The following is a 56,692-nucleotide window of genomic DNA, read 5'->3' as shown; positions in this document are numbered from 1 at the left end:
GGGCGTGGCCGCAGGTGTCCGCCCGCGGTTTCGCCTTCGACTCCCTGGGGCTGCGCGCACCCGACGCGGCCGGGACCCTGCTCGCCGAGGTGCCCGACGTCCGCACGGGGGGTCCGGACCTGCCGGCCACCCTGGGGATGTCCCGGCCGGTCCTGGCGGGGATCCTGCTGGACCTCGCGGCCGAGGCCGGGGCCAAGCTCCGCCTGGGCGTCGCGGCGACGGGACTGGACCAGGACGCCGACGGTGTCGACGTCACGTTCTCCGACGCCTCGGCCCGGCGCTACGACCTCGTCGTCGGGGCCGACGGCATCCGTTCGTGGACGCGCCGCGCCGTCGGGATCGACGCCGAACCCGAGGGGACGGGCATGGGCATCTGGCGGGTGAGCCTGCCGCGGCCCGCGGACGTCGTCCGCACCGACCTCACGTACGGCGGGCCCTGCCACATCGCGGGGTACTGCCCGACCGGGCCGGACTCGGTCTACGCCTACCTCGTGGAGGACGTGCAGGACCGGTCCGGGCTCACCCCGGCCGAGCAGGTCGACGTCGTGCGCGGGCTGGCCACGGCCTACCACGGCCCGTGGGACGCGCTGCGGGACAGCCTGACCGACCACACGCCGGTGAACTACACGCGGTTCGAGACGCACCTCGTCGAGGGTCCGTGGCACCGGGGCCGGGTCGTGCTCGTCGGTGACGCGGCGCACTCCTGCCCGCCCACCATCGCCCAGGGGGCTGCGCAGGCCCTCGAGGACTCCGCCGTCCTGGCCGAGGTGCTGCTGCAGGCCCCGGCGTGGGACGAGGACGTCCTCGTCCGCTACGCCGACCGGCGGCGCGACCGGGCGCGGCAGGTCGTCGAGGCGTCGGTGCAGATCGGGCGCTGGATGCTCGACCGCACCCCGCGCGAGCAGGCCGACGTCCCGGGTCTGCTGCGCCGGATCTCCGCCCTCGTGGAGGTGCCGGCGTGAGGTTCGCGCGAGCCCTGCTGGACGGCCGTGAGGTGACGGCGGCCGTCACCGGGGACCCCGGGGCCGAGGTGCTGCACGCGTTGCGCGGCACGACGACCGTCCTCGACCTCGCCGCCGCGGAGGACGGTGCCGCGCGGGAGGCCACGGACTGGGCGTTGCGGTCCAGCGACCCCGTGCCGGTGTCCGCCGTCCGGCTGCTGCCTCCGGTGCAGCCGCCGTCGGTCCGCGACTTCGTGACGTTCGAGGAGCACGTCGAAGGGGTCGTCCGCAGCGTCGACGGAGCGACGGGGGGTGGGGTGGCGCCGGAGTGGTACGAGGCGCCGACGTTCTACTTCACCAACCCGCACGGTCTCGTCGGTGCCCACGACGACGTGCCCGTGCCCGCCGGCAGTTCCGCGTTCGACTTCGAGCTCGAGGTGGCCGTCGTCGTCGGTGCCGCGGGCCACGACGTCGATCCGGCCCACGCGGGGCGGCACGTGTTCGGCTACACCGTCCTCAACGACTGGTCGGCGCGGGACCTGCAGCGGCGCGAGATGAAGGTCAACCTCGGCCCGTCCAAGGGCAAGGACTCCGCGACGACGCTCGGGCCGTGGATCGTCACGCCCGACGAGCTGGCGCAGTTCCGTGACGAGGAGGGTTTCCTCGCCCTGCGGCTGGCGGCGTCCGTCAACGGCGACCGCGTCGGGCACGACCTGCTGTCGAACGCGGGCTGGACGTTCGAGGAGATGATCGCCTACGCCTCGCGCGGGACGTGGGTGCGCCCCGGGGACGTCCTGGGGTCGGGGACGTGCGGGAACGGCGGCTGCCTCGCCGAGCTGTGGGGCCGTCGCGGCCGGCAGGACCCGCCGCCCCTGCGGCCCGGAGACGTCGTCCGGCTGGACGTCGAGGGGATCGGTAGCGTGGAGAACCGGGTGGTCGCCGGGACCGACCCGGCGCAGCTGCCGGTCGTGCCCCGCGCCCGCCCCCGGTCGCGGCGCCGCGACCGGCCGCAGGGTGCAGGGGAGTCCTCGTGAGCACGGTGCTGGAGAGTCCCGCGCAGGCGCTGGCCGGCGTCCTGCGCGACGGCATGACGATCGCGGTCGGCGGGTTCGGGTTGTGCGGCGTCCCGTTCGCCCTCGTCGACGCCGTGCGCGAGGCCGGGGTCCGCGACCTGACGATCGTGTCGAACAACATGGGCGTGGACGGCCAGGGGCTCGGCGTCCTGCTGGAGAACGACCAGGTGGCCAAGGTCCTCGCGTCCTACGTCGGGGAGAACAAGCTCTTCGCCCGGCGCTACCTCGACGGGGACCTCGAGGTCGAGTTCGTGCCGCAGGGAACGCTCGCCGAACGCCTGCGCGCCGGCGGGGCCGGCATCCCCGCGTTCTACACCCCCACCGGGGTCGGGACGCCCGTCGCCGACGGCAAGCCGACCGCGGAGTTCGACGGCCGGACCTACCTGCAGGAGCGCGGGATCGTCGCCGACCTCGCGCTCGTCCACGCCGCGACCGCCGACCGCGCCGGGAACCTGCGGTACCGGCTGACGGCCCGGAACTTCAACCCGCTCGTCGCCACCGCGGCACCCGTCACGGTCGTCGAGGCCGAGCGGGTCCTGGACGAGGGCGAGTTCCTGCACCCCGACGACGTCCACACCCCGGGGGTCTTCGTGACGTCGGTGGTGCGGACCGAGCGACCCCGCCCCGTCGAGCAACGCACCGTGCGGCCCCGCGTGGCTCCGCGCGAGGGGGTGGGCGCGTGACCTGGTCGCGCGACGAGATGGCCGCCCGCGCCGCCGCGGAACTGCGCGACGGCGACCACGTGAACCTCGGCATCGGCATCCCGACCCTCGTGGCGAACCACCTGCCGCCCGGGGTGCACGTGGTGCTGCAGAGCGAGAACGGCCTGCTGGGCATGGGCCCCTACCCCTACGAGGGCGAGGAGGACGCGGACCTCGTCAACGCGGGCAAGCAGACGGTCACGGTCCTGCCGGGTGGCAGCGTCTTCGACTCCGCGACGTCCTTCGGGATGATCCGCGGTGGTCACGTCGCCGTCGCCGTCCTCGGGGCGTTGCAGGTGTCCGCGCACGGCGACCTCGCGAACTGGCAGGTGCCCGGGAAGATGGTCAAGGGCATGGGCGGCGCGATGGACCTCGTCGCCGGGACCCCGCGGGTCGTCGTCGTCATGGAGCACGTCGCGCGCGACGGCTCGCCGAAGCTCGTGCCGGAGTGCGACCTGCCGCTCACGGGGAAGGGGGTCGTCGACCGGGTCATCACCGACCGGGCGGTGTTCGACGTGACCCCCGACGGGTTGGTGCTCGTCGACCTGGCCGCCGGGGAGGACGTGGAGTCGCTGCGGGCGCTGACCGGAGCGGCCTTCACCGTCGCGTGAGGACCCTCAGGGGATGCGGCCGATCCACTCCGGAGTCGCGAACTTCGTCCGCACGAGCTCGTCCGCCGCGGCGGTCTCGGCGTCCGTCAGCGGGGCGTCGGTGAGCCCGTACTGGCGGCGGAACGTCGCGACCATCGAGTCGATGACCTCCTCGCGCGGCAGCCCCGTCTGCCGGCGCAGGGGGTCGACGCGCTTGGCCGCGGAGGCCAACCCCTTGCCCGACAGCTTCTCCCGGCCGATCCGCAGCACCTGCACCATCTTCGCGGCGTCGATGTCGTAGGACATTGTCACGTGGTGCAGGACGGTCCCGTCACCGAGCCGCTTCTGCGCGGCGCCGGCGATCTTGCCCTGGTCGGTCGTGATGTCGTTGATGGGCTGGTACCAGGCCTTCACCCCGAGGTCGCCGAGGGCGACGAGCACCCAGTCGTCGAGGAACGCGTAGGACTCGGTGAAGCTCAGACCCTCGACCAGCGACCCCGGTGCGTAGAGCGAGTAGGTGATCGTGTTGCCGGGTTCGACGAACATCGCGCCGCCACCGGAGACGCGGCGGACGACCTCGACACCGAACCGGTCGGCCGCCTCGCGGTCCACCTCGTTGACGACGGACTGGAAGCTGCCGAGGACGACGGCCGGGCTCGCCCACTCCCACACCCGCAGCGTCGGCCCGCGCCGGCCGGCGGCCACCTCGCGGGTCAGGACCTCGTCGAGGGCCATGTGCGTCAGGGGGGACTGCGGGCCGGTGTGGACGAACTGCCAGTCGTGGTCGAGCCAGCCGGTGGCGCCGCCGACCGCCCGTCGGACGGTCGTCGCGACGGCCTCGGGGGTGAACCCGAGGAGCACCGCGTCGCGGGGGAGCGCGGACCGGACGCGACCGGCGACGTCCGCGGCGTCGGTGTCCGCCGTCAGCCCCGTCAGGGCCGCGTCGATGGCCTCGAGGGCGTCGTCGGGTTCGAGGAAGAAGTCCCCGCTCAGCCGGACGTCGGCGAGCCGGCCGTCCCGGACGTCGAGGTCGACGACGACGAGCTTGCCGCCCGGAACCTTGTACTCACCGTGCATCCCGGCAGGCTACGTCCCCCGCTGCCACCCTCTGCAGACGGGATGGAGCGGACGGGATGTCTGCAGGGTGGGCACCGACACGCCGCTCCAGGGGCGTTCCGGGGGTCCCGGTGCAGACATCCCGTCCGGACGTCGGCTCAGCCGACGAGGCGCGAGCCCAGCCAGTGCCGCGGCGTGCCGAACCCGGCGAGCAGTTCCTCGGTGCGCGGCCGCAGCGAGCGGCACAGCGCGTTGACGGCGCTCGTGATGGCCTTGGCGCGCAGCGTCGTCATGCGGCGGTGCTCCAGGTACCAGCCCTTCTCGGCCTCCAGCAGCGCCAGCACGTGCAGGTCGCAGACGTCGGCGAGCAGGGCCGCGACGGCCGGGTCCTCGCAGCGCGCGATCGCGGCCGCGAACGCCTCGGCGACGATGCGGTCGGTGTGCGCCCGGCCCGCCAGCAGGAGGTGGTCCTGCAGGTCGTCGATGGCGGTGAACCGCTCGGCCTCGGGCTTGCTGCGCGCCTTGCGCATGCGCTTGGCCAGCGACTCCACGACGTGCCGTTCCCGCTCGGACAGCATGCGGATCTGCCACGACCGGTCGTGCAGGTCGTCGGGGATGCGTCCGGCCTCCACGACGTCGGCCACGAGCGAGGCGGCGGGGCTGCGACCGGCGTAGGTGGAGATGAAGTCCCGCGTCGCGAACCGCGCCATGCCCAGGGTGTCGAGGTCGGAGAACTGCTGGGCGTAGCTCGTCAGCAGACCCTTCGCGACGAGCTGCAGCAGGACGGTGTTGTCGCCCTCGAAGGTGGTGAACACGTCGGTGTCCGCCTTCAGCAGCGGCAGCCGGGAGTCGGCGAGGTAGCCGTTGCCCCCGCAGGCCTCGCGGCACGTCTGGATCGTCCGCGTCGCGTGCCAGGTCGAGGCCACTTTCATGGCCGCCGCGTGCGCCTCGAAGGCGCGCTGGCGCCCGGAGTCGGCCTCGCCGCCGGCGAGCTGCACGCGCAGCAGGTCGTCCATCTCGCCCATGAGCTCGTCCTGGGCGAACGAGAGCGCGTACGTCGTGGCGAGGGGGATGAGCAGTCGGCGCTGGTGGGCGAGGTAGTCCAGGACGGTGACCTCCTCGGACCCGCCGGGACGCTTGAACTGCTTGCGCTCGGCGCCGTAGCGCAGCGCGATCTCCAGGGCGACCTTCGTCTGGGACTGCGCGCCACCGGAGACGCTGACGCGGCCCTTCACCAGGGCCCCGAGCATCGTGAAGAACCGCGCGTTGGCGCTGGCGATGGGGGAGGTGTACGTCCCGTCCTGCGCCACGTCGGCGTACCGGTTGAGCAGCGCCTCGCGGGGGATGCGGACGTGGTCGAACGCGAGCCGGCCGTTGTCGACGCCGTTCAGCCCCATCTTGCGGCCGTCGTCGCCGCGCCAGACCCCCGGCAGGTCCCGGCCGTCGCGGCGCAGCGGCACGACGAAGGCGTGGACGCCGCGGCCCTCGCCGCCGGTCACGAGCTGCGCGAACACGACGGCGACCTCGGCGTCCTCGGCCGCCCCGCCGATGTAGTCCTTGCGGGAGGCCTCGTCCGGCGTGTGCACGACGAACTCCTGCGTCTGCGGGTCGTACGTCGCGGTGGTGCCGATCGAGGACACGTCCGACCCGTGGCCCGACTCGGTCATCCCGAAGCAGCCGACGAGTTCCAGCCGCAGCAGCGGGCCGAGGAGTTCGGCGTGGTGGCGGTCGGTGCCCAGGGCCTGCACGGCACCGCCGAACAACCCCCACTGGACGCCGGACTTGATCATGAGGGAACCGTCGCCGAACCCGAGCATCTCGAACTGCGCGACCTGCCCACCGGGGCTGTCGCCGCCGCCCCAGCGCGAGGAGAACCCGAGCTCGTGGCCACCCAGCTCGGCCAGCGTGCGCAGCCGCGCCCGCGTGACGTCGCGGTGCTCGCGGGTGCCGAGGTCGTACGCCGGGGTGAACAGGTGGTCCGGCGCCTGTGCGCGGAACTGCTCCTTCACGTCGGCGAAGCGGCCGTCGAGGAGGCGGCGCAGGGCGTCGGTGTCCACCGGCGCGCCGGTGTCCGGAGCGGTGGTGCTGGTGGTCGTGTCCTCCGTCGGGGCCTCGACGGGGTTTGCTGCGGGCAGTTCGACGGTGGTCACTGAACCTCCTCCGGGGTGAGGACGGCCTGCAGGCCGCCCCAGGCGAGTTGCGTGAGATCGGAGACGAGCGTGTCGGCGGACACGCGGTCGGGGGTCGAGATCCACCGGTCGGCCGCGGTGCGGATCATCGCGATGATCCCGTGCGCGAGGACGTCCGCGGAGGCTCCGCGGGCGCCGCCGACCCGCAGGTGCGCGGTGATGGTGCGGGCGGTCTCGGCGGCGATCGTGCCGGAGATCCGCTGCACCGGGTCGGTGGTCAGGGGGCGTTCCAGGAAGGGGTGCGAGACCACGAACCGGTAGACCTCCGGGTCGGCCTCGACCAGGCGCACGTAGGCGCCGATGATCGCCACGAGACCGGAGCGGGGATCGCTCGCGCTGTCGACCGCCTGGGCGAGTTCGCGCAGGATCCGGGCGTTCACCCGTTCGGCGACGGCGAGGTAGAGGTCCTCCTTGTCCGCGAAGTGGCGGTACAGGACGGTCTTGCTGGTCCCGGCGGCGGCCGCGACCTCGTCCATGCCGACCCCGGCCCCCTTGGCCGTGATGGCGCGCAGGGCGGCGGTCACGAGTTCCTCGCGGCGACGACGGCGGTGCTCGGCCCAACGGGTCCGGCGTCCGTCCCCGGTCGCGACGGCTGCGACGGCGGTGCCGTCCTCGATGACCTCCACGTCTCGAAGGTACCCCGGACGACGGGTATCGGGTACCCCGAGTACCTGTTAACTTCGGAGAACTTCGCCCACTCGGACCGCACGGGGGACCACGTGACACGCAGAGCCGCGATCGTCGGAGGCAACCGGACACCGTTCGTCCGGGCCGGACGGCGCTACGCCCACGTCTCGGCCCAGGACCTGCTCGTGGCGGCCCTGGACGGGCTCGTCGCCCGCTACGGCCTGGCGGGCGAGCGCCTCGGGGAGGTCGTCGCCGGCGCCGTCCTCAAGCACAGCCGGGACCTGAACCTCACCCGCGAGGCCGTGCTGTCCACGGCCTTGGACCCGGCCACCCCGGCGTTCGACGTCCAGCAGGCCTGCGCGACGGGTCTGGAGACGGCGGTCCTCGTCGCCAACAAGATCGCCCTCGGGCAGATCGAGGTGGGCATCGCCGGGGGCACCGACTCCGCCAGCGACGCCCCCATCGCCGTCGACGACGGCCTGCGCCGCGTGCTGCTGGAGCTGTCCCGCGCCCGCACCGTCGGGCAGCGGCTCGCCGCGGTGTCCAAGCTGCGACCCGGGCAGCTGCGCCCGGACCCCCCGCGCAACGCCGAGGCGCGCACGGGCCTGTCGATGGGCGAGCACGCGGCCCGGACGGCGCTGGAGTTCGGCGTCAGCCGGGGGGCCCAGGACGAACTGGCCCTCGCCAGCCACCGCAACCTCGCCGCGGCCTACGACCGCGGGTTCTTCGACGACCTCCTGACCCCGTACCTCGGGGTGCAGCGCGACGACCTGCTCCGGCCGGACACCACGCTGGAGAAGCTCGCGGCCTTGAAACCCGTGTTCGGACGTGACCTCGACGGCGAGGCGACGATGACCGCGGGGAACTCGACGCCGCTCACCGACGGTGCGGCCGCCGTCCTCCTCGCCTCCGACGAGTGGGCCGCGCAGCGCCGGCTGCCCGTCCTGGCCCACCTCGTCGACGCCGAGACCGCGGCCGTCGACCACGTCCACGGCGAGGGGCTGCTCACCGCCCCCGTGGAGGCGGCCCCGCGGCTGCTCGCACGCCACGGCCTCAGCCTGGAGGAGCTCGACCTCGTCGAGGTGCACGAGGCGTTCGCCTCCACCGTGCTGGCCACCCTCGCGGCCTGGGAGCGCAAGGGCCTGGGCACCGTCGCGCGCGAGAAGCTGAACGTCGCCGGCTCGTCGCTGGCCACCGGCCACCCCTTCGCCGCGACGGGCGGACGCCTGCTGGCGACGACCGCGAAGCTGCTGCACGAACGCGGGGGCGGCAGGGCGCTCATCTCCGTCTGCGCTGCAGGCGGTCAGGGCATCGTCGCGCTGGTGGAGGCCTGATGGCCGGCCCGTTGGCGGGGGACCCGTACGGCGCCCTCGTCCGCACCGGACCGGGGAAGTTCCTCGCCGCCCGCACCGGCCTGCCGCGCCCCCCGCGGCTGCGCCGCTACGAGGAGGGCCAGGACCTGCTCACCGGTCCGGCCCTCGTCACCGGACTGACCGGCGCGGCGCACGTCGACGCCGTCCGGGACGCGCTGCGGACCGCCGGGGCGGACCTCGCCGCGGGGACCGACGTCGGCGCGGCAACCCTCGGCGCTCTCGTCGTCGACGCCTCGGGGCTGCGGACCGTGGACCAGCTCGGCGAACTCCTCGCCACGGCGCCGGACTTCAAGCGCACCCGCGGCCGCCTCCTCGTGCTCTCCGCGGTCCCGGCCGCCGTGGACGGTCCCGAGTCCCGCGCCGTCCAGCAGGGGCTGGAGGGTTTCGTCCGCAGCCTCGGCAAGGAGGCCCGCGGCGGCACGACCGTGAACCTGCTGCGCGTCGCCGACGGGGCCACGACCTCGCTGCGCAGCGCGGTGCAGTTCTTCTGCTCGGCCCGCTCCGCGTACGTCGACGGGCAGCCGCTCGTCGTCGGGCCGGGGGAACCGCAAGCCGTCCGCGAGCACCGCGTCGCGGTCGTGACCGGTGCGGCGCAGGGCATCGGGGCCGCGACGGCCGAGGTGCTGGCCCGGTCCGGCCACCACGTCGTGTGCGTCGACATCGCCGCGTCGGGGGAGAAGCTGGCGGCCGTCGCCAACCGCGTCGGCGGGTCAACGCTCCACCTCGACGTCACGGCCGACGACGCCCCGCGCACCCTCGCCGAGCACCTCGCCGACCGGTTCGAGGGCGCCGACGTCGTCGTGCACAACGCCGGCATCACCCGCGACCGCTCGTTCGTCAACCTCGACGAGGCCGCGTGGCGTTCCGTCCTCGCCGTGAACCTCGGCGCCCCGGTCCGCCTCACGACCGCCCTCCTCGACCACCCGGGGGCCCTCGCGGCCGGGGCACGGTTCGTGTGCCTGTCGTCGATGAACGGCATCGCCGGGGCCAAGGGGCAGACGAACTACGCGACGAGCAAGGCGGGTCTCGTCGGGCTGGTCGAGGCCCTCGCCGGCTCGCTGTCCGCGCGGGGTTTCGCCGTCAACGCCGTCGCCCCCGGTTTCATCGAGACGCCGATGACCGCCGCGATGCCGCCCGTCCCGCGCGAACTGGGGCGCCGCACGTCGAGCCTGCAGCAGGGCGGACTGCCCGTCGACGTCGCGGAGACCATCGCGTGGCTGGCCCAGCCCGACGCGGCGGGCGTCGACGGCCAGGTGCTCCGCGTGTGCGGGCAGAACCTCCTGGGAGCGTGATGGACACCCGAGAACTCACCGCGCCGCCGTCCTTCCCGGCGCTCTACGCCCGGTCGGTCCTGCGGCGGCCCGCCCGGCGGCTGGACTTCCCCCGCACGCGGGTCGTGCTGCGGGACCAGCGGTTCGACGCCGACCGGCTGACGGAGTTCTCCCGGCTCACCGGGTTCCCGGTGCGCGACCAGGTGCCGTTGCCCTACCCCCAGGTGGTCGCGTTCGGGCTGCAGGTCGACCTCATGGTGCGCGAGCCGTTCCCGTTCTCCGTCGTCGGCGTCCTGCACGTCCAGCAGGAGTTCGAGCAGACCCGGGCCCTGGAGCTCGGGGAGCGCTTCGACCTGTCCGTCCGCGCGGTCGGGATGCTGCCGCACCGCCGCGGGGCCACCGTCGAACTGCGCACCGAGCTCACCGTCGCCGGTGGGCGGACCCCCGTCTGGACCGGGCGGAGTCGTTACCTCGCACGGGGTGTGGACTGGCCGGGGATCCCGCGCGACGAGGCCCGGCTCGACGCCCCGGAGGGGGAGGGGAGCGTGTGGCGCGTCCCCGCCGACCTCGGTCGGCGGTACGGCGCCGTCAGCGGTGACGTGAACCCGGTCCACGTCTCCCCGCTCACCGCGCGGGCGTTCGGGTTCCGTCGCGCCATCGCGCACGGGATGTGGACCGCGTCCCGCGCCCTGGCCGACCTCGGCGGACCCGCCGTGGGTGCGGCCCGGTACGAGGTGGACTTCGGATCGCCGCTGCTCCTGCCCTCGACCGTCCGGCACGTCGTGCGCCGCGAGGCCGACGGGTGGAGCAGCGCCGTCCGCAGCCGCGACGGGGAGAAGGTCCACCTGGCGACGCGGCTGCGCCCGGCCTGAGGACGTGACGGTGGCCACCGCGCGCCTGCGGCTCCTCGCCCGGGCGCACTGGGTGAACGCGTGGGTCCTGCACCCGCTGGCCCGCCCGTTCGCGCGCCTCGACGGCCGGGAACACCCCCTGGTGTGGAAGCGCGTCGTCGACCTGCCGGTCGAGGCCGGACCCCACGTCCTGGAGACCTTCGTCCGCTACCGGGGGTCCGCCTCGACGCTGGGCACGGGTCGGCTGGAGTTCACCGCGGCCGCGGGGGAGACCGTCGAGGTCCTGGCGCGCAACGGTCCCCTGAACCACCAGCCCCTGCAGCCCCGACGGTCGGACCGTGAGGTTCCTCACGGGTGACCCGTGCAGGGGGCCACTGAACTCGTGACGGTGGGCACGGGACCGGACCCCGGACCGGCGGCAGCCTGGAGGACATGGACGCAGTCGAGGTCAAGGACCTGCAGCGCACCTACTCGGGGGGCACCCGGGCGGTGCGCGGCATCAGCTTCACGGTCGCCCGGGGGGAGGTGTTCGGACTCCTCGGCACCAACGGCGCCGGCAAGACCTCCACGGTCGACGTCGTCACCGGCCTCGCCCGTCCCAGCGCGGGGACGGTCAGGGTCCTGGGCCACGACCCGGTGCGCGAGCGCCGCCTCGTCCGGCCGCGGACGGGTGTGGTCCTGCAGTCGGGGAACCTCCCGGGGGACCTGACGGTCGCCGAGAGCCTGCAGATGTGGAGCGGGACGCTCAGCCGCAGCCGCCCCACCGCCGAGGTCGTCGAGGTGGTCGGGTTGCAGCACAAGCTCGACGCGACCGTGAAGTCCCTCTCGGGCGGGGAACGCCGCCGCGTCGACCTCGCCGTCGCCCTGCTGGGCCGGCCGGAACTCCTCGTCCTCGACGAACCCACCACGGGTCTGGACGCCCAGTCCCGCCGCGCCGTCTGGGGGCTCGTGCGCCACCTCGTCGCCGAGGGGACCGCGGTCCTGCTCACGACCCACCACCTCGAGGAGGCGCAGGAGCTCTCCGACCGCCTCGCCGTCCTGCACCGCGGTCTCGTCGCCGCCGAGGGCACCATCGCCGACGTCGTCGCGGGGTACCGCTCGGAGGTCCGCTGGGACGCCGCCGCGGGGCGCCCCGACGCCGCCCACCTCGATCCCGGTGACACCGTCACCGTCGACGGACGGCACGTCGTCGTCCGCACCGACCACCTGCAGCGCAGCCTGTCCCGCGTCCTGGCCTGGGCCGACGGACAGGACCTGACGCTGCCCGGTCTGCAGGCCGTCCCGGCCTCGCTGGAGACCGCGTTCCTCGCACTCGCCGCCACGGAGGAGGCCGCCTGATGTCCACCACCACCCGCACGTCGGACCCCGTCGTCAGCACCACGACCGCAGCCGCGGGAGGTCGGTTCGCCGGAACCCTGCGCCGTACCTGGTCCCTGGCCCGTGCCGAACTGCTCCTGCTGCGCCGCAACAAGACCCTGCTGTCCATCGCGCTCGTCATGCCCGTGAGCGTCATCGGGTTGTTCAGCACCCTGGAAGGCGTCGGCGACGGCGGGGACACCGCGGCGCTCGCGACCGCCTCCCTCGTCGGGATGCTGCTGCTGTTCGTCGTCTACTACACGGTCCTGTCGACGGCCGTCGCCCGCCGCGAGGAGGGGGTGCTGCAGCGGCTGCGCACCGGGGAGGCCGCCGACGCCGAGATCCTCACGGCCCTCGCCGTCCCCGCGGTCGCCATCACGCTCGTCCAGACCCTGGTCCTGGCCGTGGCGGGGGCCGCCGTCATCGACCTGCCGCTGCCGCAGGACCCGCTGCTCACCCTCGCGGGCGTCCTCCTCGGCTGCGTCGTGTTCACCGGACTGGCGCTCGTGACCGCGATCGCGTCGAGGACGCTGGAGTCGGTGCAGGTCACGAGCCTGCCCGTCATCGCCGTCGCCGTCGTGGGGGCCGGCGCGGCCGTCCCGCTGGACCTGCTCCCGGACGCGCTGGCGCGGGTGGCCGAGTACACCCCGCTGAGCCCGGTCATCAGCCTCGTCAACGCCGGCTGGACCGGTGACCCCTCGGGGGCGGACGTCTGGCGGGCCGCGGCGACCGCGACGGCCTGGGCGGTCGTGGTCCTCCTCGTGGTCCGCGCCCGGTTCCGCTGGTCGCCCCGGGTGTGATGGGCTCTGGCAGAGTCGGGTCCGTGGACCTGCTCGGACGCTGGCGCGCCGCGGACGACCCGCGGCGCGTCGAGCTGTACACGCACTGGTCGCTCGTGCCGATGGCGTTCCTCGGTCCGCTCGTCGTCGCCGGCGTGACCGCGGGGACCGTCGCGGACGACGGGGCCGCGGTCGCCGTGGCCGTCGCCGGGTCCTTGGCCCAGGCGGTGGCGCTCGCCGTCGTGCTGAGCCGCGCCGTCCGGCGTCGGCCGACCGGACGCGCCGTCGAGGGCGCGTGGATCGCGACCTCCGTCCTCGCCTACGTGGTCGGCCTCCTCGCGCTGCGGGGCGCCCCGGGCGGGGCCGACGTCGTGGACGTGGTCGCCGCGGTCGCGGCGGTCGCGGCCGTCGTCCCGTTGGGGCGCGGGCGGTTCCGCCGCTACGCCCCGGTCGTCGTGCTCGTCGTGGGGCTGGCGACCTTCCCGGTGACGGACGGGGTCGGCATGGTCCTCACGTACGCGTTCTACGGGGTGTTCCTCGCCGCCGTCGTCCAGATGTCGTTGTGGATGCTGGAGGTCGTCCGCCGGCTGGCCGACGCCGAACGCGACCGCACGCGGCTGGCCGTGGCGGAGGAGCGGCTGCGGTTCGCCCGCGACCTGCACGACGTCGTCGGTCGGGACCTGTCCGCGATCGCCGTGACGAGCGACCTCGTCGCCGAACTGGCCCGTCGCGGCCGCCCGGAGGCCGTCGAGCGGGCCGAGGAGGTCCGGTCCATCGCGCAGGGTTCGCTCGAACGCATCCGCACCGTCGTCCGCGGCTACCGGGCCGTCGACCTCACCACCGAGCTCGAGGGGTCCGTCGCCCTGCTGGAGTCGGCCGGGGTGACGTGCACGGTCGAGCACCTCGACCGGGACGCCCCCCTCCCGGAGGACCTGCGGTCGGCCGCCGCCTGGGTCATCCGCGAGGGGGTGACGAACGTCGTGCGCCACAGCACCGCGACGTGGTGCCGCATCTCGGTCCGCCGGGACGCGGCCGAACTCACCGTGCGCCTGGAGAACGACGGCGTGCCCGACCGGCCTGCCGGTCGTGGTTCCGGGTTGCTGGGCCTGGCCGAACGCCTGGAGCCCGTCGGCGGCCGTCTCGTGACCCGCGGGGCGGGCGGCACCTTCACCCTCGACGCCCGCTGGGAGCTGCCGTGACAGATCCTGCCGTGACAACCCCTGCCGTGCACCGCGTCCTGCTCGCCGACGACGAGCACCTCGTCCGCAGCGCCGTCGCCGGACTGCTCGACCTGCAGGACGACCTCGAGGTCGTCGGTCAGGCCGCGAGCTGCGCCGAGGCGCTCGCGGTCGCGCGCAAGGTGGTGCCGGACGTGGCCGTGCTGGACCTGCAGATGCCGCCCGGCGGGCCACAGGCGCCCGCGGACGGGATCGCGCTGGCCGAACGCCTGCACGCCGAGGTGCCGGGCACGACGACCCTGCTGCTGACGAGCCACGGGCGCCCCGGCCACCTGCGTCGGGCGCTCGAGGCGGGGGTGCGGGGTTTCCTGCCCAAGACGTCGTCCGGCGCCGTGCTGGCCGACGCCATCCGGACCGTCGCCGGTGGGGGTCGGTACGTCGACCCCTCGCTCGCGGCCGACGCCATCGCGGCGGGTGCCAGCCCGCTCACGGCACGCGAGGCCGACGTCCTCGAACTCGCCGCCGACGGGGCGGGGGTGGAGGAGATCGCGGTGAAGGTCTCGCTGTCCCCGGGGACGGTGCGCAACCACCTCTCGGCCGCGTCGGGGAAGCTGGGGGCGGCGAACCGGCACGAGGCCGTCGCCATCGCGCGGAAGGCGGGCTGGATCTGATGGTGACCTCCGGGAGCAACCCCGTGCTCGTGCTCGGCGGGCGCAGCGAGATCGGGCTCGAGGTGGCCGACCGGCTCGTGCGTGCCGGCGCCCGCACCGTCGTCCTGGCCGCCCGCCGGGCGGGGGAGCTGAGCGCGGAGCCGGCCCGGCTGCAGGCCCTCGGCGCGACCGTCGAGACGGTCGAGTTCGACGCCGACGACCTCCCGTCGCACGGTCCGCTGCTCGCCGACCTCGTCGCCCGCCACGGAGCGCTCGACGTCGTCGTCGCGTTCGGGATCCTGGGGGACCAGGCCCGCGCCGAGGTCGACGTCGCGCACGCGCTCGCCGTCGTGCACACGGACTTCGTGGCCCAGGTCAGCGTCCTGTCCCACCTCGCGACGCTGCTGCGGCCACTGCGCGCCGGACGCCTCGTCGTGTTCTCCTCCATCGCCGGTGCGCGGGTGCGGCGCGCGAACTACGTCTACGGCTCGGCGAAGGCGGGTCTGGACGGTTTCGCCTCCGGTCTCGCGGACGCGTTGCACGGCAGCGGTGTCGGGCTGCTGCTCGTCCGGCCCGGGTTCGTCGTGGGCCGGATGACGGCGGGGATGTCGCCCGCGCCGCTGTCGAGCACCCCCGCGCAGGTGGCCGACGCCGTCGCGGCGGGGCTGGCCGCCGGACGGGGCGTCGTCTGGGTTCCCGGGACGCTGCGCGCCCTCGCCGCGGCCATGACGGTCACGCCGCGGCCGGTGTGGCGGCGCGCTCCCCGTTGAGCCGCAGCCCGTCCGCTCCCCTCGGAACTCGGGGACGGTCGCCACGACCTAGGCTCCTGCTGTGAGTGCGCCCGCCACCGTCTCCGAACGCCTCGACGCACTGCCCTTCACCCGCCGGCACCGACGGTTGCTGTTCGGGTCGGGGGTCGGCTGGGCGCTCGACGCGTTCGACGTCGGGCTCGTGGCCTACGTCCTCGTCGCGCTGAAGGCGCAGTGGGACCTCAGCGCCACCGAGCAGTCGTGGATCGCCTCGGTGGGGTTCGCCGGGATGGCCCTGGGGGCCACGCTCGGGGGTCTGCTGGCCGACCGCATCGGGCGGCGGCAGGTGTTCGCCCTCACCCTCGTCGTGTACGGCCTGGCGACGGGGGCCGCGGCGTTGTCGTGGTCGTTGACGGCCCTGCTGGTGTTCCGCTTCCTCGTGGGCCTCGGTCTGGGGGCCGAGCTCCCCGTCGCCTCGACGCTCGTCAGCGAGTTCGCCCCGCGGCGGATCCGCGGTCGCGTCGTCGTCGTGCTCGAGGCGTTCTGGGCCGTCGGCTGGACGCTCGCCGCGCTCGTGGGGTTCTGGCTCGTCCCGACGTCGGACGACGGGTGGCGCTGGGCGCTGGCGCTGGGGGCGCTGCCGGCCGTGTACGCCGTGGTCGTCCGGTGGGGGCTGCCGGAGTCGGTGCGGTTCCTGCTGGCACGCGGCCGCACGGCGGAGGCGTCCCGCGTCGTCGCCGAGTTCGAGGCGGCCGCGGGGCGCAGTTCCGGCGTGCCGCTCGTCCCGGACCCGCCGGACCCTGCGGGACAGGGGATCTGGACCGGTGACCTGCGGCGGCGCACGGCGGGGTTGTGGCTCGTCTGGTTCTTCGTGAACTTCAGCTACTACGGGGCGTTCACGTGGATCCCGAGCCTGCTCGTGGCGGACGGGTTCACCCTCGTCCGGTCGCTGGAGTTCACGCTGCTCATCACCCTGGCGCAGTTGCCGGGGTACGCGGTCGCGGCCGTCCTCGTCGAGGCGTGGGGGCGGCGCCGGACGCTGTCGGCGTTCCTCGTCGGGTCGGCCCTCTCGGCTCTGGCCTACGCCGCGGCGGACGCGCCGGGTTCCGTGCTGGCGGCCGGGATGGCCCTGTCGTTCTGCAACCTCGGGGCGTGGGGTGCGCTGTACGCGGTGACGCCCGAGGTCTACCCCACGAGCGTGCGCGGTCGGGGTGCCGGTGCGGCCGCGGGGTTCGGGCGGATCGCCTCGATCCTCGCGCCGCTGTCCGTCCCCGTCCTGGCCGGTGGGGGTGGGACGACCCTCGTGTTCGTGGTGTTCGGCGCCGCGTTCGCCGTCGCGGCGTCGGCGAGCTTCCTGTTGCCCGAACGGCGCGGGCTGGCGCTGGACTGACCGTCGCCGCTCAGACGTCGACGCGGTACGGCAGGTCCAGCTCGTCGCCCGGGAGGCCGCGGATGCCCCAGTCGTGGCGCGGAGGTTCCATCAGCACGACCTCCAGGTCCACCGGGTCCAGGCCGAGCTGCGCCCGGGCGTCGGCGAACACCCGGCGGAGGAACGCCTTCTTCGTGGCGACGCTGCGGCCGGGGAACAGGACGACCTCGACGACGGTGTAGCGGGCCGAACGACCGGCGGGGGTCGGGAAGTCCTCGGGGTCCATCGGGAAGAACCGGTGGAACCGCTTGTCGACCGGCAGTCCGAGGACGTCGACGGCGGCTCGGTGCAGGAGGTCCGACAGTTCGGTCCGCACCGGGCGCAGTTCGTCTGCGCGGCCGTAGACCTTGAACTGGGCCACGGCGTCAGCGGCGCACGAGGCTCGCGGCGGCCTCGGCCTCGAGGGCGGCGAGGTCGACGAGGAGGCTCGCGGCCCCGTAGAGCCGGTCGCTGAGCGCGCTCGTCCCGGGGGAGAGCAGCGTCAGGTCCCCGCGGTCGGCGAGGTCGGCGAAGATGCCGTCGTTGCTGACGACGACGAACTCGACCGGGTCCGGCACCTTGCGGGCCGCGGCGAGCAGCGCGAGGTCGGCGACGTCCGCCCCGTCGGGCACGGGCTGGGCGCGGTCGGCGAACTCCTCCAACCACGGCCGGGACCGCGCCACGGCCCCCACCTGCCCGGCGAGGGCCACGCGGTCGGCCTGCCGCGCCAGGTCCAGGACGACGGACAGCCGGGCGCGCAACCGGGCGGGACCCGCGCGCAGGTTGTCGAGGTCGACGAGCAGCACGCGGGTGGCGCCCTGCCCGGCCCACACGGGGTACCCCGCGACGAGCTCGCGCACGGCGTCGCTCAGCGGGTCACGTCCGGGGCGCACCACCTCCGCGGCGGGCACGTCCTCGAGACGGAACCACTCGTAGTCGGCGTACTCGCCCGGCCCGCCGCCCAGTCCCATGGGACCCAGGTTCCCATCCCCGGCTCCCGGGGTGGCGCATCAGGGTTCGCGCGCGTCCGCCGCAGGGTCCGTGAGGGACCGGGCCATGCGCTGCAGGAGCACGAAGGCCTGCTCCTGCTCGCGGGTGGTCAGCCCGGCCAGCATCCGGCGTTCGACCTCCCGCACGGCCGTCGAGGCCGACGTCAGGCGGCGTCGCCCCTGCGCGGTCAGCGTGGCGGGCAGCACCTTCCCGACGGTCGGCGCGGCCGGCCGGGTCACGTCGCCGTCGCGTTCGAGCTGCTGCAGCAGGGTGTTGACCGACTGCCGGGTGAGGAACGTGCCGCGGGCCAGGTCGGAGCCGGACAGCCCCGGGCGCTGGGCCAGCAGTTCGAGGCAGGAGTACTGCGTCACCGTCAGCCCGAGCGGTCGCAGGGCGTCCTCCATCGCGACGCGCAAGGCGCTGGCCGCCTGCTTCAGGAGGTACCCGAGCGACGTCCCGAGGTCGATGCCGTCTTGACTCATGTCAGGATTCTGACACACTCATCCGTGTCAGCTTCCTGACGCACCCCGACTCCCCGGAGGTTCCCCGTGCCCGTCACCGGTCCCGACTTCGTCTCGCTCCAGGTGCGCGACCTCGCTGCCTCGCAGGCGTTCTACGAGCGCTACCTCGGTCTCGTCCGTTCGCCCGCCGGGCCCCCGCACGCCGTCGTCTTCCAGACCTCGCCCATCGCCTTCGCCCTGCGCGACGTCGTGCCCGGCACGGACCCGTTCGCGGGGGAGCACCCCGGCGCGGGGACGGCGGTCTGGCTGCACGCCACCGACGTCCAGGAGGTCCACGACGCGCTCGTCACCGACGGGCACACCGTCGTCGCGGCCCCCGTCGACGGTCCCTTCGGCCGGACCTTCACGTTCGCCGACCCCGACGGCTACCGGATCACGCTGCACGACGGGCGCTGACCGCTGCCAGGATGGGCCGGTGCGCCACGTGAGCGACGACGAACGCCGGGCCCGCCTGGCCGTCCGGCACGCCCTCGCCCCCGCCCACCGCGTCGGGACCCCGGAGGCGGCCACCCGCGCCGTCGGGGTGCTGCACGCGACGGAACCGGCCACCGTGCACCTGTCGTGCTGGGCGCGGGTCCGGGAGTTCGAGGTCGTGGACCTCGTCGGTGCCCTGGAGGTCGACCGGACCCTCGTCAAGCAGCTCGGCATGCGCCGCACGCTCTTCGTCGTCCCGCAGGACCTGCTCCCCGCGGTCCTGCCCAGCGCGTCGGCGCGCGTCGCCGGCACCGAGCGCGCGGCGATGGCCAAGGAGGCGGTGAAGTCCGGGGTCGACGACGCGCACGCCTGGATCGACGCGGCGCGCGTCGAGGTCCTCGCGCTGCTGGCGCAGCACCCGGAGGGGCTGACGGCGCAGGCCGTCCGTGAGGCCGTGCCGCGGTTCGACGGGAGCGTCTCCATCAGCCCCGGGACGTCCTCGGCCTCCCGGGTCCTGACGCACCTCGGCCTGACGGGGGACGTCGTGCGGGGCGTCAACACCGGGCACTGGCGGGTGTCCCGGCCGCGCTGGACGCTGACCCGCGACTGGATCCCCGAGCCGGTGCCGGGGAGCGCGGCCGACGGCTGGCGGGAACTCGTCCGGCGCTGGCTCACGGCGTTCGGACCCGGCACCGAGGACGACGTCGTGTGGTGGCTGGGCGCGACGAAGGGCATCGTCCGCGCGGCCCTGGGCGAGCTCGACGCGGTGCCCGTCACCCTCGACGGCGGGGCCACCGGCTGGCTGCTGCCCGACGACCTCGACGTCGTCCCCGACCCCGGACCCTGGGTCGCCCTGCTGCCGGTCCTCGACCCGACGGTGATGGGCTGGAAGGAGCGGGGGTTCTACCTCGGACCGCACCGCGAGCACCTCTTCGACCGCAACGGCAACGCCGGCACGACGGTGTGGGTCGACGGCCGGATCGTCGGCTGCTGGGTGCAGGACCCCGCCGGCGGGGTGCACCTGCGCCTGCTGGAGCGGGTCCCGGCCCGGGCGCGCACGGCCCTGGAGGCCGAGGCCCGCCGGCTCACGCAGTGGTTGGGCGGCACCAGGGTCGGGACGGTCTACCCGTCGCTGGCGATGAAGGACCCCGTCGTCCTCTGAGCGCCCGCGCCGTCACCAGCCCCGCGCGCGCCAGGCGGCCAGGTGCGGACGTTCGGCCCCGATCGTCGTCGGCGCGCCGTGGCCGGGGTGCACGACGGTGTCGTCGTCGAGGACGGCGAACAGGCGCTCGGTGACGTCGTCGACCAGCTGGGTGAACGCGTCGGCGTCCCCGAAGGTGTTGCCCACCCCGCCGGGGAACAGCGAGTCGCCGGTGTAGACGTGGTCGGGTCCGTCGGGGTCGCGCAGCACCAGGGCGACCGAGCCGGGCGTGTGGCCCCGCAAGTGGACGACCTCCAGCCGCACGTCCCCGACCCGGACGACGTCGCCGTGCTCGAGCCGCTCCTGGACGGGCAACGGCAGTTCGTCGGCGTCCTCGGCCCCCGCGGCCGTCCGCGCCCCCGTGGCCTCGACGACGGCGGCGAGCGCGCCGACGTGGTCGTGGTGGCGGTGGGTCGTCACGACGAGGTCGAGGGCGCCGTCCGCCAGGGCCAGGAGGGTCTCGGGTTCGGCGGCCGCGTCGACGAGCAGTCGCCGTCCGGTGCTGCGGCAGCGCACGACGTAGGCGACGTTGTCCATGGGGCCGACGTGGGCCTCGTCGAGGACGGCGGTGGCGGTCGTGGTGGTGGCCATGGCGCGACGGTACCGAGCCCCGGCCCGGGTGTCCGTCAGTGGCGGTGGGCCACGGGCGCCGAGGTGGCCTCGCGCAGGTCGATGACCGTGGGGGTCGGGACCTGCGGGGTCTCGTGGCTGGGCCAGCGGCGCGCCAGGGCGATCGCGAACGCCATGGTGCACAGCGCGTAGAAGAGCGCGCGCGCCAGTTCGCCCTCGGCGGCGAACCCGCCGGTCAGCGCGAGGCAGCCGAGGGCGCCGATGAGGTGCACGAGGTCCATGAACGACTTCCAGACAGCCACCTCTCGATGGTGACGCTGCGTCGGTCCCGTCGCACCGCGGGACACGGGAGTCCACCGCCGTGGCCGACGCCGTCTCACGGTGGGTTCCTCAGGGTCACGCTGGGTGAGTAAGGGGTGGAGGCCCGCCGGATCGGCCTGAACTGCTGACGTCCGGACCCCTGCCTCAGGGGAAGCGTCCTCGTCGTGAACACCTACGGGATGGACTGGGAACTGCACGAGGGCCTGACCCTGCGGATCGCCGAGGCCACGGCCGCCGCCGAACGGGACCGGCTGGTGCGCGAACTGCGCGCCGCCCGTCGAGCCCGTCGGGAGGAGGAGGCGGGACCGGAGCGGGGGTGGCTCCGTCGGTGGCGCCCGCGCGGGTGGCGGCGCTCCACGCCGCACCACCTGCCGGTCCGCTGAGCGCGGGACGGTCGCCCTCCGGTCGCGGCCCCGTGTCCGGACCCGGTGCCACGATGGCCGACGTGCCCGTCCTGCCGCCCGCAGCCTCCGGCGCCACCCCCGGTCTGGTGGGCCGCGCCGAGGAGCTGGCCGCCCTGGACGCGGCGCTCGCGGCCGCGGCCCGCGGCACCGCGGGAGGCGTGCTCGTCGAGGCCGACGCGGGCGTGGGCAAGTCGCGCCTGGTGGCCGAGCTCGTCGCCCACGCCCGGGCCGCCGGGGGCACGGTCCTGCTGGGGCACTGCGCCTCCGGGGGTGGGGAGGCCCTGCCCTACCTCCCCTTCGTGGAGGCTCTCGACCCCTTGCGCGAACAGGGGTTCGCACCGCCCTTCTGGTCGGTGACGGCCCCGGGGGAGTCGGCCGCGGACCTGTCGCAGCTGCAGCTGTTCGACGCCGTCGCCGCCGCCCTCGTCGCCGCCGCCCGGGTCGCCCCCGTCCTGCTCGTGGTCGAGGACCTGCACTGGGCGGACGCCGCGAGCCGGGACCTGCTGACCTACCTGCTGCGGCGGGTCCGGGGTGAGCGCCTCCTCGTCGTGGCCACCGTGCGCACCGACGACCTGCACCGCCGGCACCCCCTGCGGCCCGTCGTCAGCGAACTCAGCCGGCTCCCCGGTGTCCAGCGGGTGCTCCTGGACCCCTTCACGGGCGAGGAGACCGCCCGGTTCCTGAGAGACCTTGCCGGGCACGACGTGCCGTCGGCGACCGTCCGGCGCATCCACGGCCGCTCGGAGGGCAACGCCTACTACGCGGCCGAGCTGCTGCTGGCCGGGTCCGCGCGCGGCGGTCGCCTGCCCAGCGGTCTCGCCGACGTCGTCCTCACCCGGCTGGAGACGCTGCCGCCGGAGGTGTCCGACCTGGTCCGGACGGCGGCCGTCGGGGGTCGCCGGGTGCGGCACGACCTCCTCGCGGCCGTCACGGGTCTTCCCGCCGCCGAGCTCGAGGCGCGACTGCGCGACGCCGTGGCCTCCCGCGTGCTCGAACCGGACGGGGAGGAGGGCTACTCGTTCCGGCACGCCCTCCTGCACGAAGCCCTCTACGACGACCTGCTGCCGGGGGAGCGGGTCCGTTGGCACGCGGCCTACGCCGAGGCCATCGCGGTCCACGGGCTGGCTCCCGCGGCCCGGCTCGCGCACCACGCGCGGCAGAGCAACGACCTCCCGAGGGCCCTCGTGGCCGGTCTCGCCGCCGCGGACGAGGCCGAGCGGCTGCGGGCCCCGGGGCAGGCGTGGCGCCACCTGGAGGAGGCGTTGCCGTTGTGGCGCAGCGTGCCCGACGCGCAGGAGCGCACGGGGACGACGCTGCTGGCGGCCACCGTGCGGGCCTCCCGCCTGGCCGCCGCCGCCGGGGAGGTGGCCCGCTCGGCGCTGACGGCCCTCGACGCGGTGGACCTGCTGCCGCCGGAGGCCGCGCCCGACCTGGCCGCCGAGGTGCACCAGCAGTGCGCCTCCGCGCTGTGGGCGTGCGACCGCTTCGAGGAGGGCATCGCCCAGGCCCGGCTCGCCGTGACCCACGGCGGGGACGACCCCAGGGCACGGCACGCGGTGGCGTGGGCGGCGGCGGTCGCCGCCCGCTGCCACCTGGGCCTGGACCGCTTCGAGGAGGCCGCGGAGGAGGGACGGCGCGCCCTGGAGCTGGCTCGCGCCGACGACCTCGCCTCGGCCGAGGCGGACGCCCTCATCACCCTGGCGGGGCTGGACAACCTCGCGGGCCGCCTGGCCGACGCCGACGCCCTCTTCACCCGCGCCGCCGCGACCGCCGAGGCGGGCGGGCACCTCGGGACGGCCCTGCGGGCTCGGTACAACCTGGCCGCCGACCGGTACGACCGCGGTGACCTGACCGGCGCCGCGCACGTCCTCGACAGCGCCTGCGCCTGGGCGGCCGGGGTGGGGCTGGCGTGGTCGCCGTACGGGCTGACCCTGCTGTCCCTGCAGGCGCGCACCAGCTTCGTCACCGGGGAGTTCGACCGTGCGCTGGCGCAGGCGCGCGCCCTCGGGCCGCAGGCCCCGCACCTCGCCGCCATCGCCGTGGGTGTCGTGGCGGCCGAGGTGCTGGCGGCTCGCGGGGCGTTCGCGCAGGCCGAGGCCGTCCTGGAACCGGAGTGGTTCGACGACGTCGAGGAGGGGTTGCCCGCTGCTGTGGCGCGGGCGGAGACTTTGCGCTGGAACGGGAGTCCTGCAGTCGCCGCCGACGTCCTGCTCGACGCGCTCGACAGCTTCCCCGGGATCGAGCACCCCCAGCACCTGCTGGGGCTGCGGATCGGTGCGCAGGCGGTCGGGGCCCTGGCCGACGCGGGTTCGCGGGAGGACGGCGGCGCGGCCGTGCGGGTCGACCGCGCCGAGACGCGGGTGGCGGAACTGCTCGCGCTCGGCCAACCGCGGGCCGGGACCCTGGGGCCCGAAGGGCGTGCGTGGGTCGCGGTGCTGCGGGCCGAGTCGGGCCGCTTCCGCACGGATCCGCCCGCGGCGCAGGTCAGCGCATGGGAGGAGGTCGTGACCGCGTTCTCCTACGGCAACGTCCACGAACAGGCGCGCGCGAGGTGGCGGCTGGCCGAGGCGCGGGTCGCCGCGGGCCAGCGCGAGGAGGGCCTCGCGGACCTGAGGGCGGCGCGGCGGACGGCGGACCGGCTCGGCGCGGTCCCGCTCTCGAAGGCGTTGGGGGACCTGGCGCGCCGGGCGCGGGCCACGGCCGGGCCGGGTCGGGGACCACTGACCGCCCGCGAGCTGCAGGTGCTCGACCTGCTGGCCGCCGGGCGGACGAACCGGCAGGTCGGGGAGGCCCTCTTCATGGCCGAGAAGACCGCCAGCGTGCACGTCTCGCGCATCTTCGCCAAGCTCGGGGCATCGTCCCGCGCCGAAGCGGTCTCGATCGGTCTGCGCAGTGGGATCCTGACCGGACGGGACCGCGACGACGAGTGACCGCGATCGATCCCCGGGACCGAGGAGCCGCCGTGCACCGCAACGCAGTCGCCGTGGCCCGCGCGTTGCGCGAGGCCGGGTCCGCCGGGGAGGTCGTCGAACTCGCCGCGTCCGCCCGGACCGCGGCGCAGGCCGCGCAGGCCCTGGGCTGTCCCGTGGGGGCCATCGCCAACAGCCTGGTCTTCCTCGCCGACGGCGAACCCGTGCTCGTGCTGACCAGCGGCGCACACCGCGTCGACGTCGACGCGACCGCCGCCGCCCTCGGAGCCCGGGAGCTCGTCCGGCCGAAGGCGCCCGCCGTGCGGGCGGCGACGGGGCAGCCCATCGGCGGGGTCTCGCCCGTGGGGCACCCCCGACGCCTGCGCACGGTCATCGACGTCGACCTGCTGCGCTACGACGTCGTGTGGGCCGCTGCGGGCACCCCGCACACCGTGTTCCCGACGACGTTCGCCGAGCTCGTGCGGCTGTGCGCGGCCGAACCCGCCCGCGTCGGCTGACGCGGACGGGTTCGCGCGGACCCGGTCAGTCGGTGCCGGCCTCCATGGCCGCCCGGTCCAGCAGTTCGTCCTGGCTCGTCTCACCGCGCGAGGCGATGGCCTGCGCGCCACCGGACTCCAGGGCCCCGATGAGGCTGACCTGGGCGTTGCCGACCATGCCCATCCCGGCGTACTGCTCCAGCTTGGCGCGGGAGTCGGCGATGTCGAGGTTGCGCATGGTCAGCTGCCCGATGCGGTCGACGGGACCGAAGGCGGAGTCCTCGGTGCGTTCCATCGACAGCTTGTCGGGGTGGTAGCTGAACGCCGGACCCGACGTGTCGAGGATCGAGTAGTCCTCCCCGCGCCGCAGGCGCAGCGTGACCGACCCCGAGACGGCGTTGCCGACCCAGCGCTGCAGGGACTCGCGCAGCATGAGGGACTGCGGGTCCAGCCAGCGGCCCTCGTACATGAGGCGGCCGAGGCGACGGCCGTCGTTGTGGTAGCTCGCGACGGTGTCCTCGTTGTGGATCGCGTTGACGAGCCGCTCGTAGGCCGCGTGCAGCAGGGCCATCCCGGGCGCCTCGTAGATGCCGCGGGACTTGGCCTCGATGATCCGGTTCTCGATCTGGTCGGACATGCCGAGGCCGTGCCGGCCGCCGATGGCGTTGGCCTCCAGGACGAGGTCGACCGCGCTGGCGAAGGACTGCCCGTTGATGCGCACGGGGCGGCCCTGCTCGAACTCGACCGTCACGTCCTCGGCGGCGATCTCGACCTCGGGGTCCCAGAACCGGACGCCCATGATCGGTTCGACGAGCTCGACGCCGACGTCGAGGTGCTCGAGGCGCTTGGCCTCGTGGGTGGCGCCCCAGATGTTCGCGTCCGTGGAGTAGGCCTTCTCGGTGCTCGCCCGGTACGGCAGGTCGCGCGCCTGCAGCCACTCCGACATCTCCTTGCGGCCACCGAGCTCGGTGACGAAGGCGGCGTCGAGCCACGGCTTGTAGATGCGCAGGGCCGGGTTGGCCAGCAGGCCGTAGCGGTAGAACCGCTCGATGTCGTTGCCCTTGTACGTCGACCCGTCGCCCCAGATCTGGACGTCGTCCTCGAGCATGGCGCGCACGAGCAGCGTGCCGGTCACGGCGCGGCCCAGCGGGGTGGTGTTGAAGTACGCGCGGCCGCCGGAGCGGATGTGGAAGGCGCCGCACGTCAGGGCGGCCAGACCCTCCTCGACGAGGGCGGCGCGGCAGTCGACGAGACGCGCGAGCTCGGCGCCGTACGCCTCGGCGCGGCCGGGGACGGAGGCGATGTCGGGTTCGTCGTACTGGCCGATGTCCGCGGTGTACGTGCAGGGCACGGCGCCCTTCTCGCGCATCCAGGCGACGGCGACGGAGGTGTCGAGGCCGCCGGAGAAGGCGATGCCGACGCGCTCGCCGGCGGGCAGGGACGTGAGCACCTTGGACATGCGGAACAGTATGCACACGACTGCATGAACATGCAAAGGCGTCGGGTGGTCGCAGGAGTAGCCTGCCCGCCGTGAACGCGGGCGAGCACACCGGGGACGACCTCCAGCGCTGGAACGCCGTGGCCGACGCGTACGCCGAGGCCACCGGACCGGCCGGCGACAGCTTCTACCGGCGGCTGCGGCCCTTCCTCGAGGCCGAACTCCCGGACCTGGACGGCGCCCGCGTGCTCGACCTGGGCTGCGGGCACGGCTGGCTGGCGGGGGAGTACGCCGCCCGCGGCGCGGCCGTCGTCGGCGTCGACGGCAGCGCGGCCCTCCTCGAGCGGGCGCGGGCCGAGCACCCGGCGGCCCGGTTCGTCGAGGCAGACCTCGTGCAGGGTCTGCCCGCGGACCTCCTGGACCCACCGTTCGACGCCGTCGTCGCGCACATGGTCGTCATGGACGTCCCCGACCTCACCGACCTCTTCGCCGACGTCGCCCGCGCGCTCACCCGCGACGGCGTCTTCGTCGCCTCCCTCCTGCACCCGGCCTACTTCAGCCACGCCGTCGACGGCCCCGAGGCGCCCCGTCCGTGGCGGCGGCACGTCGGTGGCTACCTCGACCACGAGGAGCGCTGGATCGCGGCCTTCGGCGGCCACCGGCACTACCACCGCCCGCTGTCCTGGTACGTCGGGCAGCTCGCGGCCGCCGGGTTCGTCGTCACGGGCCTGACCGAACCGCCGTCCCTGCCCCAGCACGGTCGCCCCGAGGCGGAGTGGACCGAGCACGAACGCTGGTTCAGCCGGATCCCGACGATGCTCGCGTGGAGCGCCCGCCTCAGGTCACCTGGAGCGTGAAGCCCTTGCGGCGCAAACGCTCCGCGAGCGGGACACCGATGCCCGTGGCCGGGGTGAGCACGCCGGCGCGGTCGGGCAGTCCCTCGTCCAGGGCGAGCGCCAGGGCGCTCTCGCCGAGCATGACCGCGGTCGCGGCGTAGCCCGGGTCACCCTGCGCGGCGACCGTCACGGTGGTCCGACGACCGGACTCCGTGCGCGCGTCCAGGCGGAGCCGGAAGTGCCCCGTGCGGCGGGTGCGTTCGCTGGGACCCGTGCCGGGGGAGGGCAGCAGCCGGTCGACGAGCGGCCGCAGCGGGTCGACCGCGAGCAGACCCGTGACCCCGGCCAGCACCCCCGTCACCGCGGCCGCCTGCAGCGCCGCCGTCCGCCCCGAGAACGCCATGACCTCCGCGTAGCGCAGCCGCTGCCCGTAGGCGTGGCCGAGCAGGGCGTTGCTGCGCCGCACCACCCGCGTGTTGTAGGAGGCCATGACGAAGGGGGCCACCCAGTCGCCCGTCTCCGCGCGCCGGTGCGGGCGGAACGCGTCGGACTGCCGGCCCAGGTCGGGTTCACCGGCCCGGTCCGGACTCAGGGCGTAGGGGTCGCGCACCAGCCGCCGGGCCTGCTCGTCGCGGCGTGCGGTGTCCAGCTGCAGGCGCAGCGAGTCGACCGTCCCGCCGCTGAAACCGCCTCGCGCGGAGAGGACCTCGAGCGTGGCGCTCCCGAGCGGCCCGGCGGAGTTCTGCTGCGCCCACGCGTGCGCGAGGAGCACCGCGAGGTCGGAGGGGACCGAGTCGAAACCGCAGGAGTGCACGATGCGCGCGCCGCTCTCGCGGGCCGCGTCCTGTGCGGCGTCGATGCTGCGCCGCACGAAGAGGACCTCACCGGTCAGGTCCGCGTAGTGGGTGCCCGCACGGGCACAGGCCTCCACCAGGGGCAGCCCGTGGCGCAGGTACGGGCCGACCGTCGAGACGACGACGCGCGTCGACTCCGCGAGGTCGCGCAGCGACGCCGGGTCGGCGGCGTCGGCCACGAGCAGCGGCCAGTCCGCGGCGACGGGACCCAGGTCCGCGGCCACGGCGGCGAGCCGGTCCCGGGAGCGGCCCGCCAGGGCGATCCGCGTCCCCGCGGGGGCGTGCGCGGCGAGGTGGGCCGCGGTGAGGCGCCCGACGAACCCGGAGGCCCCGAAGAGGACGACGTCGAGGTCGCGTGTCGTCACGGGTCAGATCCCCTTGCCGGGGTTGAGGATCCCGAGCGGGTCGAACACGGCCTTGATCCCGCGCTGCAGTTCCAGGGAGTCCTCGCCGAGTTCGCGGGCCAGCCACGTCCGCTTCAGCAGGCCCACCCCGTGCTCACCCGTGAGGGTTCCGCCCAGTTCCAGCGCCAGGTCGAACACCGCGCACGCGGCCTCCCACGGCGGTCCCTCCGTCACGGTGCCGCCCCGCTCGACGACGACGATGGGGTGCAGGTTCCCGTCGCCCGCGTGGGCGATCGTCGCGATGCGCACCCCCGTGCGCGCCGAGATGGCCTGGATGCCCGACACGGCGGCCGCCAGCTGCGAGCGGGGCACCGCGACGTCCTCGATGAACACGTCCCCGGTCGTCTCCAGCGCGGGCAGCCCCGCCCGGCGGGCGGCGAGGAGTTCCTCGGCCTCGACGGGGTCCGTCGTCGCGCGCCACGACGTCGCGAACGGGGCGACGACCTCCGCCACGGCGTCGATGTCCGCGCGTGCGCCGCGGCCGTCGCACTGCACGACGAGGACCGCGGCGCCCAGGGACCGCAACGCCGAACCCCGCACGGCGTCGACGGCCTCCAGCGTCACGGCGTCGACGAGTTCGAGGACGGCGGGCTGCAACCGGGCGGCGGTGATCGCGGCGGCGGCGCCCGCGGCGGCCACGACGTCGCCGAAGTGCGCTGCGAGGGTGGCGGTCTCGAGGGGTTTGGGCCGCAGACGGACCGTGGCGCCGACGACGACGGCGAGCGTCCCCTCCGATCCCACGACGAGCCCCGTGAGGTCGTACCCGGCGACGCCCTTGACCGTCTGCCGGCCCGTCGAGACCCGGCGGCCGTCGGCCAGCACGAGGTCGAGCCCGAGGACGGCCTCGCGCGTCACGCCGTACTTCGCGCAGCGCAGCCCCCCCGCGTTGGTGGCGATGTTGCCGCCGATCGTCGAGATCGCGGCGCTCGCGGGATCGGGGGCGTAGAACAACCCGTGCTCCGCGGCCGCGGCGTCCAGGTGCGCCGTGATGACGCCGGGTTCGACGACGGCCACCTGGTCCTGCGGCCGCAGGTCCAGGATCCGGTCCATCCCCGACAGGTCGAGAACGACCTCGCCGGCGCTCGCGCTCGCCCCGGCCGCCAGCCCCGACCCGCCGCCGCGCGTGACGACGGGGGTGCGGTGGGCGGTGGCCCAGCGCAGGGTGTCGACGACGTCCTGGACGTCGCGGGCGCGCACGACGCCGTCGGGCAGCGTCGCGGGACGGTGGCCGGAGCGGTCCGTCGCGACGGCGTCCCGGGAGGCGGTGTCCGTCAGCAGGCCGGGGAGCAGGTCGGGGAGGGTGCTCACGCGACCCCCTCCACGGCGGGAACCGGTGGGGTGCAGTGCTCCACGACGGCGGTGAGCGGAAGGTCCAGCGCCTCGGCGAGGGCGACGACGGTGAAGAACGCGGGCGTCGGCACCCGTCCGGCCTCGATCTTGCGCAGCGTCTCGGCGGGGACGCCGGACAGCGCCGACACCTGGGGGACCGTGCGGTTCCCGCGCGCCGTGCGGAGCAGTTCTCCGAGGCGGCGGCCACGGGCGCGCACCTCGTCGGGCAGCGGGGGACGGACCATGGCGTGATACTAATACCGGGACAACAATACCGGGATAGTTTTCCCAGGAGGATCTCGTGGTGGAACTCAAGACGCGCGGCGAGGTCGAGGCCATGCGCGCCGCCGGCCGGATCGTCGGCCAGGCCCTCGTCGCCGTGCGGGAGGCGGCCGCCGTGGGCGTGCGCCTCGACGAGCTCGACGCCGTCGCGCGCGAGGTGATCTTCTCCGCCGGGGCGACGTCGCCGTTCCTCGGCTACCAGCCGCGGTTCGCGGACTCCCCGTTCCCCGGCGTCATCTGCGCCTCCGTCAACGACGCCGTCCTGCACGGCATCCCGGGGACCTACGCGCTGCGCGACGGGGACCTGCTGAGCGTCGACTGCGGCGCCGTCCTGGACGGCTGGGCCGGCGACTCCGCGACCACCTTCAGCGTCGGCACGCCCCGACCCGAGGACGAGGCCCTCGTCGCCGCGACGCGGGAAGCCCTCGCCGCCGGCATCGCCGCCGCGGTCCCCGGGGGCAAGGTCGGTGACATCTCCGCAGCCATCGGCGCCGTCGGCCACGCGTACGGCTGCGGGGTGAACACCGAGTTCGGTGGTCACGGGGTCGGGCACACGATGCACGAGGACCCCTCCGTCCCCAACGACGGCCGCGCCGGTCGGGGACTGACGCTGAAACCCGGCCTCGTCATCGCCATCGAACCGTGGTTCACCGCCGGCGGCAACCCCGGCTACCGCACCGACCCCGACGGCTGGACCATGCGCAGCGTCGACGGCAGTCGCGGTGCGCACGAGGAGCACACCGTCGCGGTCACGGCCGACGGTCCCGTGGTCCTCACCCTGCCGTGAACCCCCTCCCCGAGGGCGAGACCTGGGGTGCGGCCCGGTACGGGAACCCCTGCCGCGAGTGCGGATGGGGCTGGCCGGGCCCTGAGAGGGCCGTCACGTTCGTCGAGGGTGTCGCCGACGAGTTCGCCCACGCCCTCGCCGGTCGTGACGGGTCGACCCGGCACCCCGACCACGGCTGGACGGTCGCCGGCTACGTCGCGCACGTGGGGGACAACCTGCGGCAGTGGGCGGAACGGTTGGCCGAGGCCCTCGCGGGGGAGGACCGGACGGTCGGTGCCTACGACCCCGACGCCCTCGGTCGTGCCCGGGCGTACGACGCGGTCGCCGCGACGGGCGCGCTGTGGTCGTTGCGGCACAGCGCCTCCGCGTGGGGCGAGGTGCTCCGGGCGGGTCTGGACCAGGGCGCCGTCCTGCGGCACGTCACCCGCGGCGAGCAGCGCGCCGTGGACGTCGCGGGCAACAACGCCCACGACGCCTTCCACCACCTGCACGACGTCCGACGGGCTCTGGGCCTGCCCGGTCGCCCCGTCCCGCTGCGGCTGACGGGGGACGGGGTCGTGCTGCGCCGCAGCACGACCGACGACGTCGACCGCATCACGGCGTGGCTCGCGGATCCCGCCGTGCACCGGTGGTGGGGTGGGCGCCCCGTCCCGCGCGGGGAGGTTCTCGAGAAGTACTGCGGCGCCAGGGAACCGGACGTCGCGGTCTTCGTCGTCGAGACGGTGGACGGGCCGGTCGGCGTCCTGCAGGCGTGGCAGGAGCCGGACCGTCCGGGGGTCGGCGGCCTCGACCTCTTCCTCGCTGCTGACCAGCAGGGCCGCGGTACCGGTCCGGTCGCAGCGCGGCTGCTCGCGGGTGACCTGGTGCGGCGGGGGTGGACGTCGGTGACCGCCGATCCCGCCGAGGAGAACCGCCGGGCCCTGGCGGCCTGGTGCCGGGCGGGTTTCACGCCGACGGGCGCCGTCGGGGAGGACTCCGGTCAGCGGACGGTCCTGCTGGAGTTCCGGCCCCGCTGACCGGGGGGGTGGACGGCGCGCGCAGGCTGCGCTGGACTGGGCCGGTGGAGGAACTCACGACGGCGCGGTTGCGGTTGCGGGCGTTCGCGCCCGGCGACGGGGAGGCCGTCCACCGGTACGCCGGTGACCCCGAGGTCTGCCGGTTCGTCACGTGGGGGCCGAACTCCCCCGAGGACACCCGGGCCTTCGTCGCCGAGGCCGTCCGGTCGGCCGTCGACGACGGGGCCAGGGACGTCTGGACCTGGGCGGTCGACCTCGACGGGGACCTCGTCGGCACCGTGGCACTCAGCGTCCGGAGCAGGGAGAACGCCCGCGGTGAGATGGGGTACGTCCTGCGCCGTGACCGGTGGGGGCAGGGCATCACGACGGAGGCCGCGGAGGCAGTGCTGGGGTTCGCTCTCACCCGAGCGGGTCTGGCCCGGGTCGAGGCGACGTGCCGCCCCGAGAACTCCGGGTCCCGGCGGGTGCTGGAGAAGATCGGGATGCAGTACGAGGGGTTGCTGCGTTCCCACGTCGTGGTCGCCGGCGAACGCCGCGACAGCCTGCTGTTCGCCGCGGTCCGCTGAGCCCCCTCGCGAGGCCCGTGCGGTGCTCGGCTCCGACGACCGACGGCACCGACGAGGAACGCCAGGCAGGCGGAGGAGGCCTACTCCGCCGCCGACCCCGGGGTCGGCATCGTCCGGGAGGACTGCCCCCGGGCCAGGACCGCGGCGGCCGCGGCGGCGGGTGACAGTTCGGCCAGGTCGACGCGCACCCGCCCGTCGTCGGTGGTCCAGGGCGTGAACTCGAGGCGTTCGACGTCGGCCCACGTGGGTTCGGGGTGGCCGGGGATGTCGGCCACCCGCGCCTCGACGCGCCGCCGGTGCAGTTCCGGGTCGCCGCAGACCACCTCGACGTCGAGCCAGGGCGTCCCGGCACTGCGGGCCACGTCCCACCACAGCTCGCGCGTGACCGGCAGCGGGTTCACGCCGTCGGCGACGACGAGGTGCCCCTGCCGCAGCAGGTCGCCCGCCACTGCCCGGGCGACGTAGTGCCCCACCGGCCCGACGGGGTGGGTTGCGGCGCCGGCGTCGACGAGCGCCTGCTCGACCGTGTCGAGCCGGACGTGGACGGCGTGGGCGGCGGCGACGAGGGCGCGGGCGAGGGACGTCTTCCCGCTCCCCGGCAGGCCTGACAGGACGATGAGCACAGCCGTAGTCAACCCTCGGACCCTCCCTCAGGACCAGTCGCCCTCGCCCGTGCCGAGGTGCTCGCGCCCGAGGTCGGTGACCGGGACCGCGGTCAGGCTCGTGAGCCCGATGTCGAGCAGCGTCGCCCGGGGGACGCCGGCTCCTCCGAGGGTGGACATTCCCTCGATGACGGCGCAGAAGTAGGTTCCCAGGGAGTCCGCGTCGGCGCCCGCGTCGATCTCACCGGCGCCCTGGGCCTCGGCGATGCAGGCGGCGTAGTGCCGGCTCATGACGTCGAAGGCGGTCGCGACCGCGGAGGCCACCTCCGGGTCGTGCGACGAGAGCTCGACGGCCGCCTTCGTGAACAGGGACGGAGCCGCCTTCGCCTCGCCGTGCTCCACGGCGACCTTGACGAGTTGCCGCCGGATCCGGGTGATGGGGCTGTCCTCCCCGTGCCGGACGGACTCGACGGCCTCGACCGCCTCGGCCGTGTCGCTGAGGAACGCCCGCATGAACAGTTCCTTCTTGCCGCCGAAGGCGTTGTACAGGCTCTGCCGGGCCAGCCCCGTGGCCTCGAGGAGGGTGTCGAGGGACGTGCCGGCGAAACCCGTCTCGGCGAAGGCCTTCCGGGCGCGGTCGATGACGTCGTCCTCGTCGAACGTGCGGGGTCTGGGCATGGTGGTCCTCTGCTTCGGGTCCTCGGTCGTCGCGCCCACCATGGTCTCAGCGGCCTGCGGTCAGGCGACGGAGACGCTGCCGTCGACGACGACCTCGCTGCCGGTCATGGCCGAGCTCTCGTCGGAGACGAGGAAGAGGACGGCGGCGGCGACCTCCTCGGCGCGCAGGACGCGACCCAGCGGGACGCCGGCGGCGATCTGCTCCAGGAGCGCGTCCTCGTGGCCCGGGGCCAGTCCGGTCAGACCGGGCGTCTGCGTGGGACCCGGGACGACGGTGTTGACGCGGACACCGCGCGGGGCCAGTTCGGCGGCCCAGGTGCGGGTCAGCGTTGCGACGGCCGCCTTGGACGCGCCGTACAGGCCGAAGTTCCGCTCCCGCCCCGAACCGGCGGTGGAGCCCGTCACGACGATCGCGGCACCGGGGTTCAGGAACGGCAGGGCGCCCTGCACGGTCAGCGTGGTGCCGCGCACGTTCGTGCCGAAGGTGGTGTCGACGTCGGCGGCGCTCACCTCGGCGAGGGGTTTGAACTCACCCGGACCGGCGTTCGCGTGGACGGCGTCCAACCCGGTCCCGCGGGCGGCGACGGCCTCGAACAGCGTCGTCACCCCGGCGGGGTCGGAGACGTCGGCCCGCACCGTCGTCACGGCGTCGCCGAGTTCTCCCGCGACGGCGTCGAGCGGGGCCTGCCGCCGGCCGGTCACGACGACGTGGGCGCCTTCGGCGGCGAACCGGCGGACGACGGCGAGCCCGATCCCCGAGGTGCCGCCGGTGACGAGGGCCGTCCTGCCGGTGAGTGCTGCGTTCACGGTCGAGCTCCGTTCGGTTGTGGACTGCTTGGTCCCAAACCGTAGGACGAGCTGGACCGATTGGTCAAGAACGGGCGGAGGGTGTCCCTACCGGCGCAGGCGCGGCCGCCCGCCGTCGGCCGACCGGGGTTCCTCGACGGCGCGGTAGGTGCGCTGCAACGCATCGCCCGCGCGGTCGCCGAGGCGCTGCACGACGGCCACGTAGAGGCAGTCCAGGACGAGCGCCGTCGCGGCCCGGCTCGCCATCGCCCCTGCGCGGTAGGCGGTTTCGCGGCCCGTCGCGACGAGCACGTGGTCGGCGGTCTCGGTCAGGGGGGACGTCCCGGAACTCGTCACGGCCACGACGACCGCCCCGCGGGCCCGCGCCCGCCCGGCCGCGGCGACGACGTCCGGGGTGCGCCCGGAGTGGCTGACGACGAGCGCGGTGTCGTCGGGGCCGAGGGTCTCGGAGCTGACGAGGGCCGCGTGCCCCTCGGTCCGCAACCGCGTCAGTAGTCCGGCGCGGACGGCCTTGTGGTCGAAGTCGGCGGCCAGCAACCCCGAGGCGCCGATGCCCCAGCAGTCGACGGCCCGCGCCCGGTGGACGGTGTCGGCGGCCGCGTCGAGGGCGGCGAGGTCGAGGGTGCGGGCGGTGGCGTGCAGGGCCTCGCTCTCCAGGGCGGTGAGCGTCGCGACGACCCCGGCGAGGTCGGGGGCGTCCTCGGGGGACTCGGTGAAGAGGGCCGCGGGTGCCGGGGCCGGTCCGGCGGCCGCGAGCGCCAACCGCAGCTGCGGGTAGCCGGCGAACCCGAGCGAGCGGGCCGTCCGGACGACGGTCGCCTCGCTCGTGCCCGTGCGGGCGGCGAGGTCGGTGACGGTGAGGTGCGCGGCCGCCACCGGGTCCTCGAGCAGTGTGGTGAGGACCCTGGCCCCGGACGCCGTGGCCGCGGGGACGGCGGCGAGCAGGTGGGCGCGCAGGGCTGCGGGGTCGGGTGCGGTCACGGGTCTCCGTCCAGGGTCTGGCGAGAACTTTCGTCGGGCGCTACCGTCGTGTCAACTTCCTTCACCGGAACCCTCGTCACCCCGTCTGGAGCCCCGTTGAGCCCCGCCCGTGGCCACCTCGTCCGTTCCGAGATCGCCGAACAGCCCGCCGTCGCGGACCGGATCCTCACCGCCGCCGACGGTGAGCTCGCCCGCATCGCGGGGATCCTGCGCGACAAGGCGCCCCGCGCCGTCCTGCTCACCGCCCGCGGGACGAGCGACCACGCCGCGCTGTACGCGAAGTACCTCCTCGAGATCGGGCTCGGCCTGCCCTGCGGGCTCACCTCCACCTCGACGCTCACCGTGTACGAGGCGACCCCGGACCTGCGGGACGTGCTGTGGATCAGCATCAGCCAGTCCGGTGGTTCGCCCGACCTCGTCGAGTCGACCGCCGCGGCCCGTCGCGCCGGCGCCACCACCCTCGCCGTGACGAACAACCCGGCCTCGCCGCTGGCCCAGGCCGCCGAGCACCACCTCGACGTGCACGCCGGTCCGGAGCTCGCCGTCGCCGCGACGAAGAGCTACACCGCCCAGCTCCTCACGCTGTGGCTGCTCGTGACGACCTGGCGCGGCGGGGACCTCACCCCCGCGAAGGCCCTGCCCGGGTTCCTCGAGCAGGCCGTCTCCGCCACCGACGTCCCCGACGTCGCCGCGCGGTACCGCTTCGTCGACCGCCTCGTCGTCACCGCCCGCGGGTACTCCTACCCGACGGCGCGCGAGGCCGCGCTGAAGCTCATGGAGACGTCGTACCTGTCGGCGCAGGCGTTCTCGGCGGCCGACCTCATGCACGGCCCCCTGGCCATGGTCGACGCGGACCGCCCCGTCATCGCCGTCGTCCCGCAGGGCCGCGGCGGGGAGGCGATGGCCCCGGTGCTGCAGGCCCTGCGCGACCGGGGCGCGGACGTCTGCGCCGTCGCCCCCGAGGGCCTCGCGCCCGACGCGACCGTGCGCCTCGGGCTGCCCACCGGGATGCCGGAGGACCTCGCGCCGGTCGTCCAGATCGTCCCGCTGCAGCGCCTGGCCCTGGAGATGGCCGTCGCCCGGGGCCTGGACCCCGACGCGCCGCGCGGACTGCGCAAGGTCACCGAGACCCGATGACCGTCCTGGCGCGGGGCACCGTCCACACCGGCTCCCGGGTGCTGCCCGGCGGCTGGGCCCTGCTGGACGGCCGCGAGGTCGTGGCCGTGGGGACGGGCCCCGCGCCGGCCGCGGACGAGGACGTCGAAGGCGCGCACGTCGTCCCCGGATTCGTCGACGTCCACTGCCACGGGGGCGGTGGTGCCAGCTTCGGCGGCCGCGGCGGCGACGCCCTCACGGCGGCCCGCACCGTCGCCGCCACCCACCGCGCTCACGGGACGACGACCCTCGTCGCGAGCCTGGTCACCGGTCCGCTCGACGAGCTCGCCGCTACCGTGGACGCCCTCGCCGACCTCGTGACCGACGGGGAACTCGCCGGCGTCCACCTCGAGGGGCCCTGGCTGAGCCCGGACCACCGCGGGGCGCACGCGCCGGGGCTGCTGCGTGATCCCGACCCCGCCGACCTCGACATGTTCCTGCGCACCGGGCTCGTGCGAATGGTGACGATCGCGCCCGAACTGCCCGGCGGACTGGCTGCGGTGCAGCAGATCACCGCGGCCGGGACGATCGCCTCCATCGGCCACACGGGTGCCGACGCGGACACGACCAAGCGCGCCGTCGACGCGGGCGCCCGGTGGGCGACGCACCTGTTCAACGCCATGCCGCCGGTGCACCACCGCGAACCCGGCGCCGTCCCCGCTCTGCTGGACGACGACCGCGTCACCGTGGAACTCATCGCCGACGGTGTGCACCTGCACCCGCTCGTCGTCGCGCTCGCCGCCCGCCGCGCGGGCCGCGGGCGGGTCGCCCTCGTCACCGACGCCATGGCCGCGACGGGGTCGGCCGACGGCCGCTACCGCCTCGGCGACCTCGACGTCGACGTCGTCGACGGGGTGGCGCGGCTCGCCGGTGGCGGGTCGATCGCGGGGAGCACCCTGACCCTCGACCGCGCCCTGCGGTTCGCCGTCACGCAGGCCGGACTGGAGTTCGAGGACGCCCTCGACGCCGTCACCGCCACCCCGGCCCGGCTCCTGGGCCGGACCGACGTGGGGCACCTCGAACCCGGCGCCCGCGGCGGCGCCGTCGTCCTCGACGCCGACCTCGCCGTCCGCCGCGTCCTCACCTGACGCGCGCCCTCCGGGGGTGGCTCGTAGACGCGACGGGCTCACCCAATGAGCCGGATGCGTCTACGAGCCCAACCCCGCTCCGCGGGGATGCTCGTCGACGCGACGGGCTCGACCTATGAGCCGGTTGCGTCAACGAGCCCGACCCCGCGGGGGCCCCTCAGAGGCCGCCGACGGGCGGCTGCCCGGTGTCGGGGACGAGGACGGGGGTGTCCGCGTCGAGCGTCTCGCCGCGGAAGAACGCGCCCAGCCGCGCCGCGCACAACAGCATCAGCGGCACACCGAGGGCGAGCATCCCGACGCCGATGACGAACACGCCGCCGACCGGCCCGAACGTCGTGAACCCGTAGTCGGGGGACAGCATGTCGATGCTGCTCTGGACGAACGCCCACAGCATCGCCAGCCCGCCGAGGGCCGGGAACACCCCGCGCAGCACCAGGTCCCGCACCGAGCGGGTCAGCGTCCGCCGGAAGAACCACACGCACGAGAACGCCGTGATGCCGTAGTAGAACGCGACGGCCAGCCCGAGCGAGGCGATCGAGTCCTGCAACGCGTCCTGGCTCACCAGGCTCAGCACGAGGTAGAACGCGACGGCGGCCGCACCCATGACGAGGGTCCCGAACGAGGGCGTCCGGTACCGCGGGTGGACCTGTGCGAACCGCTGCGGCAGCGCGCCGTACACGGCCATCGACAAGGTCCCGCGGGCCGTCGGCAGGATCGTCGTCTGCGTCGAGGACGCGGCCGAGATGGCGACGGTCACGAGCAGCAGCCCGGACAGGACGGCCCCGCCGACGGGGGCGCCGAGGGTGGACAGGACGTCGTCGGCGTTCTCGGGGTTGTTCAGCCCGATGCCCGTGGTCCCGAACCCGGCGTACGCCTGCACCGCGACGGCGACGAGGACGTACGTCACGACGAGGATCACGGTGGCCAGCAGGGCGGCGCGGCCCGGGGTGCGGTCGGCGTCGCGGGTCTCCTCGCTGACGGCCAGGCACGCGTCCCAGCCCCAGTAGATGAAGATGCAGAGGATGACGGCCTCCGCCAGGGCCGAGCCGCTCACCCCGAACGGGGAGAACCAGTCCCACGTCGGCCGCACGGCCTGCTCCCCGGCGCCCCCGCTGTGGACGAGGTACAGCGCGCCGACCGACACGACCCCCAGCACCGCGAACTGCACGACGATCAACACGTTCTGCAGGCGTTCGGAGAGGACGATGCCGCGGTAGCTGACCCACGTCATCCCCACGATGAACACCAGGCCGAGCCCGACCCGCAGCGGCAGGCTCTCCGCCGCGCCGTCGAGACCGAGGAAGCGCAGCGTGTAGACGGCGGAGATCTCCGCGACGTTGGCCAGGACGATGATCGCGGAGACGGCCACGCCCCAGCCGCCCATCCAGCCGACCCACGGCCCGAACGCCTTGGTGCCCCAGGTGAACGTCGTCCCGCAGTCGGGCGCCGCGCGGTTGAGCTCGCGGTAGGCGACCGCCACGAGCAGCATCGGCACGAACGCCACGAGGAACATCGCGGGCGCCTTGTCGTGCACGGCGAGGACGACGTACCCGAGCGTGGCGGCGAGGCTGTAGACGGGAGCGGTGGCACCGAGGCCGATGACCGTGTTGCCCCACAGTCCGAGCGCCCCCGTCTGCAGTCCCTTGCCGGTCGCGGTGGTGGTGAGCGCGGGGCTCGGGGGGTGGGCGGCACGTGCCATCGGGGCTCCTGACGTCGGGAGGGGGCAAACCGGGTGACCCTAGCAGCGCGAAGTGACGTGCTCGCGGAATCCGTCGTCAAGGCCCGCCGACGCGACGGAAAACGTGGGTCTGGCTGGACTCGCCCAGGGCTCTCCGTCAGACTGGCCGCCCATCAGCCGATGGAGCCCACCGATGGAGGAGGACTGCCGTGCCGGCGCACCCGCTGGTCCCGCTGAGCGCCGAGGAGTTCGGCCGCAACCTCGAGGTGCTGCGGGGGAGCGGCCGGTTGGCCCCCTCGATGCGCTTCGCCGGCGTCGTGCTCGCCGAACCGCCCAAGGCCGACGTCCTGGCCTGGCGACCCGGCGACGACGTTCCCCGGCGGGCCCGCTCGATCGTCTGGGACCGGGCCGACGGCCGGACCCACGACGTCCTCGTCGACCTCGTCGCCGGGACGGTGGAACGGTTCGAGCACGTGCCGGGCGTCACCCCGAACTTCACGCTCGACGAGTTCCACGACGCCGAGGTCGCCCTCAAGCGTGAACCCCGTGTCGTGCAGGCGCTCGCGGCCCGCGGGATCACCGACCTCGACCTCGTCCTGCTCGACACCTGGACCTTCGGCGCGGCCGTCATGCCGGAGCAGTGGCGCGACCGGCGGCTCGGCTGGGTCGACGTGTGGCGGCGCGAGACCACCGGTGGCAGCCCCTACGCGCACCCCGTCAGCGGCCTGAAGTTCATCGTCGACATGAACACCTACGAACTCCTCGACGTCGAGGAGGCGCCCGCCGCCCCCGACGCGCCGACCCGCGGGGAGTACGACCCGGCCCTCACCGGCATCGCCGGGCGCACCGACCTGCGCGCCCTCGACATCACCCAACCCGACGGGCCGTCCTTCACCCTCAGCGACGACGGTGAGCTGCGGTGGGCGAACTGGTCCGTGCGGCTCGGGTTCACCCACCGCGAGGGCCTCGTGCTGCACCAGCTCGGCTGGCAGGACGGCGACGAGCGTCGCGAGATCGGCTACCGGCTCTCGTTCGCCGAGATGGTCGTCCCCTACCGCGACCCCTCCTTCGACCACCGCCGCCGCACCGCCTACGACATCGGGGAGTGGGGCCTGGGGTACATGACGACGTCGCTGGAGCTCGGCTGCGACTGCCTCGGCGAGATCCGCTACGTCGACGCCGTCCTGACCGACTCCCACGGCGAGCCGTACACCGTGCCGCAGGCGATCTGCCTGCACGAGGAGGACGACGCCGTCCTGTGGAAGCACGTCGACGAACGCGCCGGTGCCCAGGTGCGGCGCTCGCGGCGCATGGTCGTCTCGTTCCACGCCACGGTCGCGAACTACGAGTACCTCGTCTACTGGCGCCTCTACCTCGACGGCACGATCGAGTGCGAGGTGCGGGCGACGGGGATCATGGTCACGACGCCGTTGCCCGAGGGAGCCCCGACCCCGGCCACCGGGGTCCTCGTCGACGAGCGGACCTACGCGCCGATCCACCAGCACTTCCTGGTCGCCCGCCTCGACCTCGACGTGGACGGGCAGCACGCCACCGTCCACGAGGTCGACACCCACGTCGCGCCGACCGGACCGGACAACCCGCACGGCCTCGCGCTGACGACGACCTCGACCCCCGTCCGGTCCGAACGCGAGGCCGGCCGCGACGTCGACTGGCAGAAGCAGCGCGTCTGGAAGGTCGCGAGCACCCGGCGCACGAACGCGGTCGGGACGCCCACGGCGTACAAGCTGACGACCCCCGACGCGATCCCGCACCTGTTCGCCCCCGACGCCCCGCAGTTCCTGCGGGCCCCCGTCATCGGCCACGACGTCTGGGTCACCCGGCACCACGACGACGAGCTGTGGCCCGCCGGCGAGCACCCGACGCAGAGCTCCGGCGACGAGGGCATGACCCGCTGGACCGCCGACGACGAACCCCTCGAGGACACCGACGTCGTGCTGTGGCACGTGTTCGGCATCCACCACGTGCCCCGCGTGGAGGACTGGCCCGTCATGCCGCAGGACGCCGTCGCGTTCCGGCTCAAGCCGTCGGGGTTCTTCGACCGCAACCCCGCCCTCGACGCACCGGCCCCCGCGGGGCCGCACTGCCACCAGCCCGCTCCCACCGGAGGGAAGACCAACTGATGCAGACGCTGTCCAACGTCGTGGGCGGCCAGACCGTCCCCGCCGCCGACGGTCGCACGACGGACGTCGTCGACCCCTCGACCGGCACCGCCTACGCGACGGCCCCGCTGTCCTCGGAGCAGGACGTCCGCTCCGCCTACGCGGCCGCCTCCTCGGCGTTCACGTCGTGGGGCCGGACGACGCCGGCCGAGCGGCAGAAGTTCCTCCTCGACCTCGCCGACGCGATCGAGTCCCGCGCCGAGGAGTTCGTCACCGCCGAGGTCCGCAACACGGGCAAACCCGTCGCCCTCACCCGCACCGAGGAACTGCCCCCGGCCGTGGACCAGCTCCGGTTCTTCGCCGGCGCCGCCCGCGTCCTGGAGGGCCGGGCCGCCGGGGAGTACCTCGCCGGGCACACGTCGTGGGTGCGCCGCGAACCCATCGGCGTCGTCGGCCAGGTGACGCCGTGGAACTACCCGCTCATGATGGCCGTCTGGAAGATCGGGCCGGCGCTCGCGGCCGGGAACACCGTGGTGCTCAAGCCGTCCGACACGACCCCGGCCTCCACGGTGCTGCTCGCGCAGGTCGCGAACGAGGTCCTGCCGCCGGGCGTCCTCAACGTCGTCTGCGGGGACCGCGAGACGGGCCGGGCGCTCGTGCAGGACCCGACGCCGGGTCTGGTGGCCATCACCGGGTCCATCCGCGCGGGCATGCAGGTGGCCGAGTCTGCCTCGCACGACCTCAAGCGCGTGCACCTCGAACTCGGCGGCAAGGCGCCCGTCGTGGTGTTCGACGACGCCGACGTCGCCGCTGCGGCGGAGGCCATCGCGGGCGCCGGGTACTTCAACGCCGGCCAGGACTGCACGGCGGCCACGCGCGTGCTCGTCGCCCCGCGCGTGCACGACGACTTCGTCGCGGCGCTGTCGGAACAGGCGCGGGCCACCCGCATCGGCCTGCCGGACGACCCCGACACCGCGGTCGGTCCCGTCAACAACCCGAACCAGCTGCGGCAGGTGTCCGGTTTCGTCGACCGGCTGCCCGACCACGCCGTGCTGGGTGCCGGCGGGGCCCGGGGCACGGGGACGCTCGCCGACGGGTTCTACTACGCACCCACCGTCGTGTCCGGGCTGCGTCAGGACGACGAGATCGTCCAGAACGAGGTCTTCGGCCCCGTCATCACCGTGCAGCGGTTCAGCGACGAGGACGAGGCGCTGCGCTGGGCGAACGGGACGAAGTACGGTCTGGCCTCCAGCGTCTGGACGAAGGACTTCGGCCGGGCGATGCGGATGTCGGCGGCCCTGGACTTCGGCTGCGTCTGGATCAACACGCACATCCCGCTCGTCGCGGAGATGCCGCACGGCGGGTTCAAGCAGTCCGGGTACGGCAAGGACCTGTCGATGTACGGGTTCGAGGACTACACGCGCGTCAAGCACGTCATGGCGAACCTGGAGTCCTGAACCGGCCCCGGCCCCGCGCTCGACGAGCGCGGGGCCGGGTGGTCCCCGTGGTCAGGAGTCGAAACCGAGCCCCAGCCGGTCGAGCGTCCGCAGCCACACGTTGCGCTGCCCCTCGTTCCGGTCGGCGTGGTCCAGCGACCGGGTCGTCACCTCGACCCCGCCCCAGGCCAGCGGTTCGGGCGGGAAGGGCACGGGCGGGGTCCGGACGAGCTCGAGTTCGGTGAGTTCGGTCGGACCCTCCTCCTCGCGGGCCAGGAGGTCCAGGAGGACGTCCGCGGCGAACCGCGTCATCCCGACCCCCAGCCCCGTGTAGCCGGCGACGTGCGCGACCCGGCCGCCGTGACCCGTTCCGAAGAACGGGAAGAACCGCGTGCAGGTGTCGATCGCGCCGCCCCACGCGTGGGTGAAGCGCACGCCCTCCAGTTGCGGGAACGTCTGCTGGAAGTGCGCGGCGAGCGTGCGGAACGAGGCGGGGTTCTGGTCGTACTCGGCCGACAGGCGCCGGCCGTAGTGGTAGACGGCGTCGTACCCGCCGAACAGGACGCGGTCGTCGGCCGTCCGCCGGTAGTAGTGGAAGCGGTTCCCGAGGTCGCCGATGCCCTGCCGGTTGCGCCAGCCGATCGCCGCGAGCTGCTCGCCCGAGAGCGGTTCGGTGACGAGGGCGTAGTCGTAGACGGGGATCGTGTGCCACCGGTACCGCTGGAGCAGCGCCGGGAACACGTTGGTGCCCAAGGCGACCCGCCGGGCGTGCACGTCCCCGCCGGCCGTGCGCAGGACGACGTCGTGCGCCGTCGAGGAGATTCCGCGCACCGCGGTGTGCTCCGCGATCCGCACGCCGAGCTCGAGGCAGGTCCGCTTCATCTCCCAGCACAACCGCGCGGGGTTCACCAGCGCCGTGTCGTCGCGCGTCCAGACGCCGGCGAGGTAGGTCGGCGAGTCCACCTGTGCGCGGACGGCGGCGGTGTCGAGGAACCCGGGTTCACCCCGCAACTGGTCGACCTGGTACGCCTCGGTCGCCACCGACAGCCCGCCCGTGCGCTCGAAGGCGCAGTCCCAGCCGTAGCGGCCCACGGCCTCCTGCAACCCGTCGAGGGTGGCGAGCCCGAGGGCGTCGAGGCGGTCCACCTCGGCGGGCAGGTGCAGTTCGCCGTTGCTGCGGCCGTGGGTGAGGCTCGCGTCGATGAACCCGCCGTTGCGGCCCGAGGCGGCCCAGCCGATCCAGGCCCCCTCGAGCAGCAGGACGTCGCGGTCGGGGTCGCGCTCCTTGGCGCGCAGGGCCGTCCACAGTCCGGTGAAGCCCCCACCGACGACCACGAGGTCGGCGCGGGTGCCGGTGATGAGGGGAGGTTCGGGGTCGGGCCGACCGGGGTCGTCGAGCCAGAACGGGGTGCTGGCGACTGCGCGCAGGGAGTCGTCGACGGCCGGTGAACTCGCGGTGAGGAACGGCACCCGCCGAGTTGTACCGCGTCGTCTCCCGGCGCGACAAGGGGTTTCGCGTAGCATCGGTCCGTGCCCAGCCGCCAGCCCGCGCTCGCCCTCGACGACCTGTCCAAGCGCATCATCGAGGTCCTGCAGGAGGACGGGCGGATGTCCTACGCGGCGATCGGCAAGGTCGTCGGGCTGTCCGAGGCCGCGGTCCGCCAGCGCGTGCAGCGGCTCCTCGACAGCGGCGTGGTGCAGATCGTCGCCGTGACCGACCCGGTGCAGGTCGGGTTCGCCCGGCAGGCGATGATCGGCATCCGCGCCGAAGGGGACACCCGCATCGTCGCCGACCGGCTCGCCGAGGTCCCCGAGATCGACTACGTGGTCGTCACGGCGGGGTCCTTCGACGTCATCGTCGAGGCGGTCTGCGAGGACGACGACGGGCTGCTCGAGCTCATCAACGCCAAGATCCGCGCGATCCCGGGCGTCGTCGCGACCGAGACCTTCGTCTACCTGAGCCTGCGCAAACAGCTCTACAACTGGGGTACGCGCTGACGAATCCGTGGTTCCGCCGCCTTTGAGCGACGGGATCCTTGTGGCAACTGTACCGGCCGGTCTAGTCTCCGGCCATGTCCAGCCACCTCGCGACCACCCCGCGCGGCACGGACCGCTCCGTGGCCGCCCGTGACCACCTGTGGATGCACTTCACACGGCACGCGCCCTTCGACGCCGGTGAGGAGGTGCCCGTCATCGTCCGCGGTGAGGGCGCCCGCATCTGGGACTCCCACGGCCGGGAGTACATCGACGGGCTCGCCGGCCTCTTCACCGTCCAGGTCGGCCACGGCCGCACCGAACTGGCCGAGGCCGCCGCTCGGCAGGCCTCCACGCTGGGGTTCTTCCCCCTGTGGTCCTACGCCCACCCGGCCGCGATCGACCTCGCCGAACGCCTCGCCCACGAAGCACCCGCGGACCTGAACCGCGTCTTCTTCACCACCAGCGGCAGCGAGGCCGTCGAGACGGCCTGGAAGCTCGCGAAGGCGTACTACAAGCGGGTCGGGAAACCCGGCAAGCACAAGGTCGTCAGCCGCTCCATCGCCTACCACGGCACCACCCACGGCGCGCTGTCCATCACGGGCATCCCCGGGGTCAAGGCAGAGTTCGAACCCCTCGTGCCGGGGACCTTCCGCGCCCCCAACACGAACTCCTACCGTGCGCCCGAACACCTGCGCGAGGACGCCAAGGCGTTCGGCCGCTGGGCGGCGGACCGGGTGGGGGAGGCCATCGAGTTCGAGGGTGCCGACACCGTCGCCGCGGTGTTCGTCGAACCCGTCCAGAACGCCGGCGGCTGCTTCCCGCCGCCGCCGGGGTACTTCGAGCGGTTGCGCGAGATCTGCGACGAACTCGACGTCCTGCTCGTCAGCGACGAGACGATCTGTGCCTTCGGCCGGATCGGTGAGCTGTTCGCGTGCAAGGACTTCGACTACGTCCCGGACATCATCACGTGCGCCAAGGGGCTGACCAGCGGGTACTCCCCGCTCGGGGCCCTCATCGCCTCCGACCGCATCTTCGAACCGTTCCGCGCGCAGGGACAGGTGTTCGCGCACGGCTACACGTTCGGCGGGCACCCCGTCTCGGCGGCCGTCGCGATGGCCAACCTCGACATCTTCGAACGCGAGGGTCTCGTCCAGCACGTCCACGAGAACGCGCCGCTGTTCCGGCAGGCGCTGGAACGCCTGCTGGACCTGCCGATCGTCGGTGACGTGCGCGGGGCCGGGTTCTTCTACGGCATCGAACTCGTCAAGGACCAGGCGACGCGGGCGACCTTCGACGACGCCGAGTCCGAGCGCCTCCTGCGCGGGTTCCTCTCCCCGGCCCTGTGGGAGGCCGGGTTGTACTGCCGCGCCGACGACCGCGGGGACCCCGTCATCCAGCTCGCCCCGCCGCTGGTCGTCGGACCGTCGGACTTCGACGAGATCGAGCAGCGCCTGCGGTCCGTGCTCGTCGAGGCGGGCCGACTGCTGTGAGCGTGCGCTCGCTCTGGGAGGACACCGCTCCGCCGGGTCCGCACCGCGAACCCCTCGACGGTGACACCGAGGTCGACGTGTGCGTCGTCGGTGCCGGGTACACCGGGTTGTGGACCGCGTACCACGTGCTCGAGCACGACCCCGGTGCCTCCGTGCTGGTCGTCGAGGCCGAACGCGTCGGCTTCGGGGCGAGCGGTCGCAACGGCGGCTGGTGCTCCGCCCTGCTGCCCCAGGGGGAGGGCGCCCTCGCGGCCGAGCACGGTCCCGCGGCGGCCCGCGCCATGCGTGCGGCCATGCGCGCGACGATCGACGAGGTCGAGCGCGTCGTGCTGGCCGAGGGGATCGACTGCCACTTCCGCCGCGGCGGCACCGTCGTCGTGGCGCGCAGCGCACCGCAGCTGGCCCGCGCGCGGGCCGAGGTCGAGGCCGACGAACGCGCCGGCTCCCCGGAACGGCTTCGCCTGCTGGACGCCGAGCAGACCCGCAAGACCGTCGGCATGACGCGGGCCCTGGGCGCCACCTCCACCCCGGACTGCGCGCGCCTGCACCCGTTGCGCCTGGCGCGCGGTCTGGCCGAGGCCGTGGAGCGTCGCGGCGGCCGCATCGTCGAGGGCACCCGGGCGACCGAGGTCGCGGCGGGGCGGGTCCGCACCGACCGCGGCACCGTGCGGGCCCGGCACGTCGTCCGGGCGACCGAGGCGTGGACGGCCACGACCGGCTCGCGCGAGGTCGTCCCCGTCTACTCCCTCATGGTCGCCACCGAACCGCTGCCGGCCCGGTTCTGGGACCAGGCCGGGCTGGAGGGCGGGGAGACGTTCTCCGACCACCGGCACGTCGTCGTCTACGGCCAGCGGACCGCCGACGACCGCCTCGTCTTCGGCGGACGCGGTGCGCCGTACCACTTCGGGTCCTCGATCCGGCCGGAGTTCGACGGTGACGAGGGGGTGTTCCGGACCCTGCGGGCCACCCTGCGCGACCTGTTCCCGGCGGTCGCCGGGGCCCGGTTCACGCACGCGTGGGGCGGCCCGCTCGGCATCGCCCGCGACTGGCACGCCTCGGTCCGGCACGACCCGGCCACGGGCCTGGGCAGCGCCGGCGGGTACGTCGGCGACGGCGTCGGGACGGCCAACCTCGCGGGCCGGACGCTGGCGGCCAGCATCACCGGCCAGGACTCCGAGCTCCTGCACCTGCCGTGGTTCGGGCACGTCCCCCCGCGGTGGGAACCGGAACCGCTGCGCTGGCTCGGGGTCAACGCCGGGTTGCTGGTCGCCCGCGCCGCCGACGCGGCCGAGACGGCCCTGGGGCGGCCGACCCCGCTCTCGGGCGTCCTGGCCACGCTCACCGCGCACTGAGGCCCCGCAGGGCACCCGCTGTGGTGCTGTCCTCACGCAATCGGTCCGCCCGAGGGCCGGTCGAGGGGCGGAACCGGTGGTGGCAACACGATCGAAACACCGAATCCGTTGTCACGGAGGCGTTTTGCTTGTACCTTCCGATCCCATGAGCGGTACTGCGGACCTCGTCCTGCACTCCGGACGGGTCTTCACAGGCACCGGACTGCACCCCACCGCGACGGCGGTGGCCGTCGCCGGCGGTCGTGTCGCCGCCGTCGGCACCGACGGGGAGGCCAGGGACTGGACCGGTGCGGGCACCCGGACCGTGGACCTCGCCGGCCGCCTCGTCCTCCCCGGCTTCACCGACGCCCACGTCCACCCGGTCATGGGCGGGCTGGAACGCCTCGGCTGCGACCTCAGCGAGGTCCACGGCGCGCAGGCCGCCCTCGAGCGGGTCGCGGCCCACGCGGCGGCCCACCCGGGGGAGTGGATCTCCGGCGGCGGTTGGTCGATGGCGGACTTCCCCGGGGGCACGCCCCGCCGCGAGGACCTCGACCGCGTCGTGCCGGACCGGCCGGCGTTCCTCCTCAACCGCGACCACCACGGCGCCTGGGCGAACAGCCGTGCCCTGGCGCTGGCCGGCGTCGACGTCCGCACCCCCGACCCCGCCGACGGGCGCATCGAACGCGACCCCGACGGCACCCCCACCGGCACTTTGCACGAGGGGGCGATGGACCTCGTCAGCCGGTTGCTGCCCCCGGTCACCCGCGCCGACCTCGCCGCCGGGCTGGCCGAGGGCCAGCGCTACCTGCACTCCGTCGGCGTCACCGGCTGGCAGGACGCCATCGTCGGCGCGTACGCGGGGCACTCGGACACGACGCCGGTCTACCTGGACGCGGTGTCGGCGGGCACCCTCACCGCCCGCGTGGTCGGGGCCCTGTGGTGGCCGCGCGGCCGGTCGGTGGACGAGGTGGACGACGTCGTCGCGGGGTTCGTCGCCCACCGGGAGCGGGTGGCCGCGGCCGGTGGGGATCGGTTCGCGACGACGAGCGTCAAGATCATGCTCGACGGCGTCGCGGAGAACCGGACGGCCTCGATGCTCTCGCCCTACCTGGACGGCTGCGGGTGCGGTTCGGGCGAGACGGGGCTGTCGTACCTGGACCGCGACCTGTTGTTGGCCGCCGTGCCCGCCCTCGACGCCGCCGGGTTCGACGTCCACGTCCACGTCATCGGGGACCGCGCCGTGCGTGACGCCCTCGACGCCGTCGCCCTGGCCCGCCGCTCCCCGTCGTCCCGGGGCGGCCGGCACCACCTGGCGCACCTGCAGGTCGTCCACCCCGACGACGTGCCGAGGTTCGCCGCGCTCGACGTCACCGCCAACGCCCAGGCGCTGTGGGCCTGCGAGGAGGAGCAGATGACCGCGTTGACCACACCCCTGCTGGGGCCGGAGCGGAACTCCTGGCAGTACCCGTTCGGGGCACTGCTGCGGACCGGTGCCCGGCTCGTCATGGGATCGGACTGGCCCGTGTCCACCCCCGATCCGTGGCAGGCCGTCCACGTGGCGGTGAACCGCACCCCACCGGGGGTGGACGCACCGCCGTTCCTGCCCGACCAGGCCCTCACCCTCACCGAGGCGCTGCACGCGTACACCGCCGGTTCGGCGTGGATCAACCGCCACGAGGACGCGGGCACGCTCGAACCCGGTGCCGTCGCCGACCTCGCGGTCGCCAGTGCGGACCCGTTCTCGCTGGAACGGCGCGACCTGCACGAGGTGCGCACCGACCTGACCTTCGTCGCCGGCGTCCCGGTGCACGACGCGAGCGCCGCTCCGGCGGCCGACCTGACGGCGGTGGGACGGTGAGCGGCCTCGACCAGAGCGCCCAGGCGGTCGTCCTGGCCCCGGACACCTCCTCCCTCGCCGGCACCGGCGGCGGGTCCGTCGACATCACGGGCGTCGTCAAGCGGTTCGGCGCGGCGACGGCCGTCGACGGCGTCGACCTGCACGTGCGGTCCGGGGAGTTCCTGTCCCTCCTGGGCCCCAGCGGTTGCGGCAAGACGACGCTGCTGCGGATGCTCGCCGGGTTCGAGCACCCCGACGAGGGCGGCATCGCCATCGACGGCACGTCCGTCCTCGGCCTGCCCCCGCACCGGCGTCCCGTGAACACCGTCTTCCAGGCGTACGCGTTGTTCCCGCACATGACGGTGGCCGAGAACGTCGCCTACGGGTTGCGGCAGAAGGGGCTGCGCCGCAAGCGCGTCGAGGCCCAGGAGATCCGTCGCCGAGTGGGCGAGGCGCTGGAGATGGTGCGGATGAGCGCCTTCGCGCAGCGGTCCCCGAGCGCGTTGTCGGGTGGTCAGCAGCAGCGCGTCGCGCTGGCCCGCGCCCTCGTCAACCGTCCGCAGGTGCTGCTGCTCGACGAACCCCTCAGCGCCCTGGACCGCAAGCTGCGTGAGGAGATGCAGGTCGAGCTGAAGCTCCTGCAGACGAGCCTGGGCACGACGTTCGTCTTCGTCACCCACGACCAGGAGGAGGCGCTGTCGATGAGCGACCGCATCGCGGTCATGCTCGACGGCCGCGTCCAGCAGTTCGGCGTGCCCGAGGAGGTCTACGCCGAACCCGTCAGCGCCTTCGTCGCCGGGTTCATCGGCAAGCAGAACTTCCTGCCCGGCCAGGTCGTGCAACCCGGTGTCGTGCGCTGCCCCGAGGGGACGCTCGCCACCCGCGCCGTCGACCTGCCCGCCGGTGCGTCCGTGCTGGCCGCCGTCCGCCCCGAGGCCGTGCAGGTCACCGCCGGAGAACCGCACGGCGTCGCCAACCGCGTCAGCGGCCGCCTCGCCGGGGTGGCCCACCTCGGCGACGTCGTGCAGCGCGTCGTCGTCACCTCCTCCGGCGTCGAGCTGCTGGCCCGCGCCCCGCGGGGCGCCGACGGCCCCGGCACGAGCGAGGTCGGCGCGCAGGTCTGGTGCGGCTTCGCCCCCGAGAACGTCCACGTCTTCCCCGCCCCCCTGACCTCCGGGAGCCCCGCGTGACCGACCACCCCACCGTCCTGGTCCCGACCGCGACCGCCGGCCGCATCGACCGGGCCCTCACCCGGCGCCGCAGCGTCCTGGCCGCCCTCGCCTCCACGGCCGCCCTCGCCGCGTGCGGTGGGGGGAAGGACGCCGCGTCGGAGTCCGGGGCGACACCCGACGGCAAGATCGAGGACAGCCTCAACATCTACAGCTGGGCCGACTACGACGACCCCGACAACCTCAAGGCGTTCGAGGCGTCCGGTCCGAAGCTGCAGGTCGACAGCTACGCCTCCAACGAGGAGATGATCGCCAAGCTCGTCGCCGCGAACGGGGCGAGCGGGTACGACATCGTCGTGCCCACCGGGCTGTTCATCCCGCAGATGTCGCAGAACGGGCTGCTGGAGGAGATCGACCACAGCAGGCTGAAGAACTACGCCAACCTCGACCCGGCCTACCTCGGCCGCACGTGGGACCCCGACAACAAGTGGTCCGTCCCCAAGGACTGGGGCACCACCGGGTTCGTCTACGACAACACCGTCGTCAAGCGGCAGCTCACCTCGTGGGCCGACTTCCTCGACGCGGCGCAGAAGGAGGCCTCCGGGAACACCTCGATCCTCGAGGACCCCTGGGAGGTCATGAGCATCTGGTTCGCCGCCAACGGCGTGGACCCCAACACCGAGGACCAGGCGAAGATCAAGGAGGCGCGCGAGGCCCTCGTCAAGGACCTCGCGCCGCACCTCAAGGGTTTCGAGTCCAACCCCGGCAGCAGCGCCATCGCGCAGTCGACGTTCGCCCTCATGCAGTGCTGGAACGGGGACGCCCGCCTCGGCATCGACGCGTCGAGCACGCCGGACAAGTGGACGTACGTGTACCCGACGCCGACCGCGAACCTGTGGATCGACAACTGGTGCATCGCCAAGGGTGCCCAGCACCCCGACGCGGCCTACGCGTTCATCGACTTCATGCTCGAGGAGGACAAGGCCGTCAAGGAGGTCCTCTACACGGGGTACCCGTCGGCCATCAAGGACATCGGGACGAAGGCGGCCGCCGCCGGGCTCGACCGTCCCGAGCTGGTGTTCCCCGACAAGACCGTCGTCGACCGCCTCACCGCCAGCGTGCTCAACAGCGGGCACCAGGCCATCGTCGAGGCCGTGGACGCGATCCGCGCCGCCGCGGGGAACTGATGCTGCGCCGGTTGCGCGCCCCCCAGGGCGCGCTCGCGCTGCCCGCCTGGGTGTTCCTGCTGGGGTTCTTCGTGGCCCCCGTGGCGCTCGTCGTCTGGTACAGCTTCGGCTACAAGCCGGGCATGTTCGGCACCCACGCCAACGACGTGCTGTCCCTGGACCGGTACGGCGAGGCGTTGTCGGGCACGTTCATCCGCACGTTCTGGAACACCCTGCGCATCGCGGTGGTCGGGACCCTCGTGTGCCTGGTCGTCGCGCTGCCGTTCGCGTACTGGCTCGCCGTCAAGGTGCCGGCGCGCTGGCGGGGGCTCGTCCTGGCCCTGGTCATGGTGCCGTTCTGGACGAACTTCCTCGTCCGCACGCTCGGCTGGCAGATCGCGCTGTCCCCGCAGGGGCCGTTCTCCACGGCCTGGCAGGCCCTCGGCGGGGACCCCTTCGAGGTCCTCTACACCCGCGGTGCCGTGCAGCTCGGCGTCGTCTACAACTACCTGCCGCTCATGCTCCTGCCGCTCTACGTCGCGCTGGAACGCACGAGCCACGCGTTGCGCGAGGCCAGCCGCGACCTCGGCGCGGGCCGGTGGCGCACGTTCGTCGACGTCACCCTGCCGCTGGCGTTCCCCGGGATCGCGTCCGGGAGCCTGCTCGTCTTCGTGCCGCTCATGGGCGACTACGTGACGGCCACCGTGCTCGGCGGGGCCAAGGGGAACATGGTCGGCCAGCTCGTGGCCGGGCAGTTCCAGTCCGCCCAGAACTGGGCGCTGGGTTCGGCCATGGCCGTCGTCCTCATCCTGTTCACCGGCGGCACCGTGCTGCTCACCGCGCTCGGGGTCCTCGCCGTCCGCCGGGTGCGCCGCGCCCGACGCCACGTGGAGGTGGTCCTGTGATCGACGAACGCCCTCCGGTCGTCGTGCCGTCGCGGCCCGTCCGCCGCCGCTCGGCGTCCGACGTCCTGCTGAGCGCGTGGGGCGTCCTCGTCCTGGTGTTCCTCTTCCTGCCCATCGCCGTGATCGTCGTCTACTCGTTCAACTCCGGGCGCCTGCTGACCTCCTGGGGCGGCGCCGGGCTCGAGGCGTACACCGCCGGCCTGTCGCGACCGGTCATCCGTGCGGCGGTCGCCACGTCGCTGCAGGCCGCCGTCGGGGCCGCGCTGCTGTCCGCCGTCATCGGCTCGCTCGCGGGCCTCGCCCTGGCCCGGGTCCGCGGCCGGTGGGCCGCGGTCCTGACGCTGCTGCTGGGCCTGACGCTCGTCACCCCCGAGATCGTCGACGCGATCTCGTTGCTGGGCTGGTTCGTCTCCCTCGACACCGAGGCCGGGCTGCCCCTCTTCGGCAACGGCATCGCCCGCCTCGTCATCGCGCACGCGGTGCTGTCCACGGCGGTCGTGACCTTCATCGTGCGGGCCCGCGTCGCCGGGCTCGACGCGCGCCTGGAGGAGGCGGCGGCCGACCTGTACGCCACGCCGTGGCGCCGGTTCCGCGACGTCACGCTGCCGCTGGCGGCCCCGGGCGTGATGGCGGGGGGGCTGATGGCCTTCACGCTGAGCCTGGACAACACCATCGTCGCGAGCTTCGTCTCGCTGCCGGGTGCGAGCCCGTGGCCCGTCTACGTCTTCTCGGCGCTGCGGGCGGGGTTGCGGCCGGAGATCGCCGCCGTGTCAACGCTGATGCTGCTGCTGACCCTCGTCGCGCTGGCCGTCGTCGCGCTCGTGCTGCGCCGTTCCGGGGACTCCGCCTCCGACATCGCCCGCACGATGGCAGGTGGCTGACCACTCACCCGTTGTGATCGTCGTCGTCCGGGGGCACCATCGGAGGAGCCGGACGACGCTGCCGGCTCCCGACCGCGAGGAGGCGGCGCGTGCCAGCGACGACGGTGGGTTTCTCCGGGTCCGGGGCTTCGAGACGCGCGTTGCGGTGGGCGCTGCAGTCCTGCGCGTCCTCGGCCCGTCCGCTGCACGTCGTCGTCGGCCCGGGCGGTGGCCACACCGACCTCGACGAACTGCTCGCCGAGGAGCTCGAGCGCGTGCCCGGCCGTGAACCGCCCGTCGACGTGACGCTCACGACCGACGACCCCGTCCACACCCTGCTCCGGGCCGCGGCGGACGGTGCCGACCTCGTCCTGGGCTGCGGGCGCGACGCCGGGGCCCGGCCGACGGGCGACGTGCTCGGGCCGGTGCTGGCCGCCGCGCCCGGCCCGGTCGTCGTCGTCGGACCGCGTGCCGTGCTCACCCCGGCCCGCCGCCTGCTGGTGGTCTCCTCGGCGCAGGACGCCGTGACGGACTGGGTGCTGCGCCGGGGCCGGGACCTGCCGGTCCACCTGCTGACGACGTGGCGGGCCCCGCTCCTCGCCGACGGGGGGACGGGACGTCGGCACGCCCACCTGGCCGCGGTCGCCGTGCACCACACCGTCCGGGCCCGGCTGTCCGCCGGGACCCACCGGCCCGTGCGCGCGGAGGTGGCCGAGGGCGAGCTCGCCGACGTCCTGCCCCGCCGGATCGGGGTGGGCGACCTCGTCGTCCTCGCCGCACCGTCCCTGCGGGCGCTGCCGCTGCGGACCCTGCGGGCCCCGGTCGTGCTCGTCCCGGGCCGGGTCGTCCGGACCGTCGTGGACCTGCGCGAGGGGGTCCGCACGGCCGGCTGAGCGGGGATGGACCCGGCGGTCAGGCCCGCGCGACCGACGTGATGCCGCCGTCGACGGCGATCTCGGCACCGTGGACGTAGCGGGCGCCGTCCGACAGCACCCACGCGACGGCGTCGGCGACCTCCTCCGGCGCCCCCGGGCGACCGGCCGGGGTGGCCCGCGTCATGGCCGTGACGACGTCGTCGTCCGCGGCGTTCACCGGGGTGCGGGTGGCGCCGGGGGAGACGGTGTTGACGCGGACCCCGCGCGGTCCGAACTCCGCCGCCCAGGACCGGGCGAGCTGGACCTCGGCCGCCTTCGTCGCGGAGTACAGGCCGACGAACGGGTGTCCGACGTGGGCCATCCAGGACCCGATGACGACGACGGCACCCTTCCCACGGTCGGCCATCGCGGGTGCCAGTGCGGCGGTCAGGACGTGCGGGGCGCGGACGTTCACCGCGAGCGTGGCCTCGAGGTCGGCGTCGGACAACGTGACGGTGTCCACGGCGGGGCACAGCGCCGCGTTGTGGACGACGGCGTCGAGCCGTCCGCCCGCGGTGTCGACGACCTCGCGGGCGAAGGCCCGCAGGACGTCCGGGGTGGCGGTGAGGTCGGAGGGCACGAAGCGCGCGGTGCCGCCGGCGGCTTCGACGTCGGTGACGACGGCGTGGCCCCGGTCGGTGTCACGGCCGGTGACGACGACGGTCCAGCCCGCCGCGGCGAGGGTGCGGGCGGTGGCGGCGCCGATCCCGCTGGTGGATCCGGTGACGAGGACGGTCTGCTGCGTGGTCATGGGCACCACCGAACGCGGTTCCGCCGTGCGTCGCCAGGACCTGGCGTGCCGGGTCACGGCGTGACCAGGTCCGGCCGGCGGGTGGCTCGTAGGCTGCCGAGGTGCCCACCGACCGCTCCGCCCTCGGCGCGTTCCTGCGGTCCCGCCGCGACCGGCTGACGCCTGCCCGCGCGGGCATCACGGCGTTCCCGGGACCGCGGCGCGTCCCCGGACTGCGCAAGGAGGAACTCGCCGTGCTGGCCGGGCTGAGCCCCGACCACTACAGCCGGTTGGAGCAGGGGCGGCAGGGGACCGTGAGCGAGGACGTGGTGGAGGCGCTCGCGCGGGCCCTGCAGCTCGACGACCTCGAACGCACCCACCTGCTCGACCTGGCCGCCCCGACCGCGCGGCGTCGCCGGGCCGGTGCGCAGGCGCCGCAGCGTCCCGACCCGGGGTTGCTGCGGTTGCTCGACACCCTCGCGCACGTCCCCGTGCTGCTGCTCGGCCGCCGGTCGGAGGTGCTGGCGCGCAACGGGTTGCTGACCGCCGTCCTCGGGGCACCGATGGAACCCGGGACCTCCTTCGTGCGCTGGTTGTTCCTCGACCCGCGGGCCCGCACCCGCATCACGAACTGGGACGACTTCGCCGCGCCGGCCGTGGGGGCGCTGCGCTACGAACTCGGACGCCGCCCCGACGACCGCCGGCTGAGCGCACTCGTGGCCGAACTCCGCCGCGCCGACCCCGACGTCGCCCGCTGGTGGGCCGACCAGGGCGTGACGTTCCGGACGTCCGTCACCAAGCACGTGGACCACCCCGAGGCGGGGGCGCTGACGTTCGGGATCGAATCCGTCGTCGCGCCCCTCGACCCCGACCAACGGCTCGTCGTCTACACCGTCGAGGCGGACTCGCCGACCGCGCGGGTGCTGCCGCTGCTGGCGAGCTGGGGGGCTCCGGAGGCCGTCGTCCGGAAACCCTGAGTGCCCTCGGGACACCCCGCGTGTTCCCGCGCCGGTCCCATGCCCGGTCCCATGCCCGGTCCCATGCCCGGTCCCACGTGGGTGCAGGCGTGGGGCCGGCGTGCCGGTCGTCAGGACGACGCCCGAGCCGCTCCCACACCCGGTCCCACGGGGACAACCACGTGGAGTGAGCCGTGGGTGTCCCGAACCCGTCGCCCCGGCGACGTCGAGAGGACACCCACGGGTGTTCCCATGGCCGGTCCCACGCCCGGTCCCACGTGGGTGCAGGCGTGGGACCGGCGCGCCGGTCGTCAGGACGACGTCCCCGCCGTCCCCACGCCCGGTTCCACGCCCCCGCTCTCCCACCGACGCCCCCGGACGCAGCGAGGGGCGGGACCCGGTCGGGTTCCGCCCCTCGCTCACACGACGGCCGCAGCCGCCCTCACGTCCCGCTCAGGGGACGATGAGGCCGTTCGTCTGCGTCCGCGCCCGGTCGAACCGCGCCTGGGCGTCGGCCCAGTTCACGACGTTCCACCACGCCTTGACGTAGTCGGGCTTGACGTTCTTGTAGTCCAGGTAGAAGGCGTGCTCCCACATGTCCAGCACGACGATCGGGACCAGGCCCAGGGCGATGTTGCCCTGCTGGTCGTACAGCTGGACGTTGATGAGCTTCTGCCC

At 74.4% G+C, this 56,692-nt stretch carries 57 protein-coding genes (1 of these 57 cut by a window edge); 37 read left to right on the top strand and 20 right to left on the bottom strand.

Going from position 1 to position 56,692, the window contains the following annotated elements; all coding sequences use genetic code 11:
- The 4 genes from AB0637_RS18340 to AB0637_RS18325 form a co-directional block, all read left to right on the top strand.
- Positions 1 to 962, top strand: partial view of an FAD-dependent oxidoreductase gene (locus AB0637_RS18340; protein WP_366174060.1) — the 3' portion only. Its footprint begins 181 nt before the window's first position; the window shows 962 of its 1,143 coding nt (coding positions 182-1,143); the start codon falls outside the window, past its left edge; the stop codon is at positions 960 to 962.
- A 68-nt stretch (positions 963 to 1,030) separates the two neighbouring features.
- A complete protein-coding gene (locus AB0637_RS18335; RefSeq protein WP_366174080.1) occupies positions 1,031 to 1,975 on the top strand; it encodes a fumarylacetoacetate hydrolase family protein in 945 nt (314 codons plus the stop codon).
- Complete coding sequence (locus tag AB0637_RS18330) at positions 1,972 to 2,697, top strand: CoA transferase subunit A (protein WP_366174058.1); 726 nt, start codon at positions 1,972 to 1,974, stop codon at positions 2,695 to 2,697. Before AB0637_RS18335 ends, AB0637_RS18330 begins: the two co-directional genes overlap by 4 nt.
- Positions 2,694 to 3,326, top strand: coding sequence for a CoA transferase subunit B (locus AB0637_RS18325; RefSeq protein ID WP_366174056.1), 633 nt, complete (start codon positions 2,694 to 2,696; stop codon positions 3,324 to 3,326). Before AB0637_RS18330 ends, AB0637_RS18325 begins: the two co-directional genes overlap by 4 nt.
- A gap of 6 nt (positions 3,327 to 3,332) precedes the next feature.
- Here AB0637_RS18325 and AB0637_RS18320 read toward each other — a convergent pair whose 3' ends face one another.
- From AB0637_RS18320 to AB0637_RS18310, 3 genes are all read right to left on the bottom strand, one after another.
- Positions 3,333 to 4,382 (bottom strand): lipoate--protein ligase family protein, encoded by a 1,050-nt coding sequence (locus tag AB0637_RS18320; protein ID WP_366174054.1) that lies wholly within the window; start codon positions 4,380 to 4,382, stop codon positions 3,333 to 3,335.
- 137 nt (positions 4,383 to 4,519) lie between these two features.
- Positions 4,520 to 6,511 (bottom strand): acyl-CoA dehydrogenase family protein, encoded by a 1,992-nt coding sequence (locus AB0637_RS18315; RefSeq protein ID WP_366174052.1) that lies wholly within the window; start codon positions 6,509 to 6,511, stop codon positions 4,520 to 4,522.
- Positions 6,508 to 7,176, bottom strand: a complete 669-nt coding sequence (locus AB0637_RS18310; RefSeq protein ID WP_366174050.1) for a TetR/AcrR family transcriptional regulator — start codon at positions 7,174 to 7,176, stop codon at positions 6,508 to 6,510. Before AB0637_RS18310 ends, AB0637_RS18315 begins: the two co-directional genes overlap by 4 nt.
- A 93-nt stretch (positions 7,177 to 7,269) precedes the next feature.
- Here AB0637_RS18310 and AB0637_RS18305 point away from each other — a divergent pair, with 93 nt between their 5' ends.
- The 10 genes from AB0637_RS18305 to AB0637_RS18260 all read left to right on the top strand — a co-directional run bounded on the left by AB0637_RS18305 (position 7,270) and on the right by AB0637_RS18260 (position 16,774).
- Entirely contained in the window at positions 7,270 to 8,511 is a 1,242-nt protein-coding gene (locus AB0637_RS18305; protein ID WP_366174048.1) for an acetyl-CoA C-acetyltransferase, read from the top strand.
- Positions 8,511 to 9,842 (top strand): 3-oxoacyl-ACP reductase, encoded by a 1,332-nt coding sequence (locus AB0637_RS18300; RefSeq protein ID WP_366174047.1) that lies wholly within the window; start codon positions 8,511 to 8,513, stop codon positions 9,840 to 9,842. The genes AB0637_RS18305 and AB0637_RS18300 overlap by 1 nt, the downstream gene beginning before the upstream one ends.
- Entirely contained in the window at positions 9,842 to 10,693 is an 852-nt protein-coding gene (locus AB0637_RS18295) for a MaoC/PaaZ C-terminal domain-containing protein (RefSeq protein ID WP_366174045.1), read from the top strand. Before AB0637_RS18300 ends, AB0637_RS18295 begins: the two co-directional genes overlap by 1 nt.
- 10 nt (positions 10,694 to 10,703) lie before the next feature.
- Positions 10,704 to 11,030: a hypothetical protein gene (locus AB0637_RS18290; RefSeq protein WP_366174044.1), complete on the top strand. Its 327-nt coding sequence runs from the start codon at positions 10,704 to 10,706 to the stop codon at positions 11,028 to 11,030.
- Positions 11,031 to 11,104: 74 nt separating this feature from the next.
- Positions 11,105 to 12,010: an ABC transporter ATP-binding protein gene (locus AB0637_RS18285; RefSeq protein WP_366174043.1), complete on the top strand. Its 906-nt coding sequence runs from the start codon at positions 11,105 to 11,107 to the stop codon at positions 12,008 to 12,010.
- Positions 12,010 to 12,828: an ABC transporter permease gene (locus tag AB0637_RS18280; protein WP_366174041.1), complete on the top strand. Its 819-nt coding sequence runs from the start codon at positions 12,010 to 12,012 to the stop codon at positions 12,826 to 12,828. The genes AB0637_RS18285 and AB0637_RS18280 overlap by 1 nt, the downstream gene beginning before the upstream one ends.
- A 23-nt stretch (positions 12,829 to 12,851) precedes the next feature.
- The gene (locus AB0637_RS18275; protein ID WP_366174040.1) at positions 12,852 to 14,006 is read left to right on the top strand and encodes a histidine kinase; all 1,155 of its coding nucleotides are present in this window, start codon (positions 12,852 to 12,854) and stop codon (positions 14,004 to 14,006) included.
- A gap of 11 nt (positions 14,007 to 14,017) precedes the next feature.
- Entirely contained in the window at positions 14,018 to 14,656 is a 639-nt protein-coding gene (locus tag AB0637_RS18270) for a response regulator transcription factor (protein WP_366174039.1), read from the top strand.
- The gene (locus AB0637_RS18265) at positions 14,656 to 15,405 is read left to right on the top strand and encodes an SDR family NAD(P)-dependent oxidoreductase (protein WP_366174038.1); all 750 of its coding nucleotides are present in this window, start codon (positions 14,656 to 14,658) and stop codon (positions 15,403 to 15,405) included. Before AB0637_RS18270 ends, AB0637_RS18265 begins: the two co-directional genes overlap by 1 nt.
- A gap of 61 nt (positions 15,406 to 15,466) precedes the next feature.
- Positions 15,467 to 16,774 (top strand): MFS transporter, encoded by a 1,308-nt coding sequence (locus tag AB0637_RS18260; protein ID WP_366174037.1) that lies wholly within the window; start codon positions 15,467 to 15,469, stop codon positions 16,772 to 16,774.
- Positions 16,775 to 16,784: 10 nt separating this feature from the next.
- Here the strand turns inward: AB0637_RS18260 and AB0637_RS18255 are convergent, their stop codons facing one another.
- The 3 genes from AB0637_RS18255 to AB0637_RS18245 are packed head-to-tail and all read right to left on the bottom strand — an operon-like array spanning position 16,785 to position 18,264.
- Positions 16,785 to 17,174, bottom strand: a complete 390-nt coding sequence (locus AB0637_RS18255) for a tautomerase family protein (protein ID WP_366174036.1) — start codon at positions 17,172 to 17,174, stop codon at positions 16,785 to 16,787.
- Between the two features lie 4 nt (positions 17,175 to 17,178).
- Positions 17,179 to 17,763 carry a hypothetical protein gene (locus AB0637_RS18250; RefSeq protein ID WP_366174034.1) on the bottom strand — a complete coding sequence of 195 codons (585 nt, stop codon included), beginning with the start codon at positions 17,761 to 17,763 and terminating at the stop codon, positions 17,179 to 17,181.
- A 39-nt stretch (positions 17,764 to 17,802) separates the two neighbouring features.
- The gene (locus AB0637_RS18245) at positions 17,803 to 18,264 is read right to left on the bottom strand and encodes a MarR family transcriptional regulator (RefSeq protein ID WP_366174033.1); all 462 of its coding nucleotides are present in this window, start codon (positions 18,262 to 18,264) and stop codon (positions 17,803 to 17,805) included.
- Between the two features lie 66 nt (positions 18,265 to 18,330).
- Here AB0637_RS18245 and AB0637_RS18240 point away from each other — a divergent pair, with 66 nt between their 5' ends.
- The gene (locus AB0637_RS18240; protein ID WP_366174031.1) at positions 18,331 to 18,699 is read left to right on the top strand and encodes a VOC family protein; all 369 of its coding nucleotides are present in this window, start codon (positions 18,331 to 18,333) and stop codon (positions 18,697 to 18,699) included.
- A gap of 19 nt (positions 18,700 to 18,718) precedes the next feature.
- The gene (locus AB0637_RS18235) at positions 18,719 to 19,879 is read left to right on the top strand and encodes a winged helix DNA-binding domain-containing protein (RefSeq protein ID WP_366174030.1); all 1,161 of its coding nucleotides are present in this window, start codon (positions 18,719 to 18,721) and stop codon (positions 19,877 to 19,879) included.
- A gap of 12 nt (positions 19,880 to 19,891) precedes the next feature.
- On the opposite strand, the gene AB0637_RS18230 is transcribed toward AB0637_RS18235, so the two are convergent.
- Positions 19,892 to 20,509: an MBL fold metallo-hydrolase gene (locus tag AB0637_RS18230; RefSeq protein ID WP_366174029.1), complete on the bottom strand. Its 618-nt coding sequence runs from the start codon at positions 20,507 to 20,509 to the stop codon at positions 19,892 to 19,894.
- Positions 20,510 to 20,544: 35 nt separating this feature from the next.
- Positions 20,545 to 20,790 (bottom strand): hypothetical protein, encoded by a 246-nt coding sequence (locus AB0637_RS18225; RefSeq protein ID WP_366174028.1) that lies wholly within the window; start codon positions 20,788 to 20,790, stop codon positions 20,545 to 20,547.
- Between the two features lie 183 nt (positions 20,791 to 20,973).
- Here AB0637_RS18225 and AB0637_RS18220 point away from each other — a divergent pair, with 183 nt between their 5' ends.
- Genes AB0637_RS18220 through AB0637_RS18210 form a run of 3 tightly spaced genes read left to right on the top strand, consistent with a single transcriptional unit; the run spans position 20,974 to position 24,640 of the window.
- On the top strand, positions 20,974 to 21,192 hold the full coding sequence (locus AB0637_RS18220; RefSeq protein ID WP_366174027.1) for a hypothetical protein: 219 nt from the start codon (positions 20,974 to 20,976) through the stop codon (positions 21,190 to 21,192).
- A 53-nt stretch (positions 21,193 to 21,245) separates the two neighbouring features.
- Positions 21,246 to 24,143, top strand: a complete 2,898-nt coding sequence (locus AB0637_RS18215) for an AAA family ATPase (RefSeq protein WP_366174025.1) — start codon at positions 21,246 to 21,248, stop codon at positions 24,141 to 24,143.
- A 32-nt stretch (positions 24,144 to 24,175) separates the two neighbouring features.
- Positions 24,176 to 24,640: a YbaK/EbsC family protein gene (locus AB0637_RS18210; protein WP_366174024.1), complete on the top strand. Its 465-nt coding sequence runs from the start codon at positions 24,176 to 24,178 to the stop codon at positions 24,638 to 24,640.
- A 25-nt stretch (positions 24,641 to 24,665) separates the two neighbouring features.
- On the opposite strand, the gene argG is transcribed toward AB0637_RS18210, so the two are convergent.
- Positions 24,666 to 26,078 carry an argininosuccinate synthase gene (argG, locus tag AB0637_RS18205; RefSeq protein WP_366174023.1) on the bottom strand — a complete coding sequence of 471 codons (1,413 nt, stop codon included), beginning with the start codon at positions 26,076 to 26,078 and terminating at the stop codon, positions 24,666 to 24,668.
- A gap of 71 nt (positions 26,079 to 26,149) precedes the next feature.
- On the opposite strand from argG, the gene AB0637_RS18200 reads away from it, so the two are divergent.
- Positions 26,150 to 26,914 (top strand): methyltransferase domain-containing protein, encoded by a 765-nt coding sequence (locus AB0637_RS18200; RefSeq protein ID WP_366174022.1) that lies wholly within the window; start codon positions 26,150 to 26,152, stop codon positions 26,912 to 26,914.
- Here the strand turns inward: AB0637_RS18200 and AB0637_RS18195 are convergent.
- The 3 genes from AB0637_RS18195 to AB0637_RS18185 are packed head-to-tail and all read right to left on the bottom strand — an operon-like array spanning position 26,895 to position 29,725.
- Positions 26,895 to 28,112, bottom strand: coding sequence for a saccharopine dehydrogenase NADP-binding domain-containing protein (locus tag AB0637_RS18195; RefSeq protein ID WP_366174021.1), 1,218 nt, complete (start codon positions 28,110 to 28,112; stop codon positions 26,895 to 26,897). The genes AB0637_RS18200 and AB0637_RS18195 overlap by 20 nt on opposite strands.
- 3 nt (positions 28,113 to 28,115) lie before the next feature.
- Positions 28,116 to 29,459, bottom strand: a complete 1,344-nt coding sequence (locus tag AB0637_RS18190; RefSeq protein ID WP_366174020.1) for an FAD-linked oxidase C-terminal domain-containing protein — start codon at positions 29,457 to 29,459, stop codon at positions 28,116 to 28,118.
- Positions 29,456 to 29,725, bottom strand: coding sequence for a helix-turn-helix transcriptional regulator (locus AB0637_RS18185; RefSeq protein WP_366174019.1), 270 nt, complete (start codon positions 29,723 to 29,725; stop codon positions 29,456 to 29,458). The genes AB0637_RS18190 and AB0637_RS18185 overlap by 4 nt, the downstream gene beginning before the upstream one ends.
- Before the next feature lie 56 nt (positions 29,726 to 29,781).
- Here AB0637_RS18185 and map point away from each other — a divergent pair, with 56 nt between their 5' ends.
- The 3 genes from map to AB0637_RS18170 are packed head-to-tail and all read left to right on the top strand — an operon-like array spanning position 29,782 to position 32,131.
- A complete protein-coding gene (gene map, locus AB0637_RS18180; protein WP_366174018.1) occupies positions 29,782 to 30,549 on the top strand; it encodes a type I methionyl aminopeptidase in 768 nt (255 codons plus the stop codon).
- Positions 30,546 to 31,565 carry a GNAT family N-acetyltransferase gene (locus AB0637_RS18175; protein WP_366174017.1) on the top strand — a complete coding sequence of 340 codons (1,020 nt, stop codon included), beginning with the start codon at positions 30,546 to 30,548 and terminating at the stop codon, positions 31,563 to 31,565. Before map ends, AB0637_RS18175 begins: the two co-directional genes overlap by 4 nt.
- 44 nt (positions 31,566 to 31,609) lie before the next feature.
- Positions 31,610 to 32,131 carry a GNAT family N-acetyltransferase gene (locus tag AB0637_RS18170; RefSeq protein WP_366174015.1) on the top strand — a complete coding sequence of 174 codons (522 nt, stop codon included), beginning with the start codon at positions 31,610 to 31,612 and terminating at the stop codon, positions 32,129 to 32,131.
- Between the two features lie 80 nt (positions 32,132 to 32,211).
- Here the strand turns inward: AB0637_RS18170 and AB0637_RS18165 are convergent, their stop codons facing one another.
- From AB0637_RS18165 to AB0637_RS18150, 4 genes are all read right to left on the bottom strand, one after another.
- The gene (locus AB0637_RS18165) at positions 32,212 to 32,754 is read right to left on the bottom strand and encodes an AAA family ATPase (RefSeq protein WP_366174014.1); all 543 of its coding nucleotides are present in this window, start codon (positions 32,752 to 32,754) and stop codon (positions 32,212 to 32,214) included.
- 27 nt (positions 32,755 to 32,781) lie between these two features.
- Positions 32,782 to 33,411, bottom strand: coding sequence for a TetR/AcrR family transcriptional regulator (locus tag AB0637_RS18160; RefSeq protein WP_366174013.1), 630 nt, complete (start codon positions 33,409 to 33,411; stop codon positions 32,782 to 32,784).
- Between the two features lie 60 nt (positions 33,412 to 33,471).
- A complete protein-coding gene (locus AB0637_RS18155) occupies positions 33,472 to 34,218 on the bottom strand; it encodes an SDR family oxidoreductase (RefSeq protein ID WP_366174012.1) in 747 nt (248 codons plus the stop codon).
- 87 nt (positions 34,219 to 34,305) lie between these two features.
- Entirely contained in the window at positions 34,306 to 35,199 is an 894-nt protein-coding gene (locus AB0637_RS18150) for a MurR/RpiR family transcriptional regulator (protein WP_366174011.1), read from the bottom strand.
- Positions 35,200 to 35,295: 96 nt separating this feature from the next.
- Between AB0637_RS18150 and AB0637_RS18145 the strand changes: the two genes are divergently transcribed.
- Positions 35,296 to 36,336, top strand: a complete 1,041-nt coding sequence (locus tag AB0637_RS18145) for an SIS domain-containing protein (protein ID WP_366174010.1) — start codon at positions 35,296 to 35,298, stop codon at positions 36,334 to 36,336.
- Positions 36,333 to 37,442: an N-acetylglucosamine-6-phosphate deacetylase gene (nagA, locus tag AB0637_RS18140; protein ID WP_366174009.1), complete on the top strand. Its 1,110-nt coding sequence runs from the start codon at positions 36,333 to 36,335 to the stop codon at positions 37,440 to 37,442. The genes AB0637_RS18145 and nagA overlap by 4 nt, the downstream gene beginning before the upstream one ends.
- A gap of 157 nt (positions 37,443 to 37,599) precedes the next feature.
- Here nagA and AB0637_RS18135 read toward each other — a convergent pair whose 3' ends face one another.
- The gene (locus AB0637_RS18135) at positions 37,600 to 39,141 is read right to left on the bottom strand and encodes an APC family permease (RefSeq protein WP_366174008.1); all 1,542 of its coding nucleotides are present in this window, start codon (positions 39,139 to 39,141) and stop codon (positions 37,600 to 37,602) included.
- A gap of 188 nt (positions 39,142 to 39,329) precedes the next feature.
- On the opposite strand from AB0637_RS18135, the gene AB0637_RS18130 reads away from it, so the two are divergent.
- Positions 39,330 to 41,261 carry a primary-amine oxidase gene (locus AB0637_RS18130; protein WP_366174007.1) on the top strand — a complete coding sequence of 644 codons (1,932 nt, stop codon included), beginning with the start codon at positions 39,330 to 39,332 and terminating at the stop codon, positions 41,259 to 41,261.
- Positions 41,261 to 42,697: an aminobutyraldehyde dehydrogenase gene (locus AB0637_RS18125; RefSeq protein ID WP_366174006.1), complete on the top strand. Its 1,437-nt coding sequence runs from the start codon at positions 41,261 to 41,263 to the stop codon at positions 42,695 to 42,697. Before AB0637_RS18130 ends, AB0637_RS18125 begins: the two co-directional genes overlap by 1 nt.
- A gap of 51 nt (positions 42,698 to 42,748) precedes the next feature.
- Here AB0637_RS18125 and AB0637_RS18120 read toward each other — a convergent pair whose 3' ends face one another.
- On the bottom strand, positions 42,749 to 44,104 hold the full coding sequence (locus tag AB0637_RS18120; RefSeq protein ID WP_366174078.1) for an FAD-dependent oxidoreductase: 1,356 nt from the start codon (positions 44,102 to 44,104) through the stop codon (positions 42,749 to 42,751).
- Positions 44,105 to 44,206: 102 nt separating this feature from the next.
- On the opposite strand from AB0637_RS18120, the gene AB0637_RS18115 reads away from it, so the two are divergent.
- The 9 genes from AB0637_RS18115 (at position 44,207) to AB0637_RS18075 (ending at position 54,307) form a co-directional block, all read left to right on the top strand.
- The gene (locus tag AB0637_RS18115; RefSeq protein ID WP_366174005.1) at positions 44,207 to 44,674 is read left to right on the top strand and encodes an Lrp/AsnC family transcriptional regulator; all 468 of its coding nucleotides are present in this window, start codon (positions 44,207 to 44,209) and stop codon (positions 44,672 to 44,674) included.
- A gap of 74 nt (positions 44,675 to 44,748) precedes the next feature.
- Positions 44,749 to 46,143 (top strand): aspartate aminotransferase family protein, encoded by a 1,395-nt coding sequence (locus AB0637_RS18110; protein ID WP_366174004.1) that lies wholly within the window; start codon positions 44,749 to 44,751, stop codon positions 46,141 to 46,143.
- Positions 46,144 to 46,145: 2 nt separating this feature from the next.
- The gene (locus AB0637_RS18105; protein WP_366174002.1) at positions 46,146 to 47,495 is read left to right on the top strand and encodes an FAD-dependent oxidoreductase; all 1,350 of its coding nucleotides are present in this window, start codon (positions 46,146 to 46,148) and stop codon (positions 47,493 to 47,495) included.
- A gap of 145 nt (positions 47,496 to 47,640) precedes the next feature.
- Complete coding sequence (locus tag AB0637_RS18100; protein ID WP_366174001.1) at positions 47,641 to 49,335, top strand: amidohydrolase; 1,695 nt, start codon at positions 47,641 to 47,643, stop codon at positions 49,333 to 49,335.
- Between the two features lie 83 nt (positions 49,336 to 49,418).
- Positions 49,419 to 50,504 carry an ABC transporter ATP-binding protein gene (locus tag AB0637_RS18095; RefSeq protein WP_366174077.1) on the top strand — a complete coding sequence of 362 codons (1,086 nt, stop codon included), beginning with the start codon at positions 49,419 to 49,421 and terminating at the stop codon, positions 50,502 to 50,504.
- The gene (locus AB0637_RS18090) at positions 50,501 to 51,670 is read left to right on the top strand and encodes a spermidine/putrescine ABC transporter substrate-binding protein (protein ID WP_366173999.1); all 1,170 of its coding nucleotides are present in this window, start codon (positions 50,501 to 50,503) and stop codon (positions 51,668 to 51,670) included. Before AB0637_RS18095 ends, AB0637_RS18090 begins: the two co-directional genes overlap by 4 nt.
- Positions 51,671 to 51,681: 11 nt before the next feature.
- Positions 51,682 to 52,554 (top strand): ABC transporter permease, encoded by an 873-nt coding sequence (locus AB0637_RS18085; RefSeq protein ID WP_366173997.1) that lies wholly within the window; start codon positions 51,682 to 51,684, stop codon positions 52,552 to 52,554.
- Positions 52,551 to 53,435, top strand: a complete 885-nt coding sequence (locus tag AB0637_RS18080) for an ABC transporter permease (protein WP_366173995.1) — start codon at positions 52,551 to 52,553, stop codon at positions 53,433 to 53,435. Before AB0637_RS18085 ends, AB0637_RS18080 begins: the two co-directional genes overlap by 4 nt.
- Before the next feature lie 89 nt (positions 53,436 to 53,524).
- Entirely contained in the window at positions 53,525 to 54,307 is a 783-nt protein-coding gene (locus AB0637_RS18075; RefSeq protein WP_366173993.1) for a hypothetical protein, read from the top strand.
- 19 nt (positions 54,308 to 54,326) lie between these two features.
- Here the strand turns inward: AB0637_RS18075 and AB0637_RS18070 are convergent, their stop codons facing one another.
- Positions 54,327 to 55,079 (bottom strand): SDR family oxidoreductase, encoded by a 753-nt coding sequence (locus tag AB0637_RS18070; protein WP_366173991.1) that lies wholly within the window; start codon positions 55,077 to 55,079, stop codon positions 54,327 to 54,329.
- A gap of 101 nt (positions 55,080 to 55,180) precedes the next feature.
- On the opposite strand from AB0637_RS18070, the gene AB0637_RS18065 reads away from it, so the two are divergent.
- A complete protein-coding gene (locus AB0637_RS18065; protein WP_366173989.1) occupies positions 55,181 to 56,035 on the top strand; it encodes a helix-turn-helix transcriptional regulator in 855 nt (284 codons plus the stop codon).
- 432 nt (positions 56,036 to 56,467) lie between these two features.
- On the opposite strand, the gene AB0637_RS18060 is transcribed toward AB0637_RS18065, so the two are convergent.
- The coding region (locus AB0637_RS18060) for a Fe-Mn family superoxide dismutase (RefSeq protein WP_366173988.1) at positions 56,468 to 56,692 on the bottom strand (225 nt) is incomplete at its 5' end.

The sequence above is a fragment of the Kineococcus sp. NPDC059986 genome (assembly GCF_040702905.1).
GTDB lineage: Bacteria > Actinomycetota > Actinomycetes > Actinomycetales > Kineococcaceae > Kineococcus.
Note: the sequence above shows the minus strand (reverse complement) of the source record. Positions and strands in the feature narration are given on the sequence as shown.

Bases quoted from the DNA above. Each gene is read 5' to 3' on its own strand.
- AB0637_RS18230 (WP_366174029.1), bottom strand. From the start codon at position 20,509: ATGGCCACCACCACGACCGCCACCGCCGTCCTCGACGAGGCCCACGTC.
- AB0637_RS18215 (WP_366174025.1), top strand. From the start codon at position 21,246: ATGGCCGACGTGCCCGTCCTGCCGCCCGCAGCCTCCGGCGCCACCCCC.
- AB0637_RS18070 (WP_366173991.1), bottom strand. From the start codon at position 55,079: ATGACCACGCAGCAGACCGTCCTCGTCACCGGATCCACCAGCGGGATC.
- AB0637_RS18135 (WP_366174008.1), bottom strand. From the start codon at position 39,141: ATGGCACGTGCCGCCCACCCCCCGAGCCCCGCGCTCACCACCACCGCG.
- AB0637_RS18295 (WP_366174045.1), top strand. From the start codon at position 9,842: ATGGACACCCGAGAACTCACCGCGCCGCCGTCCTTCCCGGCGCTCTAC.
- argG (WP_366174023.1), bottom strand. From the start codon at position 26,078: ATGTCCAAGGTGCTCACGTCCCTGCCCGCCGGCGAGCGCGTCGGCATC.
- AB0637_RS18265 (WP_366174038.1), top strand. From the start codon at position 14,656: ATGGTGACCTCCGGGAGCAACCCCGTGCTCGTGCTCGGCGGGCGCAGC.
- AB0637_RS18285 (WP_366174043.1), top strand. From the start codon at position 11,105: ATGGACGCAGTCGAGGTCAAGGACCTGCAGCGCACCTACTCGGGGGGC.
- AB0637_RS18280 (WP_366174041.1), top strand. From the start codon at position 12,010: ATGTCCACCACCACCCGCACGTCGGACCCCGTCGTCAGCACCACGACC.
- AB0637_RS18160 (WP_366174013.1), bottom strand. From the start codon at position 33,411: ATGCCCAGACCCCGCACGTTCGACGAGGACGACGTCATCGACCGCGCC.
- AB0637_RS18300 (WP_366174047.1), top strand. From the start codon at position 8,511: ATGGCCGGCCCGTTGGCGGGGGACCCGTACGGCGCCCTCGTCCGCACC.
- AB0637_RS18100 (WP_366174001.1), top strand. From the start codon at position 47,641: ATGAGCGGTACTGCGGACCTCGTCCTGCACTCCGGACGGGTCTTCACA.
- AB0637_RS18250 (WP_366174034.1), bottom strand. From the start codon at position 17,763: ATGGGACTGGGCGGCGGGCCGGGCGAGTACGCCGACTACGAGTGGTTC.
- AB0637_RS18185 (WP_366174019.1), bottom strand. From the start codon at position 29,725: ATGGTCCGTCCCCCGCTGCCCGACGAGGTGCGCGCCCGTGGCCGCCGC.
- nagA (WP_366174009.1), top strand. From the start codon at position 36,333: ATGACCGTCCTGGCGCGGGGCACCGTCCACACCGGCTCCCGGGTGCTG.
- AB0637_RS18320 (WP_366174054.1), bottom strand. From the start codon at position 4,382: ATGCACGGTGAGTACAAGGTTCCGGGCGGCAAGCTCGTCGTCGTCGAC.
- AB0637_RS18110 (WP_366174004.1), top strand. From the start codon at position 44,749: ATGTCCAGCCACCTCGCGACCACCCCGCGCGGCACGGACCGCTCCGTG.
- AB0637_RS18125 (WP_366174006.1), top strand. From the start codon at position 41,261: ATGCAGACGCTGTCCAACGTCGTGGGCGGCCAGACCGTCCCCGCCGCC.
- AB0637_RS18245 (WP_366174033.1), bottom strand. From the start codon at position 18,264: ATGAGTCAAGACGGCATCGACCTCGGGACGTCGCTCGGGTACCTCCTG.